Annotated in this window: 44 protein-coding genes (2 of these 44 running past the window's edge); 30 read left to right on the plus strand and 14 right to left on the minus strand. The window is 56.5% G+C overall.

Translation table 11 applies throughout. The annotated features are described in order from the left end of the window. The 12 genes from L6D63_RS11210 to drmC all read left to right on the plus strand — a co-directional run. Positions 1-72, plus strand: the 3' portion of a protein-coding gene (locus tag L6D63_RS11210; RefSeq protein WP_131671557.1) for an amino acid permease. Its footprint begins 1,338 nt before the window's first position; the window shows 72 of its 1,410 coding nt (coding positions 1,339-1,410); the start codon falls outside the window, past its left edge; it ends in the stop codon at positions 70-72. A 618-nt stretch (positions 73-690) separates the two neighbouring features. Next, a complete protein-coding gene (locus L6D63_RS11215) occupies positions 691-1,842 on the plus strand; it encodes a DUF4297 domain-containing protein (RefSeq protein ID WP_052735749.1) in 1,152 nt (383 codons plus the stop codon). A 59-nt stretch (positions 1,843-1,901) separates the two neighbouring features. After that, entirely contained in the window at positions 1,902-3,641 is a 1,740-nt protein-coding gene (locus L6D63_RS11220) for a coiled-coil domain-containing protein (RefSeq protein ID WP_046381954.1), read from the plus strand. A gap of 113 nt (positions 3,642-3,754) precedes the next feature. Further along, positions 3,755-4,822 (plus strand): hypothetical protein, encoded by a 1,068-nt coding sequence (locus L6D63_RS11225; protein WP_131671556.1) that lies wholly within the window; start codon positions 3,755-3,757, stop codon positions 4,820-4,822. 401 nt (positions 4,823-5,223) lie between these two features. Beyond that, positions 5,224-5,421, plus strand: coding sequence for a methylation-associated defense system helix-turn-helix domain-containing protein MAD1 (mads1, locus tag L6D63_RS11230; RefSeq protein WP_046381953.1), 198 nt, complete (start codon positions 5,224-5,226; stop codon positions 5,419-5,421). Between the two features lie 66 nt (positions 5,422-5,487). Next, positions 5,488-6,531, plus strand: a complete 1,044-nt coding sequence (locus L6D63_RS11235) for a DNA cytosine methyltransferase (protein ID WP_046381952.1) — start codon at positions 5,488-5,490, stop codon at positions 6,529-6,531. Between the two features lie 18 nt (positions 6,532-6,549). Then, on the plus strand, positions 6,550-7,053 hold the full coding sequence (locus tag L6D63_RS11240) for a very short patch repair endonuclease (protein ID WP_082107710.1): 504 nt from the start codon (positions 6,550-6,552) through the stop codon (positions 7,051-7,053). Beyond that, entirely contained in the window at positions 7,028-10,168 is a 3,141-nt protein-coding gene (drmD, locus tag L6D63_RS11245; RefSeq protein WP_131671555.1) for a DISARM system SNF2-like helicase DrmD, read from the plus strand. The genes L6D63_RS11240 and drmD overlap by 26 nt, the downstream gene beginning before the upstream one ends. Continuing rightward, on the plus strand, positions 10,165-14,319 hold the full coding sequence (locus L6D63_RS11250) for an Eco57I restriction-modification methylase domain-containing protein (RefSeq protein ID WP_197089041.1): 4,155 nt from the start codon (positions 10,165-10,167) through the stop codon (positions 14,317-14,319). Before drmD ends, L6D63_RS11250 begins: the two co-directional genes overlap by 4 nt. A 107-nt stretch (positions 14,320-14,426) precedes the next feature. Beyond that, a complete protein-coding gene (drmA, locus tag L6D63_RS11255) occupies positions 14,427-18,461 on the plus strand; it encodes a DISARM system helicase DrmA (RefSeq protein WP_131671554.1) in 4,035 nt (1,344 codons plus the stop codon). A 2-nt stretch (positions 18,462-18,463) separates the two neighbouring features. Beyond that, positions 18,464-20,323 carry a DUF1998 domain-containing protein gene (gene drmB / locus L6D63_RS11260; protein WP_131671553.1) on the plus strand — a complete coding sequence of 620 codons (1,860 nt, stop codon included), beginning with the start codon at positions 18,464-18,466 and terminating at the stop codon, positions 20,321-20,323. A gap of 1 nt (position 20,324) precedes the next feature. After that, complete coding sequence (drmC, locus tag L6D63_RS11265; protein WP_046381948.1) at positions 20,325-21,086, plus strand: DISARM system phospholipase D-like protein DrmC; 762 nt, start codon at positions 20,325-20,327, stop codon at positions 21,084-21,086. A 538-nt stretch (positions 21,087-21,624) separates the two neighbouring features. On the opposite strand, the gene L6D63_RS11270 is transcribed toward drmC, so the two are convergent. Beyond that, on the minus strand, positions 21,625-21,921 hold the full coding sequence (locus L6D63_RS11270; protein ID WP_046385161.1) for a helix-turn-helix domain-containing protein: 297 nt from the start codon (positions 21,919-21,921) through the stop codon (positions 21,625-21,627). Positions 21,922-22,009: 88 nt separating this feature from the next. On the opposite strand from L6D63_RS11270, the gene L6D63_RS11275 reads away from it, so the two are divergent. The 3 genes from L6D63_RS11275 (at position 22,010) to L6D63_RS11285 (ending at position 24,249) form a co-directional block, all read left to right on the plus strand. Beyond that, complete coding sequence (locus tag L6D63_RS11275; RefSeq protein WP_046381946.1) at positions 22,010-22,480, plus strand: hypothetical protein; 471 nt, start codon at positions 22,010-22,012, stop codon at positions 22,478-22,480. A gap of 101 nt (positions 22,481-22,581) precedes the next feature. Further along, positions 22,582-22,809 carry a BPSL0761 family protein gene (locus tag L6D63_RS11280; protein WP_046381945.1) on the plus strand — a complete coding sequence of 76 codons (228 nt, stop codon included), beginning with the start codon at positions 22,582-22,584 and terminating at the stop codon, positions 22,807-22,809. A gap of 243 nt (positions 22,810-23,052) precedes the next feature. Then, positions 23,053-24,249: a ComEC/Rec2 family competence protein gene (locus tag L6D63_RS11285; RefSeq protein WP_131671552.1), complete on the plus strand. Its 1,197-nt coding sequence runs from the start codon at positions 23,053-23,055 to the stop codon at positions 24,247-24,249. A gap of 79 nt (positions 24,250-24,328) precedes the next feature. Here the strand turns inward: L6D63_RS11285 and L6D63_RS11290 are convergent, their stop codons facing one another. The 5 genes from L6D63_RS11290 to hrpB all read right to left on the minus strand — a co-directional run bounded on the left by L6D63_RS11290 (position 24,329) and on the right by hrpB (position 32,912). Next, positions 24,329-24,760, minus strand: a complete 432-nt coding sequence (locus L6D63_RS11290; protein ID WP_082107709.1) for a hypothetical protein — start codon at positions 24,758-24,760, stop codon at positions 24,329-24,331. Continuing rightward, the gene (locus tag L6D63_RS11295; RefSeq protein WP_231589859.1) at positions 24,753-26,804 is read right to left on the minus strand and encodes an integrase; all 2,052 of its coding nucleotides are present in this window, start codon (positions 26,802-26,804) and stop codon (positions 24,753-24,755) included. The genes L6D63_RS11290 and L6D63_RS11295 overlap by 8 nt, the downstream gene beginning before the upstream one ends. Next, positions 26,801-28,732, minus strand: coding sequence for a hypothetical protein (locus L6D63_RS11300; protein WP_131671551.1), 1,932 nt, complete (start codon positions 28,730-28,732; stop codon positions 26,801-26,803). Before L6D63_RS11300 ends, L6D63_RS11295 begins: the two co-directional genes overlap by 4 nt. Continuing rightward, positions 28,722-30,200 carry a site-specific integrase gene (locus L6D63_RS11305; RefSeq protein ID WP_131671550.1) on the minus strand — a complete coding sequence of 493 codons (1,479 nt, stop codon included), beginning with the start codon at positions 30,198-30,200 and terminating at the stop codon, positions 28,722-28,724. The genes L6D63_RS11300 and L6D63_RS11305 overlap by 11 nt, the downstream gene beginning before the upstream one ends. 186 nt (positions 30,201-30,386) lie before the next feature. Further along, a complete protein-coding gene (gene hrpB / locus L6D63_RS11310; RefSeq protein ID WP_131671549.1) occupies positions 30,387-32,912 on the minus strand; it encodes an ATP-dependent helicase HrpB in 2,526 nt (841 codons plus the stop codon). Between the two features lie 109 nt (positions 32,913-33,021). Between hrpB and L6D63_RS11315 the strand changes: the two genes are divergently transcribed. After that, the gene (locus L6D63_RS11315; RefSeq protein WP_025108718.1) at positions 33,022-33,441 is read left to right on the plus strand and encodes a hypothetical protein; all 420 of its coding nucleotides are present in this window, start codon (positions 33,022-33,024) and stop codon (positions 33,439-33,441) included. A gap of 22 nt (positions 33,442-33,463) precedes the next feature. Beyond that, positions 33,464-34,372, plus strand: coding sequence for a cation diffusion facilitator family transporter (locus L6D63_RS11320; protein ID WP_047296776.1), 909 nt, complete (start codon positions 33,464-33,466; stop codon positions 34,370-34,372). Here the strand turns inward: L6D63_RS11320 and L6D63_RS11325 are convergent. Beyond that, positions 34,366-35,406, minus strand: coding sequence for a DUF6515 family protein (locus tag L6D63_RS11325; RefSeq protein ID WP_121187367.1), 1,041 nt, complete (start codon positions 35,404-35,406; stop codon positions 34,366-34,368). The genes L6D63_RS11320 and L6D63_RS11325 overlap by 7 nt on opposite strands. A gap of 454 nt (positions 35,407-35,860) precedes the next feature. Between L6D63_RS11325 and L6D63_RS11330 the strand changes: the two genes are divergently transcribed. Next, positions 35,861-36,340, plus strand: a complete 480-nt coding sequence (locus tag L6D63_RS11330; RefSeq protein WP_007909658.1) for an Lrp/AsnC family transcriptional regulator — start codon at positions 35,861-35,863, stop codon at positions 36,338-36,340. A 231-nt stretch (positions 36,341-36,571) separates the two neighbouring features. Continuing rightward, positions 36,572-36,781, plus strand: coding sequence for a DUF2788 domain-containing protein (locus L6D63_RS11335; RefSeq protein WP_003228500.1), 210 nt, complete (start codon positions 36,572-36,574; stop codon positions 36,779-36,781). Here the strand turns inward: L6D63_RS11335 and L6D63_RS11340 are convergent. The 4 genes from L6D63_RS11340 to L6D63_RS11355 all read right to left on the minus strand — a co-directional run bounded on the left by L6D63_RS11340 (position 36,776) and on the right by L6D63_RS11355 (position 43,277). Continuing rightward, positions 36,776-37,411, minus strand: a complete 636-nt coding sequence (locus L6D63_RS11340; protein WP_041065061.1) for a pseudouridine synthase — start codon at positions 37,409-37,411, stop codon at positions 36,776-36,778. The genes L6D63_RS11335 and L6D63_RS11340 overlap by 6 nt on opposite strands. Positions 37,412-37,483: 72 nt before the next feature. After that, the gene (gene amn, locus L6D63_RS11345) at positions 37,484-38,983 is read right to left on the minus strand and encodes an AMP nucleosidase (protein WP_179294959.1); all 1,500 of its coding nucleotides are present in this window, start codon (positions 38,981-38,983) and stop codon (positions 37,484-37,486) included. A 192-nt stretch (positions 38,984-39,175) separates the two neighbouring features. Continuing rightward, positions 39,176-40,825: an acyl-CoA dehydrogenase family protein gene (locus L6D63_RS11350; protein WP_131671548.1), complete on the minus strand. Its 1,650-nt coding sequence runs from the start codon at positions 40,823-40,825 to the stop codon at positions 39,176-39,178. Between the two features lie 97 nt (positions 40,826-40,922). Further along, on the minus strand, positions 40,923-43,277 hold the full coding sequence (locus L6D63_RS11355; protein ID WP_131671547.1) for a hybrid sensor histidine kinase/response regulator: 2,355 nt from the start codon (positions 43,275-43,277) through the stop codon (positions 40,923-40,925). Between the two features lie 441 nt (positions 43,278-43,718). Here L6D63_RS11355 and L6D63_RS11360 point away from each other — a divergent pair, with 441 nt between their 5' ends. The 4 genes from L6D63_RS11360 to L6D63_RS11375 all read left to right on the plus strand — a co-directional run bounded on the left by L6D63_RS11360 (position 43,719) and on the right by L6D63_RS11375 (position 47,237). Next, entirely contained in the window at positions 43,719-44,516 is a 798-nt protein-coding gene (locus tag L6D63_RS11360) for a hydroxymethylpyrimidine/phosphomethylpyrimidine kinase (protein WP_086793042.1), read from the plus strand. Between the two features lie 18 nt (positions 44,517-44,534). Then, complete coding sequence (thiE, locus tag L6D63_RS11365) at positions 44,535-45,158, plus strand: thiamine phosphate synthase (RefSeq protein WP_131671546.1); 624 nt, start codon at positions 44,535-44,537, stop codon at positions 45,156-45,158. A 15-nt stretch (positions 45,159-45,173) separates the two neighbouring features. Next, entirely contained in the window at positions 45,174-46,457 is a 1,284-nt protein-coding gene (gene hemL / locus L6D63_RS11370) for a glutamate-1-semialdehyde 2,1-aminomutase (protein WP_121187372.1), read from the plus strand. 225 nt (positions 46,458-46,682) lie between these two features. Then, the gene (locus tag L6D63_RS11375) at positions 46,683-47,237 is read left to right on the plus strand and encodes a tetratricopeptide repeat protein (protein WP_047296791.1); all 555 of its coding nucleotides are present in this window, start codon (positions 46,683-46,685) and stop codon (positions 47,235-47,237) included. Between the two features lie 166 nt (positions 47,238-47,403). Here L6D63_RS11375 and L6D63_RS11380 read toward each other — a convergent pair whose 3' ends face one another. After that, positions 47,404-47,733: a DUF1820 family protein gene (locus L6D63_RS11380; protein WP_003185742.1), complete on the minus strand. Its 330-nt coding sequence runs from the start codon at positions 47,731-47,733 to the stop codon at positions 47,404-47,406. A 133-nt stretch (positions 47,734-47,866) separates the two neighbouring features. Here L6D63_RS11380 and miaB point away from each other — a divergent pair, with 133 nt between their 5' ends. The 5 genes from miaB to lnt all read left to right on the plus strand — a co-directional run bounded on the left by miaB (position 47,867) and on the right by lnt (position 53,348). After that, the gene (gene miaB, locus L6D63_RS11385) at positions 47,867-49,195 is read left to right on the plus strand and encodes a tRNA (N6-isopentenyl adenosine(37)-C2)-methylthiotransferase MiaB (RefSeq protein ID WP_003228520.1); all 1,329 of its coding nucleotides are present in this window, start codon (positions 47,867-47,869) and stop codon (positions 49,193-49,195) included. Between the two features lie 284 nt (positions 49,196-49,479). Beyond that, positions 49,480-50,478 carry a PhoH family protein gene (locus L6D63_RS11390; protein WP_131671545.1) on the plus strand — a complete coding sequence of 333 codons (999 nt, stop codon included), beginning with the start codon at positions 49,480-49,482 and terminating at the stop codon, positions 50,476-50,478. Continuing rightward, entirely contained in the window at positions 50,471-50,965 is a 495-nt protein-coding gene (gene ybeY / locus L6D63_RS11395) for an rRNA maturation RNase YbeY (RefSeq protein ID WP_041065031.1), read from the plus strand. Before L6D63_RS11390 ends, ybeY begins: the two co-directional genes overlap by 8 nt. 5 nt (positions 50,966-50,970) lie before the next feature. Then, positions 50,971-51,810 carry an HlyC/CorC family transporter gene (locus L6D63_RS11400; RefSeq protein ID WP_003228526.1) on the plus strand — a complete coding sequence of 280 codons (840 nt, stop codon included), beginning with the start codon at positions 50,971-50,973 and terminating at the stop codon, positions 51,808-51,810. A 14-nt stretch (positions 51,811-51,824) separates the two neighbouring features. Continuing rightward, positions 51,825-53,348, plus strand: coding sequence for an apolipoprotein N-acyltransferase (gene lnt / locus L6D63_RS11405; RefSeq protein ID WP_027612887.1), 1,524 nt, complete (start codon positions 51,825-51,827; stop codon positions 53,346-53,348). 177 nt (positions 53,349-53,525) lie between these two features. Here lnt and L6D63_RS11410 read toward each other — a convergent pair whose 3' ends face one another. Both L6D63_RS11410 and L6D63_RS11415 read right to left on the minus strand, forming a co-directional pair. Next, positions 53,526-54,287, minus strand: coding sequence for a YdcF family protein (locus L6D63_RS11410; protein WP_131671544.1), 762 nt, complete (start codon positions 54,285-54,287; stop codon positions 53,526-53,528). 105 nt (positions 54,288-54,392) lie between these two features. Further along, on the minus strand, positions 54,393-54,716 hold the full coding sequence (locus tag L6D63_RS11415; protein WP_047296802.1) for a hypothetical protein: 324 nt from the start codon (positions 54,714-54,716) through the stop codon (positions 54,393-54,395). Between the two features lie 256 nt (positions 54,717-54,972). On the opposite strand from L6D63_RS11415, the gene leuS reads away from it, so the two are divergent. Beyond that, positions 54,973-57,579, plus strand: coding sequence for a leucine--tRNA ligase (leuS, locus tag L6D63_RS11420; protein WP_131671543.1), 2,607 nt, complete (start codon positions 54,973-54,975; stop codon positions 57,577-57,579). A gap of 88 nt (positions 57,580-57,667) precedes the next feature. Next, a protein-coding gene (locus L6D63_RS11425; protein ID WP_041065019.1) for an LPS-assembly lipoprotein LptE crosses the window boundary here: on the plus strand, positions 57,668-57,671 show its beginning. The gene runs 602 nt beyond the window's last position; 4 of the gene's 606 nt are visible here — the first part of the coding sequence; its start codon is at positions 57,668-57,670; the stop codon falls past the right edge of the window.

The following is a 57,671-nucleotide window of genomic DNA, read 5'->3' on the forward strand; positions in this document are numbered from 1 at the left end:
ACGCTGGTGTGGGTCTGCCACAGCATCAAGCACCGCCGCCGTGCTGCGCAAAGCCTCTACGGCGAGGCCTGATCAAACCCGGACAAAGGCTCACTTGCGCGGCTTGATCCGCGCCGTGGCCTCGGCCACCAGCGGATCATCCGGCCAATAATGATGCATATCACCTATCGCAACGGTTGATTGACAAGCTGTAGGCACCCAATTAAATGGGAGTAGCGGACGTCGCGTGAATGTCCGATTGACAGTCAATCTACACGAGCACCATTGACTGTTTTCGGATTATATCTGTCGATGATTGACAGCCCTCAAAGCTTCTCCTGCTGTTTTTAAACGAGTACATTGACAAATGCGCAGAGCTTGAACTCAGCCAAACGCGGAGGCAGGGACTGGACAGCAGCGCGATGTGCAGTGTCCACTCGCTGTTGTCGGTCTCCACTTGGGGAGGAGTATCCATTTAGTCGATAGACTGAATGATGAGGGCTTTAACATTATTCAGCTTGGCACGAGGGGTGGAGTTGTCAGGTCGGGGGCAAGTGTCGTCGCATTGGCCATGCCCCAGATCTGCAGCACCGCCCAATAGCGCTAAGCCTAAGGTTTCCGTCATGGACACAATACCGCCAGTTTGGTAATTTGCGCTAAGCAGTGAAATCATGGCATTTCGCCACCCAGGGAGGACTTGGGAAGGGCTCCATGATTCCTCAGGGATTGAAAAGGTTTTGTGAAGGGATCGCAATGAACGGAACAACTAGCTCCAGCAATCCACTTGGCTCGGCCCAGCGCGAGCATGCCGGTGCGAAAACTTTTGGGAAGTTTGAGTACCAATATCATTGGGCTCTATGCAAAATATTTGAACGCCACGCGCAGTCTCAGGAATATGTAGTTTTTGTCGAATACCATGAAGATGTAATTATTGGGGACAGCTTAGACTCGACATCTGTTAAATTCGATTTTAATCAGGTAAAGAACTATGAGACTGGCAAGTGGACTCTCAACCGAATCCTGAAGCGCAAAGCAAAGCAAAAGGGAGAAAAAGAATCTTCCATCCTTGGAAAAATGATGGATGGTGTTAAGAAAAAGGGACTTTATGACAAGCTTCATTCGCTAGGGCTTGTTAACACAAGCGGATTTGACTTAGAGCAATTAGACAAAGATCTTGAGCTCTCTATCATTTGCGCCGGGGATTTGACTCCGGAGTGTTTGCAGAAGATTTCAGATGCTTTGAAAGCTGAGATTGGCTCCGATGAGGTTCCGAAAATCCTACGATTTATCCTTTCCGACTTAACATCTGTATCGTTTCAGGATGCCTCAATAGGCCGTCTTGCAAACTTGATCGAGTCTAAGTGGCCCGACTCAAAATACAAGCCTCAAAGCATTTATTTGTCGCTAATGGATGATCTGCATCGAAAAGGAATGGTAGCCTTCGACTTTTCGCAATGGGAAGAATGCGTCCAAAACAAAGGGCTCACCTCGGTAGATGTACAAAAGGTTATTGATCTATATCTTCAAGATCCATCAGCCGAAGCCGATTTGAGCTCATTCAGGTCAACATTGGAAGTGCTTTCAGTAAAGCTGACCCGCCGGATTTCATTGGTTCGAGCATTCAGACGCTATTACCAAGAGCAAAAATACGGTCGATCCATGCCTTACTTGAATTCATGCAAGTCAATCGGGGCAGCAATTGACGATGCGCTCGACGGTCCGTCAGCTGACGAACTTACAGAAAACGCCACCTCATTTATACCTGCAATAACATCCGCAATGAGCGACTCTGCAAGAGACGCTTTTCCAGACGAGCAAACCTTAGAGGCAGCGATAATTTATGAGTTATCAAAAAGACTCTAACACCTCACCGACTCTAGATAACTATAAGTTATTAGTTCGAAACCTCAGGACAAAGCGTCATGAAAAAGCTGATATTCAAACAGGTGACAGTAGTATCAGATTCCCTAAAATGTGGCGGGCGATTCGAATTAAGTCCGACATTAAATCTGATAACGGGCGACAACAATAGCATTGGGAAATCAACACTTGCGAAGATACTTTTGTGGGCTGTTGGTTGCGACCCACACTTCGATACAACTTGGACCAGCTTTGAAGCCCTAGCTCTTGTGGAGTTCAAAATCGGAGAAACAGACTACGCGACTGCAAGAAAAGGTAATCAAATCTGGCTGAAAGTTGGTTCAAAGTGGCAGACATTTCCAAAAATAACAGGTGACTATGCCAAGCAATTTGCCAAGCTTGTTGAATTCACCGCTCTACTGCCCTGCCGCGAAGACCCTGCCTCTCTTGAAGTACCGCCTCCAGCATTTTTCTTCTTACCTTATTATCTCGACCAACGGGAGAGCTGGTCTAAAGCTTGGACATCCTTTTCTGGGTTACTTCAGTACAGCAACTGGCAACGCACCATAATAGGATGCCATACAGGTTACCTAACCGATCGACACTTTGCCATTGAACAGAAAATTGCATCAAAGACTGATATTAAACGAGATGCCGCGCATATCGTTGACAGAATCGAAACGACCATATCAGTCATGAGTGAGCTCGTACCCTCCTCTAAGCGTCTGCTGGCAGTCACCCCAGCGGAAGTTGACTTTCTTATTTCCAATATTACGGATTCGCTTTCCGACCTTCAAAGCGAGCAAGAAACGATTTTCGCCGAACTTTCGAAGCTTCAAATCGAGAAAGAGCACACTTCTAGCCAATTAAATATTGTAGAGAAAGCCATATCTTCTCTTCAGGATGACTACGTTTTTTCAGTCGAAAACATTGTAGGGGACGTGCTAAGCTGCCCTATTTGCGGAACAGAGCATGATAATTCCTTGGTCAATCGCTCCTCCATTTTAGCCGACAAGGATAGTGCGATAGAGCTAGCTAACACTTTGGCCTCCACTCTCTCAACAACCACTACAAGTATCGAAAAAACCAAATTACAGCTTACCGCCACAAAATCAAAAATACTTGAAATTGAGTCACTCATTGGCTCGCAACTGTCAAACGATGGTGGCAATACTGGGGATGAGGCTACCTCCTTTATTGAAGGCCTTGCATCGCTCGCCGTTCAGAAAAGAGTCACACAAACTCGGGACCAAAACACCAATATAATTAAAGAAGTGGAGCGCGAAAATCGCGCCCTCAAAAAACAGCAAAAGGAGCTGCTTACTAAGGAAGAACGAGAGGCAATGAATGATGAATTCATTCTTAACCTTCGCAAATACATTAGCAGACTCAAAGCTGACGGAGTAAATTTATCCCAAGTTAAATCTCCAACAGACTACAAAAAATTATATGGGAGTGGTGGCGCAGCTGAAAGCGTTCGCGGGCTACTGGCTTACTATCTTGCTATATTACAGCAGATTTATAAATACAAAAGTGTGACTGCACCTTTCATTGTAGATACCCCCAATCAGCATGAGCAAGTCAACCAATCTTATGCTGATATCCTTGAGCTTATCAAGTCAGATATTTCTCAAAAGTCGCAAGTCATTTTATGCGCCATGGATCGCCCGGATCTTTCTAATTTCAAAGATGATGTAAAAGTAATTAAGTTAACTGACAGTAAGTTACTGAATCCAGCAGGCTACGCCGAGCATCGTGAGAGTTTACGCTTCCTAGACAGCATTGACGCTGGACCAATGTAGTAGTGACAACAAATGACTGGCCCCGCTTTATCGCAGCTCAGTGGCTATACTGAACTGATGCTTCGTACTTCGTCCGAGTCACGACATGCAAATTCCATTGACGAGATTAAGAAATGACCACTGACAATTTACCTGGACTTATTGAAACACAATCCAGAGATAAGCTTTTGAGTCTCCGCCAAGATGGCAAGTCGGAGTCTGGTATTTTTAGCAACGGAAAACTGTATGCAGCAGTCAGCACGAAGAATAAAAACTTTGAGCTCTCCAAGCATTCACAGGCTGATAAAAAAGGCCTTTCCATGGGGCTTATACATGGACCCGGTGGCATCCAAGAACATCTCGGCTTTATTGAAATCACACAACTTCCAGGACAAGTTGATATAGGTGGAATTTACTACATCAGCAGACACCTAGACTATTTATCAGCACAAACCCAGCAAATAAATAGATCATTAGAGGTCGTCCGTGCAAAACAAGAGGAGGTCATAGAACATCTTCACAACTCTACGCTCGCTTCATTACGTCAGTCAGGGTGCGATTTCATGTTCGCCTTGAAAAATCTTGACGCAATATCAGAGCATAATCTGCAATCGACCTACACTCCGGCTGTTGCGTCTGGAATACAAGCGGCGGAAAAGGTAATTCACGAAAAAGCTTTGCTATGGGAAGATCGCCTTAAATACTCCGAGCACAACTTCGACCTCTGGCGAAATATGCCCGAAGAAATTGAGAACTCTACATATTTTAAATCACTGTTCGTAACATCAGTTGGACATGCATCCCAAGTACTGCTATCAGATGGAAACGTGCATCTACTAGCACTTTCTCGACTTAAGCTCTCCGAATTAGCCTCACCGATTTCCGACATATTACATAGAGTCATAGATAAGAAAGATTGGATTTACGGTCGCCTGCTCGAAAACCACCAAGCGAGTAATAGCCTAGGTTATTATAACTGGGACAGGCTTTCCCCGGAAGACGAAATAGGACGCGTAATTGATCATGCAATGCGCTTGATTGAAGCGCTGAACTACTTAAAAAATCTGTCTTTTGTGGACTGTGTACAGCCAGGGCGCGCGCAAATTGTATTGGAAATCTCAGACGACCTTCAAGAGTTCAGTACTACTCAACCTATGGTTGTTCCAGACGCACTCAGAAAGTTATCATTCAAAAAAAGATAGTGCGTGATTCCCGATCTAAAAATCACGAAATACCGCGTCCAGCCAGCACTATGCTTCTCTGGACGCAACTGGTTCGTTTTAATAAAGACGGCACCCCATACAAAGTCTGGGCCAATTTCAGCCCCCCCCCCCAAAAAAAACCTTAGCAGCAGCGTCGATAGGATCTGCGTAGAAATTTTGTGATATAGCTCGAATGGCATGACAGGTAAATCAACTGTGTTACTCACAGGAAGAGCAACCTGTTCTTCTCCCGCGTCAAATGTAATTCTCTAGCCAGTGTTCCCCCACGTAAACCCAATCTAATCAGACCTAATCATGCTTAATCTAATTTATTTGGTCGTCGATCCGTGCGATCATCTGCAAATTACCCAAATTCTGCCTTCTTGAAGGAAATCGACTTCATGTCAGATCGCTGGTTGTCGGTCGAGGAGATCGCCGAGTACCTCGGCGTAAGCAAGGACACCGTTTATGCATGGATCAGCAAACGGAACATGCCTGCGCATCGAATCGGCCGGCTTTGGAAATTCAAGACCGCGGAAGTTGACGAATGGATTCGGTCTGGTGGCGCCGCAGAGAACGAAAGTCGAGGCAAAGAATGATTGACTTGCCAACGACAGATTTCGCTCGCTTCATCCAGCGGTCGAAGCGAAATGAGGATTGCTGAGATGACGAAAATTTCTTGTGTTGATTTGTTCTGTGGGGCTGGTGGGCTGACGCATGGTTTCGTGCTTGAGGGCGTGCCGGTGGTTGCTGGTATCGATATGGACCCCGCTTGCCGCTTTCCTTATGAGGCCAACAACAGTGCCAAGTTTGTAGAGCAAGACATCAGCAAAGTCACCACTGCCGAGTTGAATGCGCTATTCGGCGATGCCGATCTGAAAATTCTTGCGGGTTGCGCTCCTTGTCAGCCTTTTTCAACCTATGCACAACGCTACGAGCTGGATGGCAAAGACGGGAAATGGGGACTCTTGTATGAGTTTGCCCGTCTGGCAAAGGGCACCTACCCAGATGTCATCACGATGGAGAACGTCCCGACCGTAGCCAAGCACGAGGTATTTCATGACTTCGTAGATACACTGAAGAGACTCGGTTACAACGTATGGTTTGATGTCGTGGACAGCTCCCAATACGGCGTGCCACAGACTCGCCGACGTATGGTGTTGCTGGCCTCCAGACTCGGCGAGATCAAGATGATCGAACCTACGCTCGAAAAGCCCAAGACTGTGAGGCAGGCGATTGGTCGGCTACGCCCGTTGAGCGCTGGCGAGGCCGCACCTAGAGACAAGCTGCACGTTTCATCCACGTTGTCGGAGAAAAATCTCAAGCGAATCAAAGTTTCAAAGCCGGGCGGAACGTGGCGTGACTGGCCGGAGCATCTTGTGGCCGACTGCCATCGCGCGGAAAGTGGCAGGACTTACCCTGGCGTATATGGACGCATGGAATGGGGTAAGCCAGCTCCCACCATGACGACTCAGTGTTATGGCTTCGGAAACGGTCGATTCGGGCATCCTGACCAGGACCGCGCAATCTCACTGAGAGAAGCTGCAATTCTTCAGAGCTTCCCGCGCGACTACTCATTTATTCCGAATGATGGAAAAGTGAATTTCAACGTTCTAGGACGGCTGATCGGCAATGCCGTTCCAGTTGACCTCGGCCGCGCTATCGCGCGCAGCATCAACGAACACTTGGCATCGACTAAACCCCGATGATCTGACGAGACTCAATCAATGCCACGCATTCAGCCCTCATCCCCAGAAGCCAGTCGCCGAATGGCAAAGGTACGGCAAAAGGGAACCGGTCCGGAGATGGCATTGCGTAGAGAGTTGTGCCGGAGAGGCCTGCGCTATCGAGTCAATTTCGAGGTACTGAAGAAACCTCGTCGGATCGCGGACATTGCCTTTCCAAGGTTAAGGATAGCCATATTCGTCGATGGCTGCTTCTGGCACGGTTGCCCCGAGCACGCCACATGGCCGAAGCAGAACGCGGAGTTCTGGCTGCAAAAGATAGAAGCGAATCGGCATCGTGATGCCGACACGAACGAGCGGCTTCACAGCATCAGGTGGACTGTGCTGCGATTCTGGGAGCACGAATCCGCGCCCAGCGCAGCTGACACCATCGCGAACTTGGTGATCACGACAAGATCGACGCACCGTAAATCGCCGGCCAGCTCGAACCAAACAGACGGAACAGGAAACGGTAGACTGCATGGAAATTTCGAACGAACAGAATAGCCAGGCCTACCGCGCCCGTCCTGAACCAGGCCAGTTGGTCGAGGTCCGGCGGCGTCAATGGGTCGTTGCAGATGTGACATCTTCAAAATTCACCTCAATCTCAGCACCACAGAATCTGGTGAGCCTCTCATCCATTGACGAGGATGGTCTGGGCGAGGAGCTTGAAGTCATCTGGGAGATTGAGCCGGGTGCACAAATCATCGAACGTGCAGGCCTACCCTCGATCACCGGCCAGGATGACTCCGATACCCTCGAAGCCTTTCTTGATGCTGTTCGTTGGGGAGCTGCTACCAATGCCGACAGAGGCTTTCTGCAAGCACCGTTCCGCAGCGGTGTCAGCATTGAAGATTTCCAACTCGACCCATTGGTTCGTGCCATCGACATGGCGCGGGTCAATCTGCTCATCGCCGACGACGTCGGTCTGGGCAAGACCATTGAAGCAGGGCTGGTCATCCAAGAGATGTTGCTGCGGCACCGTGCCCGCACCGTTCTTATCGTTTGTCCCGCATCGCTGCAAGAAAAGTGGCGCGTGGAGATGCTGGAAAAGTTCGGCCTTGATTTCAGGGTTGTCGACACGGGCTACATCAAGCAGTTGCGACGAGAGCGAGGCATCCACGCCAATCCCTGGACTTCACATCCTCGCCTGATCGCATCGATGGACTGGGTCAAAAGCGGCGAAGGATTACGCGCCATGCGCGACGTTTTGCCTGCGCACACCAGCTACCCACGCAAATTCGACATGCTCGTCGTTGACGAAGCACACAACATCGCCCCTTCTGCCGGTGCAAACTATGCGCTGGAGAGCCAGCGAACCCGCTTCATTCGCTCTATCAGTCCGCACTTCCAGCATCGGCTGTTCCTCACGGCCACACCCCACAACGGCTACACAGAATCTTTCACTTCGCTGTTAGAACTACTGGACGATCAACGCTTCGCCCGAAACATCTTGCCCGATGAAAAACAGTTGAGTCAGGTGATGATCCGCCGCCTCAAAAGCGATCTGGTCGATGCGGAAGGCAAGCCACTCTACGCACAGCGCAAGCTGAAAGCGATGCTGGCCTCGTACTCCGCACAAGAGCGCGCCATTCACCAAAAGCTGAATGACTACTGCGCGAGCCGCGAGCAGGATGCCGAGAAGGTCGGCAACTCCTTTGGCACTTCGTTCGTCAACCAGTTGCTTAAGAAGCGACTCTTCTCGTCTCCAGCCGCGTTCGCTTCCACTCTTGAGAAGCACATTGCCAGCGTAGCCAATGGCAGCCAACGCAAAGACAAGTATGCGATGGCCGACCGCATTTTGCGCAAAGCCATCCTGCGGGTTGAAGAAGACTACGCCAACGACCAGGAGGTCGAAGCCGCCCAGTCCGAGGCCGTTGAAGAGGCTTCACGTCGCGCGCAGCCACTGACAGCAGCCCAGCAAAAAATGCTGAACGAGCTGCGGTCGTGGGCACAAATGGCCAAGAATCAGATCGACGCCAAAGCCAAAGCGGTCCTCGATTGGCTCACTACCAATCTCAAAATCGACGGTCAGTGGAATGAGCGCCGGGTGATCTTGTTCACCGAATACCGCACCACCCATCAGTGGATGCACGAGATCCTCGCCAGCCACGGTTTCGGTGGCGATAGACTGGCCGTCCTTCATGGCGGCATGCCGCAGGATGAACGCGAGAGGGTCAAAGCGGCCTTCCAGACTTCGCCCAAAGATTCAGCGGTGCGCATCCTGCTGGCCACCGATGCCGCGTCTGAAGGTATCGACTTGCAGAACCACTGTAACTGCCTCATCCATCTGGAGATTCCTTACAACCCCAATGTGATGGAACAGCGTAATGGCCGTATCGACCGGCACGGTCAGCGTCAGAAGGAAGTATTGATTTGGCACCCCGTCGATGGCGGCGAACAGGGCAAAGAAACCATTGGCGGTCACGGCGAAGACATCATCCGGGCACTACGCAAGCTAGAATCTATGCGGTCGGACATGGGTAGCGTCAACCCTGTCATCGCGCCGCAAATGTCCGGGCTGATTGAAGGCTCACTCAAAGACCTCGATACCCGCTTGGCTGAAGCCAAAATCGCCAAGGCTAGGCACTTCGTGCGCGCCGAGCGCGACCTGAAAGACCGGGTCGCCAAGCTGCACGAACGGCTCCTCACTACGCAGCAAGACTTCCACCTCACGCCAGAACACATCCTCATGGCGGTCAAGACGGGCCTTGTGTTGGCAGGCCGCCCCCCGCTAGAGCCTTTTGCCTTGTCTGACGCCCCGGCTGGCACCGTATTCAAGATGCCCGCGCTGTCGGGCTCGTGGGCGCGTTGTCTCGAAGGGCTGCGTCACCCCCACACGCTGCAAATTCGACCTGTCACATTCGACCATGCCGTCGCCACCGGGCGTGACGACGTGGTGCTGGTTCACCTCAACCACAGACTGGTGCAGATGTGCCTGCGATTGCTGCGTGCCGAGGTCTGGGCACAGGACGATGTGAAAAAGCTGCATCGCGTCACGGTGCGTTCGGTGCCTGACGCTCTGATCGACGCCCCTACCGTGGTCGTCATCTCACGGCTAGTTGTCACTGGCGGCAACCATCATCGCCTCCATGAAGAGCTGACGGTGGCCGGGGGATATCTCGGAGATAAATCCTTCCGCCGAGAAGAAGGAGTCACCAAGGTCCAGCAATGGCTGGATCAGGCCAAACCACTGACGGCCGCAGACTCTCTGTTCGATGCCCTCCGCATGCGTTTCGACCGTGCGCAAAGCGCAATCCTCCAGTCGGTCGATGCCCGGTCAAAAGACCGGCTCAAGTTCCTGACAAATACACTTCAATCCCGCAAACAGCAGGAAGTGGCCGACATTGCCACCGTGCTAGACGAGCTTGAAAAAGCCATTCAGTTGGAGCTAAAAAAAGACCAGCAACCGGCACAGCTCTCCCTGTTCTCGGAAGACGAACGAACACAGCTCAGGCGCGATACCGCCTCCCTGGAAGCACGTCTTGCCCGCATTCCAGCCGAGCGCCAACAGGAAGCCGAGGCCATCGAAACCCGTTACGCCAAACTCAACGACCGCACCTTTCCGGTCGCCGTGATCTTTCTTGTGCCTACATCGGCCGTTCAGGGAGGTGCCGTATGAGTGCTCCCAGCGTACATGATGATTGGCTGTCGCTAATCGAGATTTCCGGCCCTTTTCTCGCTGTTCCCGTTCTGAAGGAAGCCTTTTCTCTAGGACTGGAGGAACTTGATGGGATCAAACGCAAGCGTCTACGCCAGGCCTACGAGGAATGGCGCGAAGCGCTGGAGCTGGAAGACACGCAATTCGCTGAGTTGCACGTGGCTTGGATCGAAGAGGTGCTATCGCGAGGCCTTGAGTTCGATGAAGACGACAAAGGCGACGTTCTCAAGCGCGCGGACTGGTGCGCCGCCAATCTACAAGCCAGCTTGCCCGAGCACGGTGTGACCCTGTCGCCCGATTTTGCAGTGATCGATGAGCAACGCGCCAACAAGCCACTGCTGCTTATCCAGACCTATGTGCAGGATGTCGACCTAGATGCAACCCTGAAACAAGATGGCTGGGCCGCGACGCCTGCCGATCGCATGGTGCAGTTGTGCCGTTCACTGGGGTGTCGCCTCGGGCTGGTGACCAACGGCGAGCGCTGGATGCTGGTGGATGCCCCGGTGGGTGCTGTTACCACCTTTGCCAGTTGGTATGCCCGCATCTGGAGCCAAGAGCCCATCACTCTACAGGCTTTCGTGCACCTGCTCGGCATTCGTCGTTTTTTTGTCGACGAATCCGAGCAACTGCCCGCGCTGTTCGATCGCTCCCTGAAGTTCCAGGACGAAGTTACGGACGCCCTCGGCGAGCAAGTACGCCGCGCCGTCGAAGTATTGATTCAGACCCTCGACAAAGCCGACCAGGACCGCAACCGAGAGCTCCTGCACGACGTCACGGAACCCGAGTTGTATGAGGCTGCGCTGACGGTGATGATGCGTTTGGTGTTCCTGCTCTCGGCTGAGGAGCGTGGTTTGCTCTTAATGGGCGATGAACGCTACGAGGCCAACTACGCTCTTTCCACCTTGCGCATGCAGTTGCGCAAAGAGTCCGAGGAGATCCTCGAACGTCGCTGGGATGCTTGGTCTCGCTTGCTGGCGATCTTCCGCGCGGTGTTTGGCGGCATTGAGCATGAGAACCTCAGGCTGCCTGCGTTGGGCGGTTCGCTGTTCGATCCGGACCGCTTCCCCTTCCTCGAAGGCCGAGCCAAGGGCTCCAACTGGCGCATTGATGCAGCCAAGCCACTGCCCATCGACAACCGCACCGTATTGCTGTTGCTGGAAGCCATCCAGCAATTCCAGGGCCGCACGCTGTCTTATCGCGCGCTGGACGTCGAACAGATCGGCTACGTTTACGAGGGTCTGCTCGAACGTACCGTTAAGCGTACCGATGAAGTGACTCTGGAACTGGATGCCACCAAGAGCGCCAAAACGCCATGGGTCAAGCTGACTGAGCTGGATTCGGCGCGTTTGGATGGTGCCGCAGAACTGGCTGCGTTGCTGAAAGAACGCTCTGGTAGTTCTGCCAGCCGGGTGCGCAATGATCTGGCCAAAGCCGTCGACGATACCTTGGCCGACCGCCTGTTGATGGCTTGCCAAGGCGACACCAAGCTTCGCGCTCGCATCAAACCCTATGCCCATATGCTGCGCACTGATCCATGGGGCTATCCGCTGGTTTATCCGGCAGGAGCCTTTATCGTCACTACCGGTTCCGACCGGCGCGAAACCGGCACCCACTACACCCCGAAATCGCTGACCGAAGCGATCGTCGCCGAGACCCTCACGCCGGTGGCCTATCTCGGCCCGGTAGAGGGAACGCCGCGTGAGCAATGGGCACTGAAGTCCCCTGCCGAGCTGCTCGACCTCAAGATTTGCGACCCAGCCATGGGCTCGGGTGCCTTCCTGGTGCAAGCCTGCCGCTGGCTCTCGGATCGCCTCGTCGAGGCTTGGTCACAGGTCGAGGCTACGGGCAAAACCGTGAGTGTGGATGGCGAAGTTCTTGAGGCCGGGGCAATCAAAGAACCTCTGCCGCGGGACAGTGAAGCCCGCACGGTGATCGCACGTCGACTCATCGCCGAGCGTTGCCTGTACGGCGTCGACTTGAACCCGCTGGCCGTCGAGCTCGCCAAGCTTTCGATCTGGCTGGTGACACTAGCTAAGGGGCGCCCCTTCGGCTTCCTCGACCACAACTTACGCTGCGGTGACAGCTTGTTGGGCATTCACCGATTGGATCAGCTCACCAAGCTTTCTATGACGCCTTCCAGTAAAGGTCAGCAACGCCTATTCGGGCAGAACATTGAGCGTGCGGTGCGCGAGGCGATTGAGCTGCGGCAACGATTGCGCGAGATGCCTATTCGCGACATTCGTGACGTCGAAGCCATGGCGCATCTGAACGCCGACGCACGTCGCAGACTCGAAGTTTCGGAGATCATCGCCGATGCGTTCATCGGTGACGTATTCGCAGCGGGCGGCAATGGAGCGTCACTGGACACCGTGTTGGTGTCGCTGACCATCCAAGCTGGGCAGGCCATTGATGGCGACCGCGACGCGCTCTCCGTCATGCACCGCAGATCGATCGACGCGCTCTCGATCGATCTGCCTGGCGATAAGCCCGCGCGTCGCCCCTTTCATTGGCCGCTGGAGTTTCCGGAAGTGTTCGCACAGGAGCGAGGCGGCTTCGATGGGATGATCGGGAATCCACCGTTTCTGGGCGGGCAGCGAATCACCGGTGTTTCAGGCACGGCCTTCCGCGATTGGTTGGTTGCGCACATCGCCGACGGGCGTCGTGGCTCGGCCGATCTTGTCGCCTATTTTTTCCTGCGAGCTTGGAGCCTGTTGCACGAAGGTGGCGGTTTCGGGCTGCTCGCCGTCAACACCATCGCGGAAGGCGACACACGGCAGGTCGGCTTGGAGGCCATGGTCGGCGCGGGCGCTGCCATCCATTCGGCATATCCCAACGAGCCATGGCCCGGAAAGGCAGCGATTGTTACTAGCCGCGTGCATATGCACAAGGGTGAGTGGCAAGGCGAACGCTCGCTGCTAGGACGACCGGTTTCCTTCATATCGGGTTTCCTGTCCGATCGTGAAGAATGGAGTCCGAAGCGGCTGAAAGCCAATGAAGGCAAGGCCTTCATCGGATCCTATGTACTTGGTATGGGCTTTGTGCTTACAACTGACGAGGCGCGGCGAATGCTGGACGTCGACCCGAAAAATGCCGAGGTGATCTTTCCTTATATCAACGGTGACGATCTCAACTCAGATCCGGAACAGCGTCCAAGCCGCTGGGTGATCAACTTCTGGGACTGGCCGGAGGAGCGGGCCAAGACGTACTCAACGCCTTGGTCATGGATTGAAAATGAAGTGAAGCCAGAGCGACAACGTCGTGACAAGACCGGGAAATTCATGCTCAGAAAACCACTTCCCGAACGATGGTGGCAGTTCGGAGAAAAGCGGCCGGCGCTGTATCACGCCATTGGACGTGGTCAATACTTCGAGCAGCATCCCGACGGCTGGAGTCCGAATGCCAAGCCTATGAAAGATATTTTGGTCTCAGCTCGTGTCGGGAAGTACTTCGGGCCCTCCGTTGTGCCGAATGATGGAATGTGTAGCGAACAGTGTGTCGTCTTCGCGGCCGACAACCCCTATGCATTTGCAGCGCTGCTCAATTCGTCTATCGGACAAGCGTGGATATGGCAGCAGTCGTCGCGACACGAAACTCGACTGCGGTTCTCGCCGTCGGATGCGCTTGAGACTCTTCCGTTCCCCAATGAAATAGGAGCCCTTGAACCGCTTGGTGAGGCGTACCTGAAGGCGCGCCGCGAAGTTATGCGGGCAGATCGCATCGGCCTGACCAAGCTCTACAACCGCTTCCATACCAACACCGAACGCGATCCTCGCATAGAGGGGCTGCGTGCGTTGCAACGCGCATTGGACGAAGCCGTCGCGCGTGCCTATGAATGGGAAGACGTTAGCCTTGATCATGGTTTCCCTGAAGTCGCATATCTTCCGGCGAACGATCGCATCCGTTTCACAATTTCTGAGGCTGCGCGCAGTGAGGTGTTGCGGCGGCTGTCGGAGCTGAATCGCCAGCGGTACCAAGAAGAGGTTGCCGCTGGCTTGCACGGAAGCCCAGCGCAAAGTAATAAACCCAAGGCCGCTAAACGTCAGGCGGTTGCTGCGAAAGCGACTTCTTCGCACCAGCAAGCAGGATTCGACTTCGGGCAGTCTTCGACTTGACTGGAGAAATCAGTTGCCACGATGTCGATTCTGCAAGGTGGCAAGAAATTCATAAACCGTTTTCAAATACTTCAGCGCCAATGAGCGCACGGATGTAAGGGAGAAAGATGCAGGCAGGTACTGAAGTCAAACAACCCAATGCATGGATCGCCATTGACCATGGTCTTGCCTCCGATGCAACGCTGGCACCCTACACGCTGCGGCTAAAAGGCGAGCGATCGCTGCATCAAGCCATCGCTGACGACGATTGGGTATTGATTCTGAACACAGCAGGCTACATCACGCGGGTCGGGCGGGTACTGCGGGTCCGCTCTGATCTGGCAACCACCACGATTTTCTTCGATCGCATGTTGTTGGTTACTCCGGCAGTCTCGATTGGTCTGTCATCGCTCACCCCGCCATCTACAGGCAGCGTTGGCCGTATTCAATGGACGGGTTTCCTTGAGTCGCTCCCGAAGGCATTACACAAGACCATCGCTGAAGTACCAGTGATTGGTTCTGATGACAAGTCACCTTCGTATCAGCAGGAGCTCGCCTATATCCGCGAGTTGCTGCAACTGGCCGTGATGGACGACCTGCTAGGCCCGGCTGGCGGCCCCCATGAACGCATTGTCGATATGGGTGTACGCGACCGCTACCTGGTCGGCAAACTGGCCCCGCGTGAGACTGCACAGGGCGGCATTGAGGGACTGGACGGGCCCTTGGCCAATGACGACGCCGAAGAGCCCATGGAGGCAAAGGTGCCCGGACGGCACGAACCCGGTGCGGAGTTTGGAACAGCTACCGGGCGTGTGGACCCGGAGTCGGACTCAGCTGACGAGATTGATGCCGCCAGCAACCAGTCGCTGGTGCCCAGCAGCCTGGGCATGACCTTCTGCGTGGATGGTGATGCCGATCGGATTGAGATCGAAGCACTCTGGGGTCGGTACGAGCGCACTAACGAGCACGAGATATTCCGCACCCGCAAGAATAAGGAAACCGGTGCCGAAGTGCAGACCAAGGCCAAGGTCTGGCAACGCATTCCCTGTGGCGGCAAGATCGTGCTGCCGCTGACCGAAGGTGTGATTCCGCATCAGGCACCTGACAACGAGTTTCCTGAAGTTCGTGTGCAGGGCTCCATTCGGGCCAAGAATGCCAATGGCGATCGGCTGGTCACGTTGTTCCTGGTGAATGCACAGGAGGAGCCAAAAACCAACCGCGATACGGCGTGGGTGTTCCAGCCCGAACTGATCGTTCGTTCTGAGAGGGATGCCGCCAAGCGAGCCATCTTCCGGCGCAGGCCAGTGCTGGACGCAGACGGCATGGACCCCGAGCGTGAAGCGCTGGAGATGATCTACCGTAACCGTGTGGAATTCGCCGTGGGGCATGGCGTTGCCGTCCATGCCGAAACCGCAGACGATGTGACGCTGGCTACCGAAGTACGCACCACGGTGATGCCGCAGTACGAAGTGCAGGTAACGGAGACGCCCGGTCTTGATCCATCCGATCGCCCGGCGATGCGCGAAATGATCAGCAGTGGCTTGCTCGATATGCAGCAGCTGGCGACTTTGGAGATAGGCCCGCTCGTTGATGCCTTGAGCATGATGACTAAAGACTACGCCGCGTGGATTGATGAACAGCGCGCTCGCGTAGGGGCCGAGGTCACCGGCTACGACACCCAGGCGCAACAAGCGACAGACCGTTGCCAGGAGATCCACGCACGCCTGCAGCAGGGTATCGACACGCTGAGAAGCAATGAGAAAGCGCTGGCTGCGTTCCGGTTTGCCAACCGATCTATGGCCACACAACGCGTGCGCAGCCAATACGCGCTGGCCATGCGCCGGGGCGAGGATGTAACCATCGGCAAGTTCGATGTACTGAAGAACCGCAGTTGGCGTCCATTCCAGTTGGCGTTTCTGCTGCTCTCGATCCCGTCGCTGGCAGATCCGAGCCATCCGGATCGTGTTGAGCCTGTCGAGGCCTACGCCGATCTGCTGTGGTTCCCCACCGGTGGCGGCAAGACCGAAGCCTATTTGGGCGTGGCGGCCTTCACCATGGCCATTCGGCGCATGCAGGGCAATCTCGGCGGGTATGACAGCTCCCGCGGTTTGGCCGTGATTATGCGTTACACACTGCGCTTGCTGACGCTACAGCAATTCCAGCGCGCCACCGCATTGATTTGCGCAATGGAAGTGTTACGGCGAGAGGCGCTCGACAAGGGCGACAAATCCCTCGGCACGGAGCCTTTTACCATCGGCCTCTGGGTTGGTAACAAGGTCACACCGGGCACGACTGAGGACAGCCACCGAGCCATTGAGGATATGCGTAATCCCGGCAAATACAACGCCGGAACGGCATCACCCGCGCAGCTTACTAGTTGCCCATGGTGTGGTTCGGAAGTGGCTCCCGGACGGGACGTGGAGGTCGATAAAGGTTCTGGCCGTACATTCGTCTACTGTGGAGACAAGAAAGGCCGCTGCGATTTTTCCAAGGGCAAATCCAGCAAGCAAGCGCATCCCGGAATTCCAGTTTTGGTCGTGGACGAAGAGATCTACCACCGCCCACCCACCATGATGATCGCCACCGTGGACAAGTTCGCCATGATGGCGTGGCGTGGTCAGGTGCGCACGCTGTTTGGCCGCGTGGGGCAGGAATGCGAGCGTCACGGCCTGCTCTGGCAAGGTGCCGATTGCAATGGCAATCACAAAGCAGGCAAGGGGCTTCCTTTATCGAAGGTGAAGACCATTAAATCGATACGCCCACCTGACTTGATCATTCAGGATGAATTCCACTTGATCAGTGGGCCACTAGGCACCATGGTGGGCCTATATGAGACCGCTGTGGATGAACTGTGCGGTTGGACGCTCAATCGCAAGACGGTCAAACCGAAAGTCATCGCCTCTACGGCGACGGTGCGCAAAGCCAAGGAGCAAGTAAACAACGTCTTCATGCGCCGAGTTTCGGTGTTTCCGCCGCACGGCCTAGACGTGGAAGACAACTTCTTCTCGGTGCAACGACCAATCGCAGAGAAGCCGGGACGACGCTATCTCGGGGTGTGCTCACCCGGCAGTTCACGCCCCGCAATGTTGATCCGCGTCTACACCGCGTTCTTAACGGCAGCACAGGAGCTGTTCGACCACTTCGGCGAGCCTGCTGACCCGTACATGACCATGGTCGGCTACTTCAATTCCCTGCGTGAGTTGGGTGGGATGAAGCGCTTGGCAGAGGACGATGTGCAGACACGTTCCTACCGTGTGCAAATGAGCATGGTCGAGCGGCCCGCACTGGCGCAACGCAGCATCAGCAATATTCGCGAGCTGACGTCTAGGGTATCAAGTCAGGATATTCCCAAGTACCTCGACAACCTGGAGATCAAGTTCAAATCCGAGTTCGACACTGCAACCGGCAAGTACGTGACCCGCTGGCAGGAGGGCGATACGCGCGCCATTGATGTCGTGCTAGCGACCAATATGCTGTCCGTAGGGGTCGACGTGAACCGACTCGGTCTGATGGCAGTGAACGGGCAGCCCAAAGGAACAGCTGAATACATTCAGGCCACCAGTCGTGTCGGGCGTTCCTTTCCGGGCTTGGTCTGCACGGTGCTGACATGGGCTAGACCGAGGGACCTGTCGCACTACGAAACTTTCGAGCATTACCACGCCACGTTCTACAAACACGTCGAGGCGCAATCGGTAACGCCATTCTCGCCACGAGCGATGGACCGTGGTTTGACAGGCGTGATGCTGAGTTTGATGCGCCTTGAGAACGATGTCTTCAGCCCGAACGAAGGCGCTGATCAACTGAGCATGTCCAATCAGGCCGAGATGAATGATGCCATCAAGGTATTGGCGACTCGTGCAGGCAATGTCGCTGAAGACAACTCACGCAAGCAGTTGACTGAGACCGAGTTGAAAGAGCGCGCAGACGAATGGGCGAAAGAGGTCAGCAAGGGTGGACGGATCTTGGCATATGAGAAACGTGGCCCCGAAAAAGATAAGACCGTTGCTTTGATCAAGTCGCCAGGACTTCAAGCCTGGGACAACTGGACCGTGCCGATGTCAATGCGGGAAGTGGAGCCCGGCGTACGCCTGATCATGAACACGAGCCATATTACGGACGATCACGATTGGAAGCCTCGTCCCGCAACGAAGGATGAGGATTGAACATGATTATCAACAACAAAACTCCAGTTGGAGAAGTACGCCCAAGCCAATTGCTGTGGACCTATGGGCCCGGAGCTCTGATCGACTTGCCGAGCCTGTCAGTAGTGACGCTGGGTATCGACAGATGGGAAAAAGATCGTTGCCAGCCGATTAAGGAGGCACGCCTGCTCGCTGCTGTTCGGAAGTATCTGGGCGCGCAGGTCGAAAACCTGCGGATGCCTCCATTCCATAAAAGTGAACTCGTCGATGTCTGGTCGGCAGAGGCCAACATCGGCGTTCCTGTTCGGCCATTCCCGCGCTGGATGCGCTGCGTGAAGTGCGGCCTGCTGTCACCCTTTGATGCCGGTCTGTTCGAGATCAAGGAGAACCGCTTCAGGCCGGAGCGAACCCGCTTTGTGCACAAAGGCTGCCGAGGCTCCAAAGGCGACCAACCTGCGAAGGACGCGGATGCCGTACCCGCGCGCTTCCTGCTGGCCTGCCGCGACGGCCATCTTGATGACTTCCCTTGGCACTACTTCGTCCACGGCGGTAACAGTTCGTGCAAAGGCACACTGCGTTTCTTCGAGAGCGGCGCGTCGCTGCAAACGGAAAATCTGTGGGTGAAGTGTGATGCCTGTGGAGCATCCAGAAGCATGGCGCACGCCTTTGGTAAAGCCGGAAAAGAGAATCTGCCGGCTTGTCGAGCGCGTCACCCCCATCTGGACCACTTCGACAACAAATGTGACGAGGAAGCGCGTGCGGTTCTGTTGGGTGCCACGAATAGCTGGTTTCCGATAACGCTTTCAGCGCTCGCAATTCCTCAAACCAAGGACCCCCTCAGTCAACTGATCAAGGATGGCTGGGAGTTTTTCGAAGATTTGGATTCCGAAGCCGAGGTGGCGGTGACGGTCAAAACGCTCAAAAAGACCGGGGCGCTGCCAGGAATCGACAAATATCCGGCGGCGTCGATCTGGTCGGCCATTGAGGAGCACCGCAAAGACGGCGGACAGGGGGCCGTGAGTGAGACCGACATCAAGGGGCCCGAGTGGAATGTGCTGACAGAGGCCAATCCGCCCACGGACTACCCGCACTTCATGAGCAAGAAAGTCGGCACGCCACCGGGATTTGGAGGCCATATCGGCCGAGTTTTGCTCCTTGAGCGATTGCGCGAGGTGAATGCTCTGCTGGGCTTTACTCGGGTCGAGGCACCCGAGGAATCTGGCGCCCCCAATGAACGCCCACAAATGGCCAGTCTGTCGCGTAGCAGACCAGATTGGGTGCCAGCGAACCAAGTTCATGGCGAAGGAATCTTCGTTCAGTTTAACGAAGCCGCGCTCGTCAAATGGGAGGCTTTGGATGGTGTAAAGAAGGTCGATCAGATGCTCCGTGGTGGCCATAAGGGATGGCGCAATTCGCGTCATCTAGACCCGAACGAAGGCTACCCTGGCATTCGTTATGCGATGCTTCACACGCTCTCCCATTTGCTGATTCGAGAGTTGGCGCTGGAATGCGGATACAACGCCGCGAGCATTCGAGAGCGCATCTATGCCAACACATCAGGCGATAGCCCGCAGGCGGGAGTCCTCATTTACACCGCTGCTGCTGACTCGGATGGAACCTTGGGTGGCCTCGTCGATCTTGGCAAACCAGAAAACCTTGGTCGCCTTCTGGAACAAGCACTGAATCGTTCGAAGATCTGCTCATCAGACCCGCTCTGCTCAGAACACGACCCAGAAAAAGATCGCTCTTTGCATGGGGCTGCATGCCATGCGTGCTCTCTAGTGGCGGAGACCTCCTGCGAGCGGGGCAATCGCTACCTGGATCGATCGCTGCTAATACCAACACTCGAACGTACCGACGCCGCTTTCTTCAAGGGTTTCTGACATGGATGAACTATTGGATGCTATTGCAGCATTGGTCTTTCTGGTATCGCCTGAAAAGGTAAAGGCCATTGCCGCTCGCGTTCGTAGAACCGAAGCCAACAAGGCCGCGACTGCATTGCTGAGCGTGGTGGGAACCCCTCTGGCCAGCACCGTGGTCGAGCAACTTGTGGCAGCCTGGCGAAACATTGATGTCGATTCAGATGAACTGGCATCAATGCTACTTGCTGCCAGCCACGTTTACACCAAAGCAGCTTCTGAGCAATCCAGCGAACTCGTATGGACTGGTCCGACGACTCCTTTCGTATCGGCTCGTAGAACAGAGCAAGCGCTTTTGCAGATCATCAACTCAGCTGAACTGTCTCTGTTCATTACTAGCTTCGTGGCCTACGACGTGTCGACCATCGTCAAAGCACTGAACGCGGCAAATGATCGCGGGGTTGTCATCTCAATGCTGCTCGAATTGTCCCAGGATCACGGCGGGAGCATCACATTCGACGCGATAGGCAAGATGAGGACGCTGGTACCCGCTGCCAGACTCTACGCTTGGCGTGAAAAGTCCGATCCGTTTTCCGACGGCCGAGTCCACGCCAAAGTCGCCGTAGCCGACGGCAGAATGTGTTTCATCACCAGCGCGAATCTCACTGGACACGCCATGGAAAAGAACATGGAGGCTGGCGTGCTGATTTCTGGTGGACGAATAGCGAAGTTGCTTGATGAACACCTGCGCTCACTCGTCGACACGAAAATTGTCTCCCTGGTTTGAAAATGCTACGCGTGAGCAGCCCTTTTGTTGAATCGCCCTTGGTTCCGTACACACCTCCGAGCTTCATGATGAAGCCCAACAGGAGGTGTCTCGGGTCGTCTGCGTTCCCACAATGATTTCAAGATAGATGCGGTCAAGCTGATCAGAGCTCTAGTTTTCGGAAGACTCTGTGTCATAGATTCCGGCCATTACCCCTACAGGTTCGGCAGTGCGGCCGGTCTGAGTAGCGACCCGCATGAACAGCTCTTGATTGGACGACTTTATGCCAGCCAGAGCACATGCTTCAGCTTCAAACTGAGCGCGCATCTGCCACTTCAGGGTTTTAACCTTCCTTCGGCCTTTCATAAATACTCCAGAGTCTGCTCGATATACGCCTCACACTGAGGAGGATGAGTCCGTAGAGACGTATCCTATTCCGATGCAGTATCGATAGAAACATGACATGAACGCTTGAAGAGACCTTCACCTCGTTGGTTCGATTACTTGATTTAACCTACAGACCAATAATCGGATCAACAGTCCTCGCCGGAGCGTCCAGCTAATCGTCGTTGCTGTCTCCGTTCGCAGCGATCAGTTCAGAACGAATCCTGGCAATCAGATCGTCGATCGACAGTGTGTTATCGAGCGTTAGGTAGTAGGTCGTCAGCAGAGTCAGTGGGTGCACCGATAGCGCCGAGGCAATTTCGTTAACTTTGTCCAAAGTGGGATTTTTGAGCCCACGCTCCAGCGTACTAATGTACGTTCGGCTGCTTACGGTCGAGAAGGCTTCCTGAGACAACCCAGCCCGCATCCGATAGCGCTTTAACGTAATCCCAAAGGCTTTTCCCAGCTCCATCGATACGTCCCACAAAAGGAACGATAGAGCCGCATTGCACACCATAGAGCTACAATCTATAGTGTTCATTTCATAAGGAAAACTGTTCGTGTTGGTGACATACGCACAGGCTGAGGTTCCTTTGGGGCTCATGGCCAATAAGCCAGAGATACGCCATTGGCGCTATGCAGAGCTCTCATTCAATAGTATTTGGCTTTACGTTTCGATCGGCTATGTACGCTCGGGACACCAGCGCCAATGCACGCTGCTTATGCCTGAGCTACGCGAGTTCGAGCAGTTGCTCAATGATCGTGGTGACGCACAATGGATCGAAGATGTCATGGTCGTCAGTCCTGGAGACGTAAATGGAAGCGGGGCGTGGATGATGGAGCGACTCGCTACGCTAGTAGAAAAGATCAACCAAAAGAATGGGGAATTCGTTTACATCTATGTGCTGGAGAATGGTAAGCGGTATACGGAGGCCGAAATGATCCAAAGTGCCAAACTCAAAGATGAGCGAATCATTTACCAATCGAGTCATCACCTTACCGGCGCTAAGCCTATTTTTTCACCGGAGTAGACTCCGGTACGAAGCGCAGTCATTGCAAAGCAAACGTTACGCGCCGAAGGTAGCAAAGCCACAGCTCATAGGTTAAGGGCCCAGCTCTGTTTGGAGGTGAAATGACAATGCCGCACGAGCGTACCCGCTCAGTGATCCAAACCCGCGACTTTCTGATCGAGCTATCCCGCGACACATCACTACCTGAGCGCATTCGCCGTGATGCTAAATTTCTTTTACGCCACTACCCCACCAAAGAGGACATGCTCACGGCGAGCCGCATAGAGGAACGCACCAATTCATTATCTGGGCTTATGGGGCCCGTCTTTAGCTCAACGATTGTTGATTAACCCCGAGCACCCTGCCATGCACCCGACTGGATCATCCCGGCACATATCTTTAACCATGATCCACAGAGATCTGCTCGCTCGACACTGTCAAGGGCGCATGCAAAAAGTGGCCAATACGAATCCGTCAGGATTGGTTGGAGGTTAGGCCGATTTCAGAAGCTTATGTCAAAGTCACGACACGGCTGTGCTGTTCGGCTTATCATTAACAAGCCGCGACCCTAGATTCTGTGAATGGTGTGGAATATGTTGTTTTACGTCCAGCAGGTAAATAAGGAAAAAGGTTCTAAACTCCATCAAGTTGTGCTTGATTTCACAACCTATTCAGACCACCGAAGATTTGCTCAATTCCTCGACGGCCGAGCAACGTCAGATGGCTCGGTGCAAGGCAGTACTCCCTCAATGATCCGTTTTTCCTACGAACCTGACGGATACAGCAGTTTTCGAGAGGGATCATGGTATGAAATCGATATGAAAGCTTTTGATGGTGCTGAGTATGTGCCAGTCGAGATAGATGCTGCCGGCGGTTCATTCTTAGGTGCGGAATTGAAAAGCGTTCCTTGGAAAGCAGTCTCACGCTCCAAGAAACTTGCCTCCCCTCAAATCGCTACCGTTTCCACTGCTCCTATACAGTTCTTTGTCGATCCGAACCCAACAGGTTCAATCACTCTTACAGTTGTGGACTGCGGGCATGCGAATTGGAATGAAATCGAAACTCCAAGTGACAGAATCATTTACGATGTTGGAGCTAGTCGCTATTTCACCAAGGCTATGGTCAGAGATGTAATTGTCAGCCGCAAAATCGGTACTGAAAAGCGGCCTATATGTCTGTTCATTAGTCACTGGGACGTTGATCACTACTTAGCGCTGCTTGAGTTCAACCCCGTCGAACTTTCCAAGTTGCGCAATGTAGTGGTTCCAAGTCAGATCCCCAATACAGCCACTTTTGCGCGTGTTTGCCAACTATTAGCTGACAACAACGTGCCTTTAACAGCAATCCCGCCCGCTGCAAGACCTGCTAACTCTTCCCGTGTGATTGCCCTAGTACAACACTGGCGCCAAGGCGCCTTTACACTATTTCGTGCCACATCTGGACGTGCTCGTAACCAGACAGGTATTGTGCTCGGAGTTCAAGGATCTAATCAGGTGGCATTGCTGACAGGGGATCACCATTACGACAAAGTACTGACAGCGTCGGCAAATGTAGCAAGCTATGGCAGAGCCTCTTGTGTTCTTGTAACACCTCATCATGGGGGAGCTGCAGGCAACGTTTCAACCAAGGACTGGCATAACGTCTTTTCATCGCTGACTACTCCAATATCATGTGGCGCCAATAGCTACGGCCACCCGCTAGATGAGGTGGAATCCACGCTGAACTCTATGCAGGCTGGAGTCCCGCCTTGGCGAACTGACCAGCAAGGCACATGGACCACGACATTGTGATTCCCAGCCTGGTGTATCAACGTCACTAATGGCCGAGATTGCACCTCGCTAGGGCAGAGCTCGGCCACGCCAATTTACGCTAGATTTCTCCGTTCCCATATTTCATGTGATCTCGAATGCTGACTACCCCACCATTCTTAGCTGACAGTTCTAATACCCTGATACGTTCCCAAAGCTGTAAATTCTGAGTGAGCACAAGGTCTCGTTGCGCTTCCGCCAATGCGAGCTTTCGTTCCAAATCCTTGGCTCTTTTTATATCGTGCTGCGACTTATTCCCGCTTGCTTCTCCATGTCTCTTGTTTTCATCATTACGGCATGACTCAATCTTCGCCAAAATAGGCAGATGTAATCTGCGGGATTTTTTCAGATACCCCCTATCGAAACCGGCTTCTAAACTAACAATGCTTGCGGTAATTTTTTTGAGGCTGAGTCCGACATGCTTCGATACTACCGGCTCCCCCTTAATAAGTCGCGCCAATGCCTCTTCGCAGGCTCGTAGACCGTCATTCATCGGATAGCCCTCGGCAAATCAGCCGTTTCTGGAAACTCTTCAATCGCTTGATCTCACCCTCTGTTATTTGGTGCTCTGCCGTGCCCGCGAAATACTTTCTAAGCTCACTTTCTGCTTCGTAGATAGCTTCAGAAATTTTATCTTTTTTTATAATGGCACCTTCACACGAGAGACACTCGGTATAATCCCCGAGCAGGAATGAGTCACAACGACCAAATTTGGTACAGCCGCCCAAAAGCGTAGAGCGATAACTCATTTCACCATTTTTTACACGAGCCGCAGTTTCAGCACGAAAATATTCGATACTAATTTCACCAGACTCAATACGTAGCTTCTGCTTCTCCAAGTAAGAGCCGGTACCACCGAACAATGGATTTTCCTTGAACAATACATCCGAGACAAGTTGATTGGCGATCGCCATAGGCATCCCCATCTGAAATTCGAGCGCTACATGACTGGCAGGCAACAGATATTCTTTCTTACTTGAATCGTAATACCCAAAAATGGTTTTGAGGTTCTCAAACCCATTACTATAATAACGCGACATCTCTATTGTCATATGTTTATACTGCGACTTTAAAGTTGGCAAAGATACAAACCCGCTATTGCTAGCATAAAATGCCAGTGAGCGACGAAACTGGTGGCTAGTTAACGGCCACGGTCGCCCCACCGAAAATTTAGATTCGTTATAAAAGTCTCGCCGAGTGTCAGTTTGGGAAAGCTCCTGTAAATCGGACGACTGGATCACGTGCATTTGGATTGATTCCAATTTCACCTTATTACCACTTACTCTTCCGACGCCAACCTCAGTCTTTCTGTAACTCAGTATTGCCGGATTGAGAAACAGAGGACAGTTTTCTTTTTCTAAGCCGTAATGTTTAGCGAGCCCACGACATATTGACTGAGCAACTTCTATAGCTCTTATCACCTCGTTTGGAGCGAGCCAGGACACCGACTTTCTATAACCTGAGAACTTTGAAGTAGTGGACAAAATATTTACTGATCTAGCTTCGTCCCGGGTAAAGCCACGATCATCGATTAAATCAACTCCAAAAACCTCATTAATCAAGCAGTCATAGGACATACGCATTACCTCGTCCTCGCGCATTCCCGTGTACAGTTGTAGCACGTGTTTAACCATACTTTGGATGCGTAGAAGAGCCCCACTCAGCAGCTTTTTATGCGCGCAGGCGAAGTCTCCAACGAAAACGTTACGTAAACCATGTATTTCAATCGCGTCAACCATGCTGGGCCGATAGCAGGCCTTCCCTCCCACACCCAGAGATTTTTGCCTGACATAGTGAATGCCATAAAATTCATCGCGAAACTCGGCTATGAATGCCTCAAAAACACCTACCCCTTGATAAACTTGATTTAGCAAATCGGACAGCGTGTTGATTAATTCAAGATAAATCCTAGTAGGTATAACTGGATGTTGCTTGTAAGCGACATTTGAAACTCGTAGATCAGCAGCACTAAGCACTCTATAGCCTAAGCGCTTCTCGCCTATATGAATTAAATTAAGAAGCAGTTGCGAAACTCTCGCCTGCGCGCTTTGGTGACCATTCAGCGACGCTATAAATGCGGCCATATAAATTGGCGTTGTCAAAATCTGTCTCAATGAGAGCACACCAACAGCTGGCTTCTGTTTTTGCAGGTAACAAAATCGCAAGATTGAAACAAGCGTGCGCCAATAACGAACAACCGTTGCCGGACCTAATTTTCCAAGACGCCCAGACCCAGAATAATAAATCAAGCAATACAAACTATATTTAATCTCACTGATCAAACTGCGTTGTTCAGGCCCGTCCGACTCAAACACCTTGCAGAAACTAATTTTATTAATTTTTTTTACACCTAGCCTGTATGGATTGAAGTCCCATACATCCCAATCATAAACAGCCGTTGGGTTTCCATGTTGATCTCGACACAGTACAAGATCGCCTCTCGGCTCACAATCAATCTCTGCAGATGAATAATTACTGTCAAATGAAAAAGATCCATTTCCGATATGTTCAAGGCATTTAATTTCCTCACTAATCAAAAGACTACTCCTAGCTTTTCATACCGCTGCAACCGACTTTCCCAAAACGGAGTGAGTTCCCCCAGTTCAAACACATTGACTCTTACGCTCTCCACCATATCCGACAATTCTATAGAGCGCCCACCAATAGAATCCACGATGAATTTAATTCTCATAAATAGATCCATGTACAATGAGTCTGCATGACTGTGGTCGCTCGCCGAGTGACGTACAGCTTCAACTACATACTGTAGACTCAGTAGCTTGTGCACATCTTCCTCATCTGAGTGACATAAGTAGTTTACGCAGTATAGGCACCCATACTGCTGCCGACAGTTTGGAGCGATCACAACAGCTCCGAGGCTGGAGTCAGCTTCTGGAAGATCAAATAATTTGCAATGCCCCGCAGCGGTAGCAACATTATCTTGAGAGGAAGACTCGCTACGGTCTCGGACCATCTGCGCCGCCTTACGTACGGCGCCCCAGTACTTATCTAGTTCGCCTTCCTGTTGCTCAATGGTGGCTTCGCCGTAAACCTTAACATTTATAGCTTCAGTGTGATTGAGAGAGTTCGCAACGATCTCTGGTGAAAAGCCAGCCGAGTGATGGACATTACTTTTATACTTACGAATCTTTCTAGAAGTAATATTCGGACAACTTGGATCAAGGTACGTGCCAGACACAGAGTCATAAAACGACTTTAAGGCGTTTGTCGCGCTCATCCTGGGAAAAATACGCATGGAGGTAAGCGCACTTACCTGCGGAAATGTGAAAAATAACTTTTCACACTCCCGACCATCAAGTATCCATTCCCGTAAAGCCAAATACTCACGAAGCAGAGGCAATCCTTCCTTCCGACCAATCACGTAACGGGTTTTTCTCCCATTGGCGCGAAATTTAATAGCAGTAAACTGCTTATTTACAACAGATTTTTCTACCTCAATAGCTTCTTCGTAGTCAAACTGTTCCAACTCAGCAGGTGATGCACCTGTTATAAGAAGGAGAAGCGCAGTATATGCTTTCATAGATAGCGCCGCCATGAGCATACGATCGTGGCACCGGCTATCTACGTTAGCATCTATCAGATTTGCATTTACACTTTTTAAGGTTGCGCGAGCGGCATCTAATCGAGGTCTTATAGCTTGTTTTATAGGGTGCGCCAAATACTCTTCAATCGTGGCTATTCGTCGCTTTTCTGCGTTGTAGCAAGGAGCACCGTTGCTAAATGGGCCGATTACCCCTTGATGAGAAGGAAATCTAACAACTTCATAGTCCCTAATCCTCACTACGCATGGATAACTTTCCCTATCGAGGAGAAATCTGCGAAAATTACGCGCTATAGCTAGACAAACGTCTTTGAAAAGTTCGACATCTGAGGACCGTGGCGGTCTTAGTGGTTCTCTAAGAGTAGGAATTGCTGGAGCGTTACTGAGTATATATTCACACTCTTCCGGACACTGCATTTTGACTATAGCCTGAAACACTCGCTGCACGCCATTAGCGTATTGCGGCGTGATTTTTCCATGCATCACCGAGTCATTGAGGTGGTTTGTATAAGATACATATGCAGCAGATGCTTGACGCCCATCGAGAAAGATTTCAATGTAACCATTGCTATTCAGCCAAACTAAAATACTTTCAGCATGGTACAAAAAATAGCGAATTGACGTATCCCTTAGTCCAATAAGTGAATCCAACAAGTTTACAACAAGCCCACGCCGACTTACTTCAAGAGATGATACATCCACAGCATTTCCCCGACCGCCTTTCAGATCAGCTTTGCTACTCCTCCTCAAATAGGCAAAGCTACCAATATCGATGGGAGCCTTTCTTACCTTAGAATCCTTCAGACGTAAACACAGGAGTTCAGGATGTAGAAAATCCTGCCCCAATTCGTCCACCGTTACAATAGTTGTATTACGGTAACTCAATAATTCATCAGTACTCATTTCGCCCATCCAGCTTGAGCTCATCGTACTGACCCCAGAATAAAACACCCTCGTAATGTTCTTGAGCGACAAAAATATCGGGAAGCATTTTAAAGAGTTGGAGGTAGTGCTCTGTCATTTCTCTGGATGCGTGATGCATCCGATCTTTGATAAATTCTATGACGTCCCCCGGACGCATAACCCCGGCCACAACAAGATCATTCAGCCGCTGGTAAAGTTGAAAAGCGAAGGTGGCGCGCAACCAGTGATAAGAAAAATCAAAAGGAAACCCTTCAGAAATTTTAGAAAGAAGTTTTCTTTTTATCGTATCAGTAACCTGACCTGTCGCTGGAGACTTAATTGCCTCGTAACGAGGGTCGTCTTTTGCCATGTAGTAGCAACCACCTTGATCCGAAAGAAACAGATAATAATCTTCCTTATCCATAGAGACTTCAGGAATTACATGAGCAAGATTTTTCTCAAATTTTAACCGGCGCTCGACCATCAAAGGACTATAAGCAAAAACCCTCAACTCTTCTGCTAGTTGTTTAGGAACATACAAGCGCTGGCTGCGACTTTTCTTTGTATCAATACCTGTTTTTGGGCCAGCATGTAGAATATAGCAACCATCGCCTTGCAGATTTTCTGGAACGAAAGACCTTAGGTGCTTTATCCGAAGGGTCAGTACTGTTTGCTTACGCGCCCCAGTCATCAATGAGGCCAACAAGATTAGGCGCTCTTGGGCCGACCACTCACTAGACTTCAGAGTGGACATCAACTTCCCTAATTCAAGATTGGTGAGAGGCCTTAAATCCTCACCAGACTCACGAACAAACCCCATTGGCACAGAATCTTTAGGGGGTTTAATACCCGTCTGACTTCTTTTCTCAGCCTTTATCATCCTAGAAGCGCCGTATGAGTTTTTAACTAAAAATCTTACATCGCTAACACTATCCACACGCCGCATATCTAAGCAGTGCCAATTAGCACTTACAAACTTATAGAAGTCATATACCACACCAGTGTACTGATTCACGACCGCCACACTACGCTTGCCGTTACTTAAAAGAAAAGCAAAGTATCTATACGTCGGTCGCAGTGCAGGGCGGCGGCCTGAGAAATCAAGCCAGTTCAGAGATTCAGTTTCACAGAACACTAAGTAGTCTAGCAACTTACTTGCTCGACGTCGTAGTTCATCTGAAGGTCTCATTTTAGAAACATTCAGCTCAGCAAGATGCCTTAAGTATGAATTCGCCTCTACCCAAGGTTCAGCGCTTGCATGGAATAAGAATGGAAAGTTGAATAAATCACCTCTTCCTTCCCATAAGCCGATCTCTGGAACCTTGCGAATCGCCTTGGATGCGGCTCCCTCAAGGGCAGCCTCGAAGCACTCTGGCGAAGGTGCCAGCACGTGCAGGGTGGCGAATGCATCTGCCATATGGTCAATAAGCACCATACGGCCTTCATGGCGTGGATTAGAATAGGACATGGCTCACTCCAAACGGGGTGAGTCGATCTTATCCATTCATGAAATATGGCCCCACTCTACTCGGGCGCGATGCTCACTGGCGGAGTAGCGCTTCAATTTCCTGCACCAAAGGTGAAAAGCTGGAGTACTGATGATAGAGGCACCGTGCCAAGAGGCTACGACTGTCAAACATGGGATGTTAAGCGCTCATTTGAGATCCTTTTTTGTCAAATCTTTTGAGTTAAGCGATTCAACCCATGGGTCCAACTTATGGAATAGCTTCGGATACCGCCCCTTCAGATCCTTTTTCACCTCGGCATAGGTGCTGCGCCAGAAGTTGGCCAGATCCTGTGTCACCTGCACCGGCCGCCGCGCCGGGGACAATAGGTGCAACTTGACCACTTGCCGCCCGCCGGCGATTCGCGGCGTCTCGGCGAGGCCGAACAGCTCTTGCAAACGCACCGCGAGAATCGGCGGCGACTCGCTGTAATCCAGACGAATCGATGACCCCGACGGCACACTGATGTGATGTGGGGCCAGCTCATCAAGCTTCTGCGGCAACGGCCACGGCAACAGATTGCGCACGATGCTCGACAGGTCCAGATTGGCGAAATGACTCAGTCGCGAGACTTTGCCCAGATAGGGCATCAGCCATGCTTCCAGGGTTTTGAGCAACGTCGCGTCGCTGACATCCGGCCATTGGCTGTCGGCCTGTGTCGCCAGATCCAATTGCCGCAACAACGCGACCCGCGCCTGCCACTGACGCAGTTCCGGCGTCCACGGCAGCAACTCCAGACCTTTGCGCCGGACCAGATTGACCAGCGCCTGACTGCGCGCCGCTTCGTCGAGCCCGGTCAACGGTTCGCGGCTGAGGATCAGTTCGCCAACCTTGCGCTGACGCTCGGCGCGCAGCACACCTTCGCGCTCGTCCCAGTCCAGTTGATCGACGGCACGCACTTGCTCGGCGAGCACCGAGTCGAACAGCGTCGGATCGAAATCCGCCGCCAGGTAAATCCGTTCCTCGCGCTGCCCCTGACGACTGCCGAGGTCGGCGATCACAATCCACGCCTCCTTCATCAGGCTGTCGGCTTCGGCGAACAGCGCAGCGCGACCATTGGCCAGCCGATATTCGGCGCCACCGGCGCGCCGCTGTTGGGCGACGCGATCCGGATAGGCCAGCGCCAGCAATGCGCCGAGCCAGCGCGGATGATCGGGATCGCTGACGGGATCGCTGGCCTTGCCGCGCAGGTAACCGCGATACTGCCGCGCCAGTTGCCGCGCACGTTGCACGCCACCCTGAGCACCGCGTGCCGCGCGTTCCTCGCCAGAGAGCAGCACCAGGCGGCTGTGCAGATCCGCCCCGGCGCCGCGCAAAATATCGCGTTCGCCGAGCAGTGCCGCGACGTCGCACGCCATCTGCGCCAGCCCCAGCGCCTGACCACGCAGCAACAGATGGGCGATGCGCGGATGTGCCGGTAATTCGGCCATGGCCTGACCGTGGGCGGTCAGCGCCTCGCCTTCGAGTGCGCCCAGGCGCTGCAACAGATCCTGTGCCTGGGCATAAGCCGCTGCCGGCGGCACATCGAGCCAGACCAGTTCGCCCGGCGTGACGCCCCAGCGTCCGAGTTGCAGCGCCAGACCCGCCAGATCCGCCGACAGAATTTCCGCACTGCCGTAAGCGGCGAGTTGCTCGTGCTGATCCTGCGACCACAGGCGATAACACACGCCCGGTTCCAGACGTCCGGCCCGGCCCGCACGCTGGGTGGCGCTGGCCCTGGAAATACGCTGCGTATCGAGACGGGTCATGCCGCTGCCAGGGTCGAAACGCGGCACCCGCGCCAGCCCGGCATCGATCACCACGCGCACGCCGTTGATGGTCAGACTGGTTTCGGCAATGTTGGTCGCCAGCACCACTTTGCGCTGACCCGCCGGCGCCGGGTCGATGGCGGCGCGCTGGGCATTCAGGTCCAGTTCACCGTGCAACGGGCAGAGCAAGACATCTTTACGCTCACCGATGGCATCGCTCAGTTGCTGATGCACACGACGGATTTCCGCCTGCCCCGGAAGGAACACCAGCAGGCTGCCGGTTTCATCGTGCAGGGCTTCGAGGACGGTCTGGGTCACGCGCTGGTCGATGTATTCGCCAGGCTGGAACGGCCGCCCCCAGCGCATCGTCACCGGGTACATGCGCCCTTCGCTGCGCAGGATCGGCGCGTCATCCAGCAACCCGGCCAGGCGCTCGCCTTCCAGCGTGGCGGACATCAGCAGAATCTTCAGCGGCTGTTCAGCGCGGAACAGTTCACGACCGTTCAAACTCAGAGCCAAAGCCAGATCGGCATCAAGGCTGCGTTCGTGAAATTCGTCGAAGATCAGCAGACCGACGCCTTCCAGCGCCGGATCATCCTGCAGACGCCGGGTGAGAATGCCTTCGGTGACCACTTCGATGCGGGTGTCGGGGCCGACCTTGCTGTCGAGACGGATGCGATAGCCGACGGTTTCGCCCACCTTCTCACCCAGTTCGCTGGCCAGGCGTTCTGCGGCTGCACGCGCGGCGAGACGGCGTGGCTCGAGCATCAGAATGGTCTGCCCGGCCAGCCAGACCTCATTGAGCAAGGCCAAAGGCACGCGGGTGGTTTTACCGGCGCCGGGCGGTGCTTCGAGCACGGCTTCGTGGCGTGTCGCCAAGGCTTCACGCAGGGCGGGTAAAACTTCATCGATCGGCAAAGAAATCATGCTGGCTCCCAAACAGAGCCGCGAGTATAACGGCGAACTGCTTGGCGTTCGTCAGGGTCTTAACTTCACAAGACGAAGCTTCGTTAACAGATGACTCAGGAGATTTTCCATGCGCTTACCTTCTCGCCTGATCGGCGGTGTACTGGTCGCCACCCTGCTCACTCAACTCACGGCCTGCGGTTCGATTTTCTATCCGGATCGTCGCGGTCAGATCGACGGCAAGATCGACCCGGCGATTGCCGTACTCGACGCCGTCGGCCTGCTGTTCTACGTCATTCCCGGGCTGATCGCTTTTGCGGTCGACTTCACCACGGGCGCGATCTATTTCGAACCGGGCCACACGGCGCAGGTCGATCCGGCGAAACTCAAACAAGCGATCGGCCCGGACGGCCAGGTCGATAACCTCAAGTTGCAGGCTATTCTCGAAACTGAACTGGGCCGCAATCTGCCGCTGGACGATCCACGCCTGATCCAGCACAAGGGCAGCACCCAGCAACTGGCCATGTTCGGCCTGCAACCCGCCGCCTGATCCATAAGGAATTTCCGCACTCATGACCACCAGCCCCGAACACGCCCGCCTGCTGCGGCTGGCAACCCGCGCCTCGGTGGCGGTGGCCTGCACGCTGATCATCGCCAAAGCCATCGCCTGGTGGCTGAGCGGTTCGGTGAGCATGCTCGCCGGCCTCACCGACTCGGCGCTGGATGGCGTCACTTCGCTGCTCAATCTGCTGGCGGTGCATTACGCACTGCGCCCGGCGGATGACGATCACCGTTACGGCCACGGCAAGGCTGAATCGCTGGCGGGCATGGCGCAGGCGCTGTTCATCGGTGGCAGTGCGGTGCTGATTGCGTTTCAGGCGTATGAGCGCATCAAGCAACCGGAGCCGCTGGGCGCTCCGTGGCTGAGCATCGGTGTGATCGTTTTCTCGCTGTTGCTGACCGCGGCGTTGCTGACGCTGCAACACCGGGTGATCAAGCAGACCGGCTCCAACGCCGTGCGCGCCGACTCGCTGCACTACCGCTCGGACATGCTGCTCAACGGCAGCATTCTGATCGCACTGGTCCTCGCCGGCATGGGCTTTCATCAGCTCGATGCATGGTTCGGTCTGGGGATTGCCGGTTACATTTTGTGGAGTGCGATCCAGATCGCCCGGGAAAGTTTTTCGGTGCTGATGGATGAAGAGCTGCCGACCGATGTCAGTCAGCACATGCTCGAACTGGCCTGCGGCGTACCCGGCGTGTTGGGCGCACATGATTTGCGCACGCGGATTTCGGGTAACCACTGGTTCGTGCAGTTGCATCTGGAGTTGCCGGGAGAGCTGACGTTGTCAGTCGCCCACGGCATCAGCGATCAGGCGGCGGATGCAATTCACGCCGCCTACCCGCGAGCCGAGGTGCTGGTGCACGCCGACCCGCAGGAAGTGGTCAAGACCGAGCGGGCGCAAACCCGGCTTCAGTAAGACACCTGATAACCGCGACTGCTCAGGCAATTGCCCTGAGCCTGGCGGTAGGCCTGCACCACTTCGGGCGCCGGTTGGTACGTCGCGGTACGTGGATCGAAACCGCTTTGCTGCACCGCGTACTGGTAGCACTGGTAACCGTCCTGCTGCACCTGTTCCGGCGACTGACCGTTGGCCGGATACGCTTCGACGTCATAACCCTGCGATTGCGGCTGCGGCTGCGGCGGTTGCTGCACCGGTGGCTCGACCACGACGTAATCCTGGGTGGCTTCCTGATACGCATAGTAGGAACCGGCAGCGAGGAACAGCAGCGCACCGCCGATCCATACTTCGCGGGCGTAGTCCGGCAGGTACTGAATACGAATCCCGCGTGGCGGCTGCACGACGATGTAGCGCGGGCCTTGTGGGCGATACCAGTAGCCGCCGGAATAGAAGTAATCCTGACCGCGATACGGCACGCGATATTCACGATCCGGGAAGCGGTCGATCACATGCCCCGGGCGGTATTGCGGGCCAGGGCCCCAACCGTTGCCATGCCCGTCCGGGCGACCCGGCCAGCGATTGTCATTGGGCCGGTTGCCGGTTTGCCATTGCTGGTTGTGGTAGCCATTCTGCGGACGCTCGTCGCGGTAGTAGCCCTGACGCGGCTCCTGAGTCTGGCGCACGGTGTCGGGACGTGGCTGGATCGGCAGGTTGTTCGCCGGTGGCGCCTGATGAACCGGTGCAGGCTGATTGGGTGCGCGGTTCTGGTTCTGCCATTGGCCGTTATTGTGCGGCTGGCCGTTGTGCTCGAATTGACGGCTGTTGTCGCCGCGAATGATGTCGCTGTTCTGCGGCCGCGGCGGATTTTGCGGCGGCGGATTGTTTTGCCCATGGGGCTGACGCTCACCGCCATGCCCCTGATTGCCCTGATGCTCACCGCCGTGCCCGTTATTTTCGGGGCCACGATTCTGTGGCTCGTCGGCCAGTGCTTGGGCACCGACGCTCACACACAGCAAACCAACACCGGCCAGACGCCAGATGCGCGACTTCATGCTTTTCCTCACTGCGGGTATTAAGAGGGCTTGTAGCTAAGACCGGGAATACGCACACCGGGTTCTGCGACAGGTTATCAGTCACGAAACTTATTTATTGAGGAAGGCTGTGCATCGAGGCACAAAAATCGCAGACAAGAAAAAGGGAGACCCGTCGGCCTCCCTTTAGAGAACTTCGTCCTGGCTCGACGCTTTTGACGTCGGCTCACCTCACGCCGTCTTCTGGACAGTGTGCAGCTCGGGGGCCGGCACATCCCCGGTGGGGGTGGCGGCCGCGGCGGGCCTGATTGGGCGGGCCGCAGTGGACTGTGTTACCGAGCAGTGATTCTGGTGATAAGAATAGGCCGCAACGCGCGACAGATGATTGCGAAGATTGCTCAAATAAACACCGCTTGCGCAATTTTTAACCCTGGATAGATAATCCGCCGCAATAGTTACAACCAAGGACTGATTCATGAGCAAACTCGACCGTTACGACCTGAGTATTTTGGCGGAATTGCAGCGCGACGCCCGCATCTCCAACCAGGAACTGGCCGAGCGCATCGGTCTGTCGCCCTCGCCCTGCTCGCGCCGGGTCAAACAACTGGAGGATGACGGCTACATTTCGCGCCAGGTCGCCCTGCTTGATCGCAAGATGCTCGGCCTGAGCCTGACCGCCTACGTGCTGATCGGCATGGACCGGCACACACCGGAACGTTTCGAGAACTTCGAAGCAGCGATCCGCACCTTGCCGCAAGTGCTGGAATGCAGCCTGGTGACGGGCGTGGATGCCGACTATCAGTTGAAAGTGGTGGTGCCGGACATGGATCACTATCAGAAGCTGCTGCTGGGACACCTGACCCGGATTGAAGGGGTGACCAGCGTGCGTTCGAGCTTTGTGCTGAATCAGGTGCTCAACAGCACCGAACTGCCGCTGACTCATCTGCGCAGCTAACCCGCACTCCCCTGTAGGAGCTGCCGAAGGCTCGGGCCGCGATCGGACGATCTTTTGATTTTGCTTTTCAAGATCAAAAGAGCGTCCGATCGCGGCCCGAGCCTTCGGCAGCTCCTACAGGGGGGCCGCGTGGTAGAGGTGCGGCACACCGACGCAGATCAATGCGTCCCCAGCCACCCCAGGCGTATAATCGCCCAGCCCTTTCAGCCCTGTGCGCGCCGGAGATGCCCGATGGATCCTGCAGTATTCGAAGAGTGGATGATGACTGGCCTGGTCAGCATCCTGATCATTTTCATGGGTTTCATCGTCTGGGATCTGGCGAAGAAGTCCAAGGCCGGGCGCTTCGGCTCGTTCATTCTGTTCTTCGTGCTGGGTCTGGGCGTGGCCGCGTTCATCATCAAGAGCGTGGTAATCGGCCTGATCGAATCCGGCGCTCTATAACCGCGCCGGCACTTCCTTCCACTGGCCCTGATCGAGCCCTTCAAGCGTCCAGTCGCCAATCCGCACCCGCACCAGCCGCAACGTCGGCAGCCCCACCGCGGCAGTCATCCGCCGTACCTGACGGTTGCGCCCTTCACGAATCACCAACTCCAGCCAACGGGTCGGCACGCTTTTGCGAAAGCGTACCGGCGGATTACGTGGCCACAGTTCAGGCTCATCCAGTTGCCGCGCCTCGGCGGGCAGAGTCATGCCGTCGTTCAGCTCGACACCGTCGCGCAGGCGCTGCAGTTGTTCAGCCGTCGGCTCGCCTTCGACCTGCACCCAGTACGTCTTCGGCAACTTGTGTTTCGGGTCGGCGATCCGCGCCTGCAACTGACCGTCATTGGTCAGCAGCAACAAACCTTCACTGTCGCGATCCAGACGTCCGGCCGGATAAATGCCCGGCACATCGATGAAATCCTTGAGCGTCGCCCGCCCGCCTTCGTCACTGAACTGCGTCAGCACATCGAACGGTTTGTTGAACAGGATCAGCTTCGGCTCGGCCGGCGGCGCCTTGGCGACACGACGTGGCGCTGAGGGGGAAGGCTTCGCGCCAGGGCGGCGGGAAGGAGGACGCGGGGGACGGGACATGGCGAAAAGAACATCTGACGGTCAGGGCTGCTAATGCTAGTGCCCCGACCGCCAAATGACCACGACTAACCGTTAACGGAACGGCGGCTCGTCGAAGCTGCGCAGTTTGCGCGAGTGCAGCGAGTTGAGTTCGGTGCGCAGCAGATCCACCGCCGCGATGCCGATCTTCAAGTGCTGGCTGACCGCGCGCTCGTAGAACGCGTTGGCCGAACCCGGCAGCTTGATTTCACTGTGCAGCGGTTTGTCCGAGACGCACAGCAACGTGCCGTAAGGCACCCGCAGGCGATAGCCCTGGGCGGCGATGGTGCCGCTTTCCATGTCCACCGCCACGGCGCGGGACAGGTTGATCAACGGACGTTCCTGCGCCCAGCGCAATTCCCAGTTACGGTCATCGTAGGTCAGCACGGTACCGGTGCGCAGACGCTTTTTCAGTTCCTCGCCCTTCTCGCCGGTGATATTGGCCGCGGCTTGTTGCAGCGCCAGCTGCACTTCGGCCAGCGCCGGAATCGGAATGTTCGGTGGCACCACGCGATCGAGAATCCCGTCGCGACGCATGTAGGCGTGTGCCAGCACGTAGTCGCCGATGGTCTGCGACTGACGCAGGCCGCCGCAGTGGCCGATCATCAGCCAGCAATGCGGACGCAGCACCGCCAGGTGGTCGGTGATGTTCTTGGCGTTGGACGGGCCGACGCCGATGTTGACCAGGGTCACGCCATGGCCGTCGCTGGCGATCAGGTGATAGGCCGGCATCTGGTAGCGGTGCCAGACCACGCCAGCGGCAATCGCCGAGGCTTCGCCGTGATCCATGCCCTTCTCGATGATCACATTGCCCGGCAGGACCATGCGCACGAAACGCGGGTCGTTGCGCAGTTGCTCCAGGCCATGGACGATGAACTGGTCGACGTAGCGATGGTAGTTGGTCAGCAGAATCCACGGCTGCACATGGCGCCAGTCGCTGCCGGTGTAGTGCACCAGGCGACGCAGGGAGAAGTCGACGCGCGCGGCGTCAAACAGCGCCAGTGGCAGCGGATCGGTGTTTTCCCAGTCATAGAGACCGTCGGCAATGCCATCGGTGGCGGCGGACAGATCGGTACTCGGGAACACTCGCGCCAGCACCGCAGCGGTGACGCCGGAGCCGGCCAGCTCATCGCCCTGCTCGACCACGTACGGGTACGGAATGTTCTGCTGACTGACGCCGACTTCCACGGTCACGGTGAAGTCGTGCATCAACGGCACCAGTTGTTCCAGCAGGTATTTGCGGAACGCCTTGGGGTGGGTGACGGTGACGCTGTAAGTGCCCGGCAGTTGCACCTTGGCGTAGGCGCGGGTGGTCTGCGGGACTTCGCCCTGACACAGGTAGGTCAGACGCAGTTCGGGATAACGAAACAGAGCACGCTGTTCGGCGTCAGGCTCGACGCGATCCTTGAGGTAACGCTTGAGCGCCGAGTTCAGCGCAGTGGTGGCCCGCTCATGCAGCTCGGCCAGACGATCCACGGCTTGCTCGGCGGTTTGAACGACAATAAACGCTTCGGTCACGATCAGCTTCCTGTGTTCTGACTTGCAGAGCTTCATCTTGCCTGCATCGTGGCCTCACGGGAACAGTGGCGTTGTGGCTGTACCCAAATCTTTCAAACAAAGCGAATCCCAGTGGGAGCTGGCTTGCCAGCGATGAGGCCGGCACATTCGATATCAATGTTGACTGACAGGTCGCCATCGCTGGCAAGCCAGCTCCCACAGGGTTTTGCAGTGTTCGAGGGACCGGGGTCAGAAACCCTGCGGGGTTGAGCGGGTGACGATGGCTTCGACGTCCAGGCCCCGCGGCAATGCGCCATAGACCCGGCCGCCACCGCTCAGACGGCTGGCAATAAACGCATCACTGACCGCCGCATTCCCCGCCTCCAGCAACAACTTGGCTTGCAACCCCAGCGCTATATCTTCAGTCAGTTGCCGCGCGCGGTATTGAATATCGCTGGTGTCCTTGAACTGCGCCTGCAACTGTTGGATATGCGCGGCCAAGCGCTTGTCGCCGTGCCCGTCACCCAATTCGCTGAACAGCACATCGAGCACACCTGGCTCTTTCGACAGTGCACGCAGCACGTCGAGGCACTGCACGTTGCCCGAGCCTTCCCACGTCGAGTTGACCGGTGCTTCGCGATACAGCCGTGGCAGGATGCTCTCCTCGACATACCCGGCGCCGCCCATGCACTCGGCGGCTTCGTTGATCATTCCGGGGGCACGTTTGCAGATCCAGTACTTGCCCACCGCCGTCACCAGCCGGGCGAATTGTGCTTCGTGGCGGTCATCCAGATGATCCAGCGCCTTGCCCATGCGCAGGCTCAGCGCCAGTGCGGCCTCGCTTTCCAGCGCCAGATCGGCCAACACGTTCTGCATCAACGGTTGCTCGCTGAGCAGTTTGCCGCCGACCGAACGGTGCGCGCAGTGATGGCTGGCCTGAGTCAGCGCCTGACGCATCAGCGAGCTGGAGCCGACCATGCAATCGAAACGGGTCATCGCCACCATCTCGATGATGGTTGGTACGCCGCGCCCCTCCTCGCCGACCATCCATGCCAGCGCGCCGCGAAACTCCACTTCGCTGGAGGCGTTGGACTGGTTGCCGAGTTTGTTTTTCAGGCGCTGGATGTAGAACTGATTGCGCGTGTCGTCCGGACGATGGCGCGGCAGCAGGAAGCAGGTCAGCCCCTTGTCGGTTTGCGCCAGGGTCAGAAACGCATCGCACATCGGCGCCGAGCAGAACCACTTGTGCCCGACCAGTTCATAGGCCTGGCCCGGACCACTGGCGCCCACCGGATAGGCCTTGGTGGTATTGGCCCGCACATCGGTGCCGCCCTGTTTCTCGGTCATCGCCATGCCGATGGTCACGCCGGCCTTGTTCGCCATACCGACATTGCGCGGGTCATACTCGGTGGCAAGGATTTTCGGCAGCCACTGTTCGGCCAGATCCGGCTGCAAACGCAGGGCCGGGACGCTGGCGAACGTCATGGTCAACGGGCAGCCGCTACCGGCCTCGGCCTGGCTGTGCAGATAGGTCATCGAGGCGCGGGCAACATGCGCGCCGTCCTGCGGATGAGTCCAGGGTGACGAGGTCAGGCCATGTTCGATCGCGGTGCGCATCAGCTCATGATAGGCCGGATGAAATTCCACCAGATCAATGCGATGGCCGTACCGGTCATGGCTGACGAATACCGGTTTGTTCTGATTGGCGAGGAACCCGGCTGTCATCAGCGGTCCGCCGGCCAGCGCACCGTAGGCATCGATCCGCGACTCGGCCCAACCGGCGCCAAAGCGGCGCGACCACTCCTGCAATGGCAGGTCGATGCGGTACAGGTTGGCACCGTCCAGCGACGGTGGCTGGTTGGTGACTTCGTGGGTTTCGGCGAACTGATGCAGGTTCATGACGGGGCTCCTTTGGTCAGCCAAGGGATTCAGTTAAGCACCGGCCCGTGGCTGATCAAAGTGTCATATGCGCCGAACTGTCGGCGCTTTCACCCTGTTACGCGCTGAGCACCCGACGCTCCAGCGCCGCTTGCAGGTCTTCGAATTTCACCGGTTTGTTCAGGTAATCGATGCGCGTACCCGGCGCGCAATGCTCGCGATCCGTGCCCTGCGCCAGCATGAACACCGGCAGACTGGCGCAGCCGGGCAACGCATGAATCTGGCAGCACAGCGACGCCCCTTCGTGGGAGGGCAACTGGCAATCGATCAGCACCGCATCGAAGTTTTCCCGTTGCAGGCAATCGAGTGCCGCCGCGCCGTTGTCCGCCGTGCGCACGCGGAAACCGAGCTTGAGCAGCATGCCGCGCATCACCAGTTGATTGACGCTGTTGTCGTCGACCAGCAATACCGTGCAGTCCTGCGGCGCACGGATCCGCTCCTGCAGCGGAGCCGGGTTCGGCACCGCTTCGACCGCCGGCAGTTCGAATTCGACGTCCAGCTGAAAACGGCTGCCACGCCCGGGTTCGGAACGATGGGTGAGCTTGCCGCCGAGCAACTCCACCAGTTGCCGACAGATCGCCAGCCCCACGCCCAGGCCGCCGTATTCGCGGGTCATCGAACCGTCGAGCTGGAAGAAGCGCTGATACAGCGTCGCCTCGCCCAGATCGGTGAAACCGATGCCGGTGTCGATCACCGCAAACGACAGCGCCAAGCGGTTTTCCGCCGCCGGCTTGCCGGTGACGCGCAGAGCCAGGCCACCGACCCGGGTGAACTTGATCGCGTTGTCCAGCAGGCACTCCAGGCACTGCGCCAGTTTTGCACTGTCGCCGTGCAAGCGATCCGGCAGGGTCGGCAGCACCTCGACCTTGAAGTCCAGCGACTTGCTCGCCGCGTTACCGTCGAACTGCACGCGCAAGGCCTCGACCACCGCGCGCAGGCTGAAGCTGCCCGGCGTCGCCTTGAGCTTGCCGGCCTGCAATTCGGTGAGGGTGAGGATGCCGTTGACCATGCGCATCATGTCCCGCGCAGAACCGGCGGCGGTTTGCTGGTATTGCTCCAGTTCAGGCTCCAGTTCGATGGTCTGCATCAGTTCCAGCGAACCGATCACGCCGTTCATCGGCGTGCGCAATTCGTGGGTCAGGGTCGCGAGGAATTCATCCTTGAGCTTGTTGCTGTGCGCCAGTTGCTGGTTGAGCACTTCGAGTTTCTGCCCGGCATCGAACAGGGTCTGCGCCTGTTGCTCGCGCATCGCGTTGATGCGGTCGGCCAGCGCCAGCGACAGCAGCGCGACTTCGATCGCCGAGCCGATCTGACTGGCGTACATGGTCAGGAACACGTTTGGCAGCAAGCCGAGCACCATCAGCGTATTGACGATACCGCCGAGCAAAAACGCCGACCAGGCAATGATGAAGTAACGCGCCACCCGCAAGCCGCGCCACCAGGCGAGGATCCCGGCAGCGAAAATCACCACGGTGAACACCAGCGCCAACAGGGTCGCCAGGCGCAACGACAGCGCATAGCTGGTCATCAGCGACAGCCCGACCACCAGCGCACCGAACGCAATCAAAGCGATCAGCAGATAGTCGAGCCAGCGGCTGTGGGTTCTGGTCTGCAGGAAACTGCGGGCGAACTGGCTGCCGAACAGCCCGGCGCAACCGATGAAAAACGGCGTGGCGGCGTTGGCCCACCACGGATTGTCCGGCCAGAAATACTCGACCGCCGCGCCGTTCACCGACAGTTGATAAAGGCCGAACGAGGCGATGTAGAAGATGTAATAAAGGTAGCTGGTGTCGCGCACGCTCAGGTAGATGAACAGGTTGTAGACCAGCATCCCCAGCAGCACACCATAAATAATCCCCAGCACATACAGGCGCACCGGCTGGTCTTCGAGGTAAGCCGTGCTCGACCATAACGTCACTGGGGCCTGGATCGAGCCTTCACTGGCCAGACGCAGGTACACGGTTTTTTGTTGGTCAGGGGCGAAGGTCAGGTCGAACAGGTAATTGTTCTGCCGGATCTCGCGGCTGGCGAACGGCAAAGCGTCGCCGGTTTGCCGGATCAGCCGGTAGTCGCCATTGGCATCGGCCATATAAAGGTCGAGGTGATCGAGCGGCGGATACGCCAGCTCCAGCAGCCAGGTGCGTTGTGCGGCCGGATTGTTCGGACGGTAATGCAGGTCGATCTTCAGCCAGAACGCCGAGCGCGAGTAACCGGCATTGAGCGTGGCTTTGTCGTGGGGTTTGAAATTGCCCGCCGCCGCTTGAGCGCGAACGTCGGCGATGTTCGCCTGACCGCTCGGGTCTTCGAACACCTGCAAGGAGCGGCCCAGCGGGAGGCTCTGGGTATTTTCGTCGAACTCGACGGCGCTTGCGAGAAGGGGCAAGCAGAACAGCAACATCAGCAAATAGCGCATTGAAGCCCCAGCGTGGCTCGTCCGGTTGTGTCAGGAAGCCCCCCATTCCCTTTGAGTAGACGTAAAACCGGTATTACCTGTTATTGGTTTGGATCCAGACTAGCATAGCCGTTGATGGCCATTGAGCACCATCGAAATTTTTCCTGCAAAGGCTCTAGAACGGGCGTTTCAGAGCAAAGCTGCGGACTAGAGCTGTTGAGTTGGTCAACTCAATCATTGCGATCCGCTTTTGTGGCGAGGGAGCTTGCTCCCGCTCGGCTGCGCAGCAGTCGTAAAACCGGTAAATGCGCTGTGCCTGAATAAATGCAGGGGGCTGCTTCGCAACCCAGCGGGAGCAAGCTCCCTCGCCACAATGGTAGCTGCAGAGTTGTCCGACAATCTGTTCGCAAACGCTTTCAGGACTGAACTCTAAAATCAGGTTTGGTGGTAAGCTCGCGCACCATGAATATTTACAGCTCCCGCCCCGTTGTCCTCTGTCTCTCCGGCCACGACCCCAGTGGTGGCGCCGGCTTGCAGGCAGATATCGAAGCCTTGCTCGCGCAGGGTTGCCACGCGGCTCCGGCCGTCACCGCCCTGACCGTGCAAGACACCGTCAACGTCACTGACTTCCGCGTCCTCGACCGTGAGTGGGTACTGGCCCAGGCCAATGCCGTGCTCAACGACTCCGAAGTCGCTGCGGTCAAACTGGGCATGCTCGGTTCGCTGGAAATGGTCGACACCGTGGTCGAACTGCTTTCTGCGCACCCGCACCTGCCGGTGGTCTGCGACCCGGTGCTGCGTGCCGGCGGCGGCGGACGCCTGGGCAAGGATGAAGTCGGTTACGCGATGCGCGAGCGTCTGCTGCCACTGTCGATCATTGCCACCCCCAACCTGCCCGAAGCGCGGATCCTCGCTGAACTGCCCGAAGGCACCGCAGACGAGTGCGCGGAAAAACTCCTGCCGTTCGTCAAAAACCTGCTGATCACCGGCGGCCACGGCGACGAAACTGAAATCCACAATCGCCTGTACGGCCGTGACGGCCTGCGTGACACCTTCTATTGCCAGCGTCTGCCAGGCAGCTATCACGGTTCCGGTTGTACCCTGGCCAGCGCTATCGCCGGTCGTCTGGCCCAGGGCGAACATCTCGCCAGTGCCGTACGCACGGCACTGGATTACACCTGGCGCACCCTGCGCGATGCCGAACAACTGGGCAAAGGCCAGTTCGTGCCGCGTCGTCTGCCGCTGGATTTTTGCTCGTAACGTCGTGAGGTCTGCCTGATGAAACTACGTGGCCTGTACGCCATCACCGACAGCCAGTTGCTGGCGGGCAAGTTTCTGTCGTACGTGGAGGCGGCGCTGGAAGGCGGCGTCACCCTGTTGCAATACCGCGACAAAAGCAGCGACGAGGCCCGACGCCTGCGCGAGGCCGAAGCCCTGCGTGACCTGTGCGAACGCTACAAGACGCAGTTGATCATCAACGATGACGCCGAACTGGCCGCGCGCCTGAACGTCGGCGTGCACTTGGGACAGACCGACGGCCCGCTGTCGCCGACCCGCGCCTTGCTCGGCTCCAAAGCCATCATCGGGTCGACCTGCCATGCGCAGCTCGAACTGGCTGAACAGGCCGCCAAGGAAGGCGCGAGTTATGTCGCCTTCGGTCGCTTCTTCAATTCCAGCACCAAACCCGGCGCGCCAAGCTGCAGCCTCGATCTGCTCGACGAGGCCAAACGTAAGCTGCATCTGCCGGTTTGCGCGATTGGCGGCATCACCCTCGACAACGCCGCGCCGCTGGTGGCCCACGGTGTCGAACTGCTGGCGGTGGTCCACGGCTTGTTCGGTGCCCAGAGCACCGCCGAAGTGACCCGCCGCGCCCGCGCCTTCAACGAACTTCTGAAAATCTGATTTGAGAGCCCGAACATGTCTCGTTCCGAAACCCTGTTTGCCAATGCCCAGAAACACATTCCCGGTGGTGTGAACTCGCCGGTGCGCGCGTTCAAGAGCGTGGGCGGCACACCGCTGTTCTTCAAGCACGCCGAAGGCGCCTACGTCACTGACGAAGACGACAAGCGTTATGTGGATTACGTCGGTTCGTGGGGTCCGATGATCCTTGGCCACAGCCACCCGGACGTGCTCGACGCGGTGCGCAATCAACTGCAGCACGGCCTGTCCTACGGCGCGCCGACCGCGATGGAAACCGAAATGGCCGATCTGGTCTGCTCGCTGGTGCCGTCGATGGACATGGTGCGCATGGTCAGCTCCGGCACCGAAGCGACCATGAGCGCAATCCGTCTGGCCCGTGGTTACACCGGTCGTGACAGCATCATCAAGTTCGAAGGCTGCTACCACGGTCACTCCGACAGCCTGCTGGTCAAGGCCGGTTCCGGTGCACTGACTCAAGGCGTGCCGAGCTCCGCCGGTGTACCGGCAGCGTTTGCAAAACACACCTTGACCCTGCCGTTCAACGACATCGACGCGGTTGAGAAGATGCTCGCCGAAGTCGGTCAGGACGTGGCGTGCATCATCGTCGAGCCAGTGGCGGGCAATATGAATTGCGTGCCGCCGGCGCCGGGTTTCCTCGAAGGCCTGCGTGCGCTGTGCGACAAGCATGGCGTGGTACTGATTTTCGACGAAGTGATGACCGGTTTCCGGGTGGCCCTCGGTGGCGCTCAGGCGTACTACGGCGTAACCCCGGATCTGACCACGTTCGGCAAGATTATCGGTGGCGGCATGCCGGTCGGCTGCTTCGGCGGCAAGCGCGAAATCATGCAGCGCATTGCCCCGCTGGGCCCGGTGTATCAGGCCGGCACCCTGTCGGGCAACCCGCTGGCAATGGCTGCCGGTTTGACCACCCTGCGCCTGATCAGCCGTCCCGGTTTCCACGCCGAGCTGACCGATTACACCACGCGCCTGCTCGATGGCCTGCAACAACGCGCCGATGCGGCGGGCATTCCGTTCGTCACCACGCAAGCGGGTGGCATGTTCGGCCTGTACTTCAGCGGTGCCGACGACATCGTCACTTTTGAAGACGTGATGGCCAGCGACGCGGCATTGTTCGGTCGCTTCTTCCACCTGATGCTGGAAGGCGGCGTGTACCTCGCACCGAGCGCCTTCGAAGCCGGTTTCACCTCGATCGCCCACGGCGAAGCCGAGCTGAAAATCACTCTGGACGCAGCCGAGCGCGCCTTCGCCGCACTGAAGTAATCGCCGTGCCGCTGACGTTGGCCATCGCCAGCGTCAGCTTTTACCTACACCCAAGCCGTTTTTCCCACGCCTCTGCTAAAAATCGGCAAGAAAGTGGCCGATATATTCCCCGCGCAGCAGAAAAACGAGTAAAGACTTTGTAAGGTTGGCCCTGCTTATTTCATAATGCGCGCTTATTGGATCCCTCGATGGGTCCGCGTGCCCTTCAGAGGTAAGTCGATTCCCATGAACCGCACCGGCCGCACCCTTGCCTTGGGCTGCCTGTTGCTCCTTCAGCCCCTGCTCGCGCATGCACAAGCAGGCGGCAACTCGTTGTTGATCCCGGCGATGGGTCGTTGCACCCTCAATACCCAGCCGCAAGACGTCACGCAGGCACTGGCCGCCTGCCAGAAAGCGGCAGACGAAGGGGATGCGCAAGCGCAATACGAGTTGGGTGAGTTCTACTACGACGGCAAGAATGCGCCACGCGATCTCAATCAAGCCCTGAGCTATTTCGAAAAGGCCTCGTTGCAAGGCCACGCTCAGGCGCAGTTCAAGCTCGGCACCATGTTCTTCCACGGCGAAGGCGTGCAGGCCAACAACATTCAGGCGTACATCGTGCTGAAGATGGCCGCGGTCAACGGCGCCGAAGATGCGCTGGACACCGCTGACGAAGTCTCCGAAAAAATGTCCCGCGAAGACCTCGAAACCGCGACCCAGGTGCTGGGGCAAATTTTCCGTAAATACCTGATGGAACTGCAGAACGCCGATGGGCGTACGCCGTTTTCGCCATTGCCATAAGACCTTTTGTGGCGAGGGGATTTATCCCCGATGGGTTGCGTAGCAGCCCCAAAACCCTGCAATCAAGTTCCTTCTGACATACCTTGCTGAATGGACTTGCGACTGCTTCGCAGTCGATCGGGGATAAATCCCCTCGCCACAAATCATTTCAAATCCCCATCCGGGCTTACTTCTCAGGCATCGGCATCGGAAACGGCATCACATTGCCGACCGCACCGCGGGCTTCGCTGATTTTCGGGGTGCCCAGACGTTCCACCTCGTCGATGCGCACGATCGAATGCATCGGCACAAAGCTGCGCACCACGCCTTCGAACTGCGCCTTGAGCTTCTCTTCGCTCGGATCGACCACAACTTGCGTGCGCTCGCCAAAGACGAACTCTTCCACTTCCAGAAAACCCCACAGATCACTTTGATAGATCTGTTTGGCGTACATTTCGAACACCTGGCCCTGGTTGAGGAAAATCACCTTATAGATTGGAGCTTCGCGTTTGGTCATGGCGGGGGGATAACATCGGGGATAAAAATGAGGGCGCAAACTATAGCATAGCCACCGGACGCGCAGCGGTAGGAACCTGAGGGCTTGTTCCCTATAATGCCGGGTTCTTTGAATCACGTGACGACCCTACTCCATGGCCAAGAAGCTTTACATCGAAACCCACGGTTGCCAGATGAACGAGTACGACAGCTCGCGCATGGTTGATCTGCTGGGCGAACATCAGGCCCTGGAAGTCACCGCCCGCGCGGAAGACGCCGACGTGATTCTGCTCAACACCTGCTCGATCCGCGAGCGCGCCCAGGATCGGGTGTACTCGCAGCTCGGCCGCTGGCGCGAACTGAAACTGGCCAACCCGGACATGGTGATCGCCGTCGGTGGTTGCGTGGCCAGCCAGGAAGGTGCGGCGATCCGTGATCGCGCCCCGTACGTCGACGTGGTCTTTGGCCCGCAGACCTTGCACCGTCTGCCGGAAATGATCGACGCCGCGCGCAGCAGCAAGCTGCCGCAAGTCGACGTCTCGTTTCCGGAAATCGAGAAATTCGACCACTTGCCCGAGCCGCGCATCGATGGCCCGAGCGCCTACGTGTCGGTGATGGAAGGCTGCAGCAAATACTGCACGTTCTGCGTGGTGCCTTACACCCGTGGTGAAGAAGTCAGCCGGCCGTTCGATGACGTGATCGCCGAGATCATCCACCTCGCCGAAAATGGCGTGCGTGAAGTGACCCTGTTGGGGCAGAACGTCAACGGCTATCGCGGCCTGACCCACGATGGGCGTCTTGCCGATCTGGCCGAGCTGATCCGCGTGGTCGCCGCCGTCGACGGTATCGACCGCATCCGCTATACCACTTCGCATCCGCTGGAGTTCTCCGACAGCCTGATCCAGGCACACGCCGAGGTGCCGGAACTGGTCAAACACCTGCACTTGCCGGTGCAGTCGGGTTCCGACCGGATCCTCGCGGCAATGAAGCGCAACCACACCGCGCTGGAATACAAATCCAAACTGCGCAAACTGCGCGCCGCCGTGCCGGGCATCTGCATCAGTTCGGATTTCATCGTCGGCTTCCCGGGCGAGACCGAGAAAGACTTCGAACAGACCATGAAGCTGATTGCCGATGTCGGCTTCGACTTCTCCTATTCGTTCGTCTACAGCCAGCGTCCGGGCACGCCGGCGGCCGATCTGGCCGATGACACCCCGGAAGAACTGAAGAAAGAACGCTTGAATGCCTTGCAGCATCGTTTGAATCAGCAAGGGTTCGAGATCAGCCGACAAATGGTCGGTTCGATCCAGCGCATTCTGGTTACTGACTATTCGAAGAAAGACCCGGGCGAACTGCAAGGGCGCACCGAGAATAATCGTATCGTCAACTTCCGCTGCGATAATCCGACCCTGATCGGCCAGTTCGCCGACGTGCACATCGACGCGGCGCAACCGCATTCGCTGCGCGGCTCGCTGGTCCAATAACATCGCGCGCTTTCTGTAGTAGGACTGTTGTGGTGAGGGGATTTATCCCCGATGGTTGGCGCAGCCGACCCAACGCTGAAGTTGCGGTGAATCTGCCATACCAAGAGCTCTGGTTTTGGGGCCGCTCCGCGGCCCATCGGGGATGAATCCCCTCGCCACAGATAACTCCACCCGCCATAGAAAGGCGCTCCAAACTCGCATCGATATTTAAGAGCTTTCGCACCCACGCCACTGGCGTTATCCTTGATTTCATCTTAATTGCCCCAGGGCGGCTAAATACGACCTTGAACGCACCCATAGAACCACATCGTTTTATCCTCGAGCCCTTTGAGGCCCGCCGCTTCGCCAATCTGTGCGGGCAGTTCGACGAGCATCTGCGCTTGATCGAACAGCGCCTGGCCATCGAGATCCGCAATCGCGGAAACCAGTTCGAACTGATCGGCGACCCCAAGCACACCACGTCTGCGGAAAACCTGCTGCGCCGCCTGTACCGCGAAACCAAGGGTACCGAGCTGTCACCGGACATGGTGCACCTGTTTCTCCAGGAATCGGCCGTCGTCGAACGGGACAATCACGCTCCCGCTGAAGCTTCCGTCGCCCTGCGCACCAAGAAAGGCATGATTCGCCCCCGTGGCTTGAATCAGCTGCGCTACGTGAAGGAAATCCTCGGCAACGACATCAACTTCGGCATCGGCCCGGCCGGTACCGGCAAGACCTATCTGGCGGTGGCCTGCGCAGTCGATGCCCTGGAACGCGAGCAGATCCGCCGCATTCTGCTGGTGCGTCCGGCGGTTGAAGCCGGTGAAAAGCTCGGCTTCCTGCCCGGCGACCTGGCGCAGAAGATCGACCCGTACCTGCGCCCGCTCTATGACGCACTCTACGAGATGCTCGGCTTCGAATACGTGGCCAAGCTGATCGAGCGTCAGGTGATCGAAGTCGCGCCACTGGCGTACATGCGCGGTCGTACGTTGAACAACAGCTTCATCATTCTCGACGAAAGCCAGAACACCACCGTCGAGCAGATGAAAATGTTCCTGACCCGGATCGGCTTTGGCTCCACCGCCGTGATCACCGGTGACATCACCCAGGTCGACCTGCCGCGCGGCACCAAGTCCGGCCTGCATCATGTGATCGAAGTACTCAAGGATGTTCCGGGCATCAGCTTCACCCACTTCCAGCCCAAAGACGTCGTGCGCCACCCGTTGGTGCAGCGGATCGTCGAGGCCTACGAGCGCTTCGAGACCCGTGCCGAAGCCGCCAGGGAAACCTCGCGCGATGCTTGAGCTGGATCTGCAAATCGCTACCGAAGCGAGCGCCCCGAGTGAAACCGAGTTCCGCCAATGGTGCGAACTGGCCCTGCGCCAGCGCAGCGCCGACTCGGAAATGACCATTCGCCTGGTCGACGAGGAAGAAGGCCGCGAACTCAATCACACCTGGCGCCACAAGGATTACGCAACCAACGTCCTGTCGTTCCCGGCGGAAGTCCCGGACGAATTCCTCGACATCCCGCTGCTCGGCGATCTGGTGATCTGCGTGGCGGTGGTCGAACGCGAAGCTGCCGAACAAGGCAAGGAACTCAAGGCCCATTGGGCACATCTAGTCATTCACGGCTGCTTGCATCTGCTCGGTTACGACCATATAGATGACGACGAAGCTGAAGAAATGGAAGCACTGGAACGCGAGTTGCTTGCCGAACTGGGCTATCCCGATCCGTACGCGGACGACGAAACCGAAACATCCCCTATCGTTACAACAAAGGATTCAGAGTAATCGCTATGAGCGAAGATCGATCGAGCAACGGGCAGAAGTCATGGCTGGGTAAACTGACCCAGGCTTTTGCCCACGAGCCGAAGAACCGTCAGGAGCTGCTTGAGCTGCTGCGTGATGCACATCAGAACAAACTGCTGGACAGCGAAGCGCTGGCCATCGTCGAAGGCGCCATTCAGGTGGCTGACCTGCAAGTACGCGACATCATGGTCCCGCGCTCGCAGATGATCAGCATCAAGGCGACCCAGACCCCTCGTGAATTCCTGCCCGCCGTGCTCGACTCGGCGCACTCGCGCTACCCGGTCATTGGCGAAAGCCACGACGACGTGATGGGCGTGTTGCTGGCCAAGGACCTGCTGCCGCTGATCCTCAAGGAGAACGGCGACAGCTTCAACATCAAGGACCTGCTGCGCCCGGCCACCTTCGTGCCGGAGTCCAAGCGTCTGAACGTGTTGCTGCGTGAATTCCGCGCCAATCACAACCACATGGCCATCGTCATCGACGAATACGGCGGCGTGGCCGGTCTGGTGACGATCGAAGACGTACTGGAACAGATCGTCGGCGACATCGAAGACGAGCACGACGTCGAAGAAGACAGCTACATCAAGCCGCTGCCCAGCGGTGACTTCCTGATCAAGGCCCTGACGCCGATCGAGAACTTCAACGAGTTTTTCGACAGCGAATTCTCCGACGACGAGTTCGACACGGTCGGCGGTCTGGTGATGAGCGCGTTCGGGCACTTGCCAAAACGTAACGAAATCACTGAAATCGGCGCCTATCGTTTCCGCATCCTGAATGCCGACAGCCGTCGGATTCATTTGCTGCGACTGACGCCAATCGCTCGTTAAATCTAAGGACTGAAATGCGCTGGACAACCCGCCCCGGCTGGCCCGGTAACCTGCTGGCCGTGGCGGCCGGTGCAATCACCACCTTCGCCCTGGCCCCGTTCAACATCTGGCCGCTGGCTTTGCTCGCGGTCGGCCTGTTCTACGCCGGCCTGCGTGAGCTGAAACCGCGTCAGGCGCTGGGCCGTGGCTGGTGCTTCGGTTTCGGACTGTTCGGTGCCGGCACCAGCTGGATCTACTACAGCATCCACCATTTCGGTGGTGCATCGGTGTTGCTGGCCGGGTTCCTGATGCTGCTGTTCACCGCAGCGATCGCGTTTTTCTTCGCCCTGCCCGCCTGGGTCTGGGCGCGCTGGTTGCGCCGCAATGAAGCACCGCTGGCCGATGCGCTGGCGTTTGCCGCACTGTGGGTCGGCCAGGAAGCCTTTCGCGGCTGGTTCCTCACCGGTTTCCCGTGGCTCTACTCCGGCTACAGTCAGCTCGATGGCCCGTTGGCCGGGCTCGCGCCGGTCGGCGGCATGTGGCTGGTATCGTTCGTTCTGGCGCTGACTGCAGCGCTGATCTACAACGCGCCCCGCTTGTTGCAATCCGGTCGCAAGGGCTTTATCGCGGCTGGCCTGGTGTTGCTGGTCGGGCCATGGGTGGCGGGCATTGCGCTCAAGGGCCACGCCTGGACCAGTCCGTCCGGTCCGGCTCTGAGCGTTGCCGCGATTCAGGGCAACGTCGAACAAAGCATGAAGTGGGACCCGGCGCAGCTCAATGCGCAACTGGCGCTATACCGCGACCTGAGTTTCCGTTCCAAACCGGTGGACCTGCTGATCTGGCCGGAAACCGCGGTGCCGGTGCTCAAGGAGTCCGCCGAAGGCTACCTGAACATGATGGGTAACTTCGCCGCCGAGCGTAAATCGGCGTTGATCACCGGCGTACCGATCCGCGAGACGGTTCGTCACGAAAAACGCTTTTTCAACGGCATTACCGTGGTCGGCGAAGGCGATGGCACCTACCTCAAGCAGAAACTGGTGCCGTTCGGCGAATACGTACCGTTGCAGGATCTGCTGCGCGGGTTGATCGCGTTCTTTGATTTGCCGATGTCCGACTTCGCTCGCGGTCCGGCGGATCAGCCGTTGTTACAGGCCAAGGGTTATCAGATCGCACCATTCATCTGCTACGAAGTGGTGTACCCGGAGTTCGCTGCAGGTCTCTCGGCACGCAGCGATCTGCTGCTGACGATCAGCAACGACACCTGGTTCGGCACCTCGATCGGCCCGTTGCAGCACCTGCAAATGGCGCAGATGCGCGCACTTGAGGCCGGCCGCTGGATGATCCGCGCCACCAACAATGGCGTGACCGGGCTGATCAACCCGTTCGGGCAGATAACCGAGCAGATTCCGCAGTTCGAGCAGGGCATTCTGTATGGCGAAGTGGTGCCGATGCACAACCTGACGCCGTACCTGCAATGGCGCTCGTGGCCGCTGATCATCGTCTGTGTGCTGCTGTTTGGCTGGGCGCTGATGGCAAGCCGGATGTCGAAAACCCTTTAAAAGCAATCCATGAACACTGTGGTGAGGGGATTTATCCCCGATCGATGACGCAGTCATCGCAAATCCATTGCACTCGTTTTACCTGAAAGGCCGAGATGCAGGTTTTGTTTTGGGGCGGCTTCGCCACCCATCGGGGATAAATCCCCTCGCCACAGAAGTCCTCTCAAAACAGTGCTCTTAGCGGTAAAACAGCGAATACCCCACCTGCCCTACCGCCTCATTCAGCAACTGCCCGCTCTGCCAGATCGATTTGAACTCCGGCAGCCAGCCACCAAACGGTCGCGCATTATCGGTCCCGAGAAACCCTACGGGCGCCGGCACCACTTCAAATCCTGCCTGCTGAAAACACCACACGGCGCGCGGCATATGCCAGGCCTGGGTGACGACGACCACGCGTTTTATGCCTTGAGGCAACAAAATGTCGGCGCTGAATTTGGCATTTTCCCAGGTTGTGCGACTCTCGCCTTCCTGCCAGCGCGTGGTCACGCCGAAGTCATCGCGCAGCGAATCGGCCATTAACTTCGCCTCGGTCGGCGGCGTGCCGTAATGCAGGCCACCGCTGGTCAGAATCGGCAGCCCGGAGGCCTTGGCCAGTCGCGCCGCATAGCGCTGACGCTCCAGCCCCACGCCGGTCGGCTGATCCTCACCCCAGGCCAGATCACCGCGCTCGCGCCCGGAGCCCAGCACCACAATGGCATCGGCCCGCTGCGCCAGAATTGACCAGGCATCACGGGGCAGCGACGGCTCACGTTCCAGTGCCTTGGCGCCCCACTGTACGACCACCGGCAGGCTCATCAGCCAGAATCCACCCAGCCCCAAGGCAAAACACAGGCCGGCCAGCCGTGGCCGGGAACGGCGCAGCCACCAGGCGACCAGCAACAGCAGCAAAAGAATGCCGGGCGGCAACAGAAGTTGTTTGATGAAGTAACGAAAAGGCATCGGGGCATCTCCAGAGATGCCCGAAGCCTAAGAGTGTTAATGATGCGTTACAACCGATAGGCAGGATCCTGTTGGAAAAGATCCGTTATCTGACCTGCCATGCGTTTACTTGGCCTGTACAGAACGAACCTTGACGGTGTCTCTGCCGGGCGCCTTGTCCTTGAGCCAGATGACCTTGGCTGAATGTGCTGTATCGAGCTGTTTCACTGCCTGCGACAGGTATCCATGCGCTTCACGCTCACTGCGATCCAGATAGGCCTTGACCAGTTTGAACTCGGCGGGGCTCAAGCCACGCAATTCCAGTTCCACGGGGCGCTCATCGCGCAGCCGGCCAGCGGTTTTGGCAGCGTCGAGCGCCATGCCCAGACGATCCATCAACCGTTCGTACAACTCGGGTTTCGTCACGTTTTTTTGCCGTTGCTCCACCATCCCTCACCTCATTGAAGATAAGACTCACTCCCCAATAAGAGCTTAGCTTCGCTGCACAAACCGGCTGAACGCCGCGACCAACGGCCCTCGCCACGGTTTTCGGGGGCCAGACAGCTGTAATCAGGGTTTCCCTAGGCCAAGCGCGGTCATGTATGCTACGGCGCTTCCTGTCATTCCACTTCCAGCCTGTCCGGAGCATCCCCCGGAGGGCGCGTTGAAGAGGATTAGGCCACCCCTATCCAGTACAAAAGTAGCCATGCACGAACAATATCAGCCCCGTGAAATCGAAGCCGCCGCCCAGTCGTTCTGGGACGAGCAAAAGTCCTTTGAAGTCAGTGAACAGCCAGGCAAGGAAACCTACTACTGCCTGTCGATGTTCCCTTACCCCAGCGGCAAGCTACACATGGGGCACGTGCGCAACTACACCATCGGCGACGTGATCTCCCGCTACCAGCGCATGCAAGGCAAGAACGTTCTGCAACCGATGGGTTGGGACGCCTTCGGCATGCCGGCGGAAAACGCCGCGATGAAGAACAACGTGGCGCCCGCCAAGTGGACCTACGAAAACATCGCCTACATGAAATCCCAGCTGCGCAGCCTGGGCCTGGCGGTGGACTGGTCCCGTGAAGTGACCACCTGCAAGCCCGATTACTACCGCTGGGAACAATGGCTGTTCACTCGCCTGTTCGAAAAAGGCGTGATCTACCGCAAGAACGGTACCGTGAACTGGGACCCGGTCGACCAGACCGTGCTGGCCAACGAACAGGTGATCGACGGTCGCGGCTGGCGCTCCGGCGCGCTGATCGAAAAGCGCGAAATCCCGATGTACTACTTCAAGATCACCGCCTACGCGGATGAGCTGCTGGAGAGCCTCGACGAACTGACGGGCTGGCCGGAACAGGTCAAGACCATGCAGCGCAACTGGATCGGCAAATCCCGCGGCATGGAAGTGCAGTTCCCTTACAACGTCGACTCGATCGGCGAAGCAGGCACCCTCAAGGTCTTCACTACCCGTCCGGACACCCTGATGGGCGCAACTTACGTTGCCGTGGCCGCCGAGCACCCGCTGGCCACCCAGGCCGCGCAGAACAACCCTGAGCTGCAAGCGTTCATCGCTGAATGCAAGGGCGGCAGCGTCGCTGAAGCCGACGTCGCCACTCAAGAGAAGAAAGGCCTGCCGACCGGCCTGTTCGTCGAGCACCCGCTGACCGGTGAAAAACTCCCGGTATGGGTCGCCAACTACGTGTTGATGCATTACGGCGACGGCGCCGTGATGGCGGTGCCGGCGCACGACGAGCGCGATTTCGAATTCGCCCACAAGTACAACCTGCCGGTCAAATCGGTGGTGCGCACCAGCTCCGGCGACACCAACCCGGCTCCGTGGCAAGACGCCTACGGCGAGCACGGCACGCTGATCAACTCCGGCGAGTTCGACGGCCTGGACTTCACCGGCGCCTTCGACGCCATGGAAGTCGCCCTGATCAAGAAAAACCTCGGCGCCTCGCGCACCCAGTTCCGCCTGCGCGACTGGGGCATCAGCCGTCAGCGCTATTGGGGCTGCCCGATCCCGATCATCCACTGCGCCACCTGTGGCGACGTGCCAGTGCCGGAAGACCAGTTGCCGGTGGTTCTGCCAGAAGACGTGGTGCCGGACGGCGCCGGTTCGCCACTGGCGCGCATGCCGGAATTCTACGAGTGCAGCTGCCCGAAATGCGGCCAGCCTGCCAAGCGTGAAACCGACACCATGGATACCTTCGTCGAGTCCTCGTGGTACTACGCCCGTTACGCCTCGCCGCACTTTGAAGGCGGTCTGGTGGAAAAATCCGCGGCCGACCACTGGTTGCCGGTGGATCAGTACATCGGCGGTATCGAACACGCCATTCTTCACCTGCTGTACGCGCGCTTCTTCCACAAGCTGATGCGTGACGAAGGTCTGGTGAGCTCCAACGAGCCGTTCAAGAACCTGCTGACCCAGGGCATGGTAATCGCCGAGACTTACTATCGTCGCGAAGCCAACGGTGCCTACACCTGGTTCAACCCGGCGGATGTGGAACTGGAGCGCGACAGCAAAGCCAAGGTCATCAGCGCCAAACTGAAATCCGACGGCTTGCCGGTGGAAATCGGTGGCACCGAGAAAATGGCCAAGTCGAAGAACAACGGCGTCGACCCCCAGTCGATGATCGACCAGTTCGGCGCCGACACCTGCCGCCTGTTCATGATGTTCGCCTCGCCGCCGGACATGAGCGCCGAATGGTCGGACTCCGGCGTTGAAGGCTCGCACCGTTTCCTCAAGCGCGTCTGGCGTCTGGCGCAGACCCACGTCACCCAGGGCCTGGCGGGGAAACTGGATCTCGCCGCTCTCAACGACGAACAGAAAGCCGTGCGCCGCGCCATCCACCTGGCCATCAAGCAGGCCAGTCACGACGTCGGCCAGAACCACAAATTCAACACCGCCATCGCTCAGGTGATGACGCTGATGAACGTGCTGGAAAAAGCCGCGCAAGGCACCGAACAGGACCGCGCGCTGATTCACGAAGGCCTGGAAGCCGTGACGCTGCTGCTGGCTCCGATCACGCCGCACATCAGCCATGAGCTGTGGAAGCAACTGGGCCATGCTGCCCCGGTGATCGATGCGGGCTGGCCTGCGGTCGATGAAAACGCACTGGTACAGGACAGCCTGCAACTGGTCATTCAAGTGAACGGCAAGCTGCGTGGCCAGATCGAAATGCCGGCCAGCGCCACCCGCGAAGAAGTCGAAGCGGCTGCCCGTGCCAACGAAAACGTGCTGCGTTTCGTCGACGGTCTGACCATTCGCAAAGTGATCGTTGTACCAGGGAAACTGGTCAACATCGTCGCCAGCTAAATTGGATTGGGCGCCAGGTTCGCCTGGCGCACTGTAAAACCTTTCGGGCCGCAGGGTCGGCCCACATGGTTTCAAGGGGAGCAACACAATGA

Origin of the sequence: Pseudomonas parakoreensis (assembly GCF_021602155.1) — a bacterium.
In the GTDB taxonomy this organism is placed as follows: Bacteria; Pseudomonadota; Gammaproteobacteria; order Pseudomonadales; family Pseudomonadaceae; genus Aquipseudomonas; species Aquipseudomonas parakoreensis.

What these genes read in the sequence shown, in the direction of transcription:
- L6D63_RS11300 (WP_131671551.1), bottom strand. Translation starts at nt 28,732, where the DNA reads ATGAGTACTGATGAATTATTGAGTTACCGTAATACAACTATTGTAACG.
- L6D63_RS11330 (WP_007909658.1), top strand. Translation starts at nt 35,861, where the DNA reads ATGAGCAAACTCGACCGTTACGACCTGAGTATTTTGGCGGAATTGCAG.
- L6D63_RS11325 (WP_121187367.1), bottom strand. Translation starts at nt 35,406, where the DNA reads ATGAAGTCGCGCATCTGGCGTCTGGCCGGTGTTGGTTTGCTGTGTGTG.
- L6D63_RS11305 (WP_131671550.1), bottom strand. Translation starts at nt 30,200, where the DNA reads ATGTCCTATTCTAATCCACGCCATGAAGGCCGTATGGTGCTTATTGAC.
- L6D63_RS11360 (WP_086793042.1), top strand. Translation starts at nt 43,719, where the DNA reads ATGAATATTTACAGCTCCCGCCCCGTTGTCCTCTGTCTCTCCGGCCAC.
- ybeY (WP_041065031.1), top strand. Translation starts at nt 50,471, where the DNA reads ATGCTTGAGCTGGATCTGCAAATCGCTACCGAAGCGAGCGCCCCGAGT.
- L6D63_RS11280 (WP_046381945.1), top strand. Translation starts at nt 22,582, where the DNA reads ATGACAATGCCGCACGAGCGTACCCGCTCAGTGATCCAAACCCGCGAC.
- L6D63_RS11270 (WP_046385161.1), bottom strand. Translation starts at nt 21,921, where the DNA reads ATGGAGCTGGGAAAAGCCTTTGGGATTACGTTAAAGCGCTATCGGATG.
- L6D63_RS11415 (WP_047296802.1), bottom strand. Translation starts at nt 54,716, where the DNA reads ATGGTGGAGCAACGGCAAAAAAACGTGACGAAACCCGAGTTGTACGAA.
- L6D63_RS11285 (WP_131671552.1), top strand. Translation starts at nt 23,053, where the DNA reads ATGTTGTTTTACGTCCAGCAGGTAAATAAGGAAAAAGGTTCTAAACTC.
- miaB (WP_003228520.1), top strand. Translation starts at nt 47,867, where the DNA reads ATGGCCAAGAAGCTTTACATCGAAACCCACGGTTGCCAGATGAACGAG.
- L6D63_RS11235 (WP_046381952.1), top strand. Translation starts at nt 5,488, where the DNA reads ATGACGAAAATTTCTTGTGTTGATTTGTTCTGTGGGGCTGGTGGGCTG.
- drmA (WP_131671554.1), top strand. Translation starts at nt 14,427, where the DNA reads ATGCAGGCAGGTACTGAAGTCAAACAACCCAATGCATGGATCGCCATT.
- L6D63_RS11215 (WP_052735749.1), top strand. Translation starts at nt 691, where the DNA reads ATGATTCCTCAGGGATTGAAAAGGTTTTGTGAAGGGATCGCAATGAAC.
- amn (WP_179294959.1), bottom strand. Translation starts at nt 38,983, where the DNA reads ATGAAGCTCTGCAAGTCAGAACACAGGAAGCTGATCGTGACCGAAGCG.
- drmB (WP_131671553.1), top strand. Translation starts at nt 18,464, where the DNA reads ATGATTATCAACAACAAAACTCCAGTTGGAGAAGTACGCCCAAGCCAA.
- L6D63_RS11290 (WP_082107709.1), bottom strand. Translation starts at nt 24,760, where the DNA reads ATGAATGACGGTCTACGAGCCTGCGAAGAGGCATTGGCGCGACTTATT.
- thiE (WP_131671546.1), top strand. Translation starts at nt 44,535, where the DNA reads ATGAAACTACGTGGCCTGTACGCCATCACCGACAGCCAGTTGCTGGCG.
- leuS (WP_131671543.1), top strand. Translation starts at nt 54,973, where the DNA reads ATGCACGAACAATATCAGCCCCGTGAAATCGAAGCCGCCGCCCAGTCG.
- L6D63_RS11400 (WP_003228526.1), top strand. Translation starts at nt 50,971, where the DNA reads ATGAGCGAAGATCGATCGAGCAACGGGCAGAAGTCATGGCTGGGTAAA.
- L6D63_RS11225 (WP_131671556.1), top strand. Translation starts at nt 3,755, where the DNA reads ATGACCACTGACAATTTACCTGGACTTATTGAAACACAATCCAGAGAT.
- hrpB (WP_131671549.1), bottom strand. Translation starts at nt 32,912, where the DNA reads ATGATTTCTTTGCCGATCGATGAAGTTTTACCCGCCCTGCGTGAAGCC.
- lnt (WP_027612887.1), top strand. Translation starts at nt 51,825, where the DNA reads ATGCGCTGGACAACCCGCCCCGGCTGGCCCGGTAACCTGCTGGCCGTG.
- drmD (WP_131671555.1), top strand. Translation starts at nt 7,028, where the DNA reads ATGGAAATTTCGAACGAACAGAATAGCCAGGCCTACCGCGCCCGTCCT.
- L6D63_RS11335 (WP_003228500.1), top strand. Translation starts at nt 36,572, where the DNA reads ATGGATCCTGCAGTATTCGAAGAGTGGATGATGACTGGCCTGGTCAGC.
- L6D63_RS11380 (WP_003185742.1), bottom strand. Translation starts at nt 47,733, where the DNA reads ATGACCAAACGCGAAGCTCCAATCTATAAGGTGATTTTCCTCAACCAG.
- L6D63_RS11320 (WP_047296776.1), top strand. Translation starts at nt 33,464, where the DNA reads ATGACCACCAGCCCCGAACACGCCCGCCTGCTGCGGCTGGCAACCCGC.
- L6D63_RS11410 (WP_131671544.1), bottom strand. Translation starts at nt 54,287, where the DNA reads ATGCCTTTTCGTTACTTCATCAAACAACTTCTGTTGCCGCCCGGCATT.
- L6D63_RS11340 (WP_041065061.1), bottom strand. Translation starts at nt 37,411, where the DNA reads ATGTCCCGTCCCCCGCGTCCTCCTTCCCGCCGCCCTGGCGCGAAGCCT.
- hemL (WP_121187372.1), top strand. Translation starts at nt 45,174, where the DNA reads ATGTCTCGTTCCGAAACCCTGTTTGCCAATGCCCAGAAACACATTCCC.
- L6D63_RS11220 (WP_046381954.1), top strand. Translation starts at nt 1,902, where the DNA reads ATGAAAAAGCTGATATTCAAACAGGTGACAGTAGTATCAGATTCCCTA.
- L6D63_RS11350 (WP_131671548.1), bottom strand. Translation starts at nt 40,825, where the DNA reads ATGAACCTGCATCAGTTCGCCGAAACCCACGAAGTCACCAACCAGCCA.
- L6D63_RS11315 (WP_025108718.1), top strand. Translation starts at nt 33,022, where the DNA reads ATGCGCTTACCTTCTCGCCTGATCGGCGGTGTACTGGTCGCCACCCTG.
- L6D63_RS11375 (WP_047296791.1), top strand. Translation starts at nt 46,683, where the DNA reads ATGAACCGCACCGGCCGCACCCTTGCCTTGGGCTGCCTGTTGCTCCTT.
- L6D63_RS11250 (WP_197089041.1), top strand. Translation starts at nt 10,165, where the DNA reads ATGAGTGCTCCCAGCGTACATGATGATTGGCTGTCGCTAATCGAGATT.
- drmC (WP_046381948.1), top strand. Translation starts at nt 20,325, where the DNA reads ATGGATGAACTATTGGATGCTATTGCAGCATTGGTCTTTCTGGTATCG.
- L6D63_RS11240 (WP_082107710.1), top strand. Translation starts at nt 6,550, where the DNA reads ATGCCACGCATTCAGCCCTCATCCCCAGAAGCCAGTCGCCGAATGGCA.
- mads1 (WP_046381953.1), top strand. Translation starts at nt 5,224, where the DNA reads ATGTCAGATCGCTGGTTGTCGGTCGAGGAGATCGCCGAGTACCTCGGC.
- L6D63_RS11355 (WP_131671547.1), bottom strand. Translation starts at nt 43,277, where the DNA reads ATGCGCTATTTGCTGATGTTGCTGTTCTGCTTGCCCCTTCTCGCAAGC.